We start from the raw sequence: 57,671 nt of genomic DNA on the forward strand, positions 1-57,671 counted from the left end.
CGCCGAGGGTAGGGGGCGGATGCGGCCGGGCCGTCGAGGCAGCCCGGTCGGTGTGTCCCCCGGCCGGGGCCTCTGCGCCGTGTCCTGCGTCCCTGCGCCGAGATGATGCTGCAGCGGAGCCGGATGTCCAGGGCAAGGAATGGGACTGATGGCAACAGGCACGGTCAAGTGGTTCAACGCCGACAAGGGGTTCGGCTTCATCCAACCGGACAACGACGGCCCGGACGTGTTCGTCCACTACTCCGCCATCCAGGGCGCCGGTTTCAAGGAACTGCGGGAGGGCGACAGGGTCGAATACGAGGTCACCCAGGGGCGCAAAGGACCGCAGGCGGAGCAGGTCTACCGCAGGTAGAACCCTCCTTCATCGCCCTCTTCCACCAACTGCTGGGACACAACACTGCACCGGTCACGCCACCTGGTGATACCGGTGCTGCTGGGGCAGCGAACGACGGTGGGCCTCCGTGCGAGGAGACGCGCACCAAGACCGCGGCGGGATTGGGACCGCCTCCGCTCGCCCACGGGCTACCGCTGGGGGATGGCGAGTTCACGGCCCCGGTAGAAGCCTTCCCGCTCCTCGACGGCGTACGGGGCCATGGCCGCACGCCGCTGCGCCTCCGGCTCGGAGGCCCGCCAGGAGTCGCATGCTTCCTTGGAGTCCCAGAACGACACCCCGGTGATCTCCTGCCCGTCCTCGGACCAATACGCGAAGGCGCGGCGCAGCCCCTTCGGGTAGGGCACCGGGCGCCATGCCCTCTCGAACTCCTCCAAGGTACCCGGCCGAAGGCGGCGCATCGTCACCCAGACGAAGTGCTCCTCCATCGCAGCCTCCTCCGCAACCCCGGCTCGGCTCACCGACACCTCTTCGACCACGGTAGGTCCAAAGCACCGCCTGTGCCTTCGCGGTGATCCCGGCGCTGCCGAGGACCCTGGGCGCGGTTCCGGGGCCGTGCCGACGTGGTGGGACGAGGGAACTCCCGGAGGAGGCAAAAGCACAGAGGGACCATGCTGACCTGGCTTCCCGCATCGGGCTTGACTCAAAGACGCCGATATGCCCAATATGCCCCGATGGGCAGGGCGAGTGCGGGTTCATGCAGGGAAGGTGAACGGTTACGGGCATTCCTATCAGGCCGCAGCTGTCGGTGCCGGGGCGGTCACCGGTGCGCGGTGTCGGTGTCGAGGCAGGCAGGGCGGCGGCACGCCTGGCCCGGCTCCCCCTCGAGATGGCTGCGGAGGGCGTCGGGCAGCTGACCGGGCAGTTCGGTCGCGCCATGTCCAGGCGGTCGTCAGGCCCGGGTGAACCGCCGCTGGCCGATTCGGGGATCCCGGTGCTGTTGGTGCACGGACTGGCCGACGAGGCATCGGTCGTCTCGCCGCTGCAGCGCGGACTGCGCGGCTGCGGCGTGGGCCCCTTCATCCCGGTCGCCTTGAACGGGTTCGGCCCGGACATCCGCACGGCAGCCCGGGCTCTGGGCGACCAGGTGGAGTCGGCGTGTGCCCGCAGCGGGAGGCCCGCGGTCGTGATCGGGTACAGCCTGGGCGGACTGGTCGCCCGCTACTATGTGCAGCGGCTCGGCGGGGACGCGTACGTGCCGCTGGTACTCACGCTGGCGACGCCCCACGGCGGGACCGCAACGGCTCTGCTGGCCCCGCCCCATCCGCTGCTGCGCCAGCTCCAGCCGGGAAGCGAGCTGCTGACCGAGCTCGCCGAGCCGACCGCGGGATGCCGCACCCAGTTCGTCGCCTTCTACAGCGACCTGGACGAGGCCGTCATCCCCGCCGCCAAGGGCCGTATCGACCATCCCGACCTCAAGGCTCGCAACGTTCTCGTGCCCCGCGTCGGCCACCTGACGCTGCCCCTGCACAAGCCGGTCATCGACCAAGTGCGCGCCCTGCTGACCGCAGCCCAGCAGGCCACTTTCCCCGCATGCTCCCTGTACGGCACCTCCGCGCAGCGCGGCGGGCCCGTCATCAACGGCACAGCCGCCGCCCCTCGTGACAGTAAGGGCGAAGCGGAGGACGCTGACAGATAGCTGATAAGAAAGTCAGCACGTGTGCGGACGGACAGCATGGCCTTTTCATTCAGCCCCGAGAGCGGGTCGACGGTGCGCCCGTATCGCCCCGAGGATGAACCGGGGGCGCGAGAACTGATTGATGCCGACCGGCTGCCGGGACAGCCGCACTGCACCCCGGAGAGGCTGGCTGCCGCGCGGCGCGGCCCTGCCAGCCCAGCCCACTGGGCAGTACCGGCTCGGCCGCAGATCAGGGTCCTGGCCGATGCCGAGGACTGCCCCCACGGCATCATCGCGTACCTGTCCTGGACCGATGTGCACACCGGGGTGATCTGCTGGGTTTATGCCCACGAGGACCCACCTGCCCTGCGTGCCTTGATCGGCCACGCTCTCGGCGCCCTCGCCCACTGCCCGCAGATCGAGGCATTTGTCGGCGCTCCGCCAGGTCCGCTGGGGCCGGGCGGCCTGCCCCGCACGCACCGTGGCGCCACCCACGACGCCCTGCTGCAGAGCGGCTTCACCGGCCGCTGCCAGGGCTGCTACCTGCACTGCGCACTGCCTGCCGAGCCCTCGCCCGCCAAGCTGGTCGCCGACGTCTTCCCCTGCGACTGCCCCCCGGGCCACCGACTGATCATCCGCGAGTCCGCCGAGCCGGTCGCGGAAGCCGTGGTCAGCCCAGGGCCCGACCGCACCGCGACCGTTTACTGGATCGAGACCCTGCCCACCTGCCGCCGCCATGGCCTGGGCCGCAAGCTGCTCAGCCAGGCGCTGGTCCTGCTGGCCGAGCAAGGCGCCACCGAGGTCGCCCTCGTCGTCAACGACGCCCCGCACCCCGACAGCCAGGCCGCCCGTCGGCTCTTCGAGTCCTTCGGCTTCACCTTCGTGGATCAGCTGTGGACGTACCAGCACCGTCGTACCCCGAGCCCCCGCGGCCTGCCGCGTGAGCCCGGGGTACGACGGCAGCCCTGAACAGGGCGCGGCACCAGGGGTGGCCCCGCCGACCCGGGCGGGTCAGGCGTGGGCTGGTTCGGCGGCCGCGAGGATGGCGGAGCGTGCCTGATGGCGACGCTCGTAGTCCAGCACCCGCCGGATCAGGCCCGATTCACCGTCACCGAGCCGCTTGATGATCTCGTCCTCGTTCAGGCGGTCGTAGCCGGGCCAGGGCTCCGGCCCGAGCAGATCCGCGACCCTGCTCAGGAGCGCGGAGCGGCCCGCGTGGGCGGCGCTCATAGGCGCCGACCGTGGCCAGGTCCGTCTGGGCCAGGTGCGGGAGCCGGCCGAGGATCATCCTGGTGCTGAGCCTGCGGCAATCGGGGATCGGCAACTCGTTCTCCGTGATGAGGGCTCCCTCCGGTGCGCTCTGGAGCCGGCCTGCACCCGGCATGCGCTCGGCGGTCGGGCAGATGGCCACGACGAACGCGGTGACCGCGTACTCGTCCTCGGCGTTCTTCAGCAGCTAGTGCTCCGTTGCCGGCCCCCGGCCCCGGAACACGGCGCCCGGGACGGCCATGGCCACGCCGAAGGGCAGCCGAACAGCCTGCCCAGTGAGGCGCCAGGAATTCCCGAGAACGGTCTGCATCCGCCCACGGGGCTCGGCTCGCACCAATGACCGATGATCGCGCACATGCTGGCGCACGGCCTCGGTGAGCGGCCCGGTGTACAGAACTCGGCAGCGCGCCCCGTGCCCTTCCACTCAAACTCCGATGGCACGCGCTCAACGTTCGACGTCACGGGACAGCGGTGTGCCACTGGCGGAGTAGTACAGCGGGTGGCGGCTACCTGAGGAGCCGTGGGACGCCCGCTGCCCTGCCCTCGTGAGTGAGGCGGCGGGTCATGAGGGGGACGGCTGTCGCGGCCGGCGCGGTGGGAGGAGCCACAAGACGGCGGTGCCCAGCAGGTAGGCCAGTAGTGCCCCGCTGGGCAGGCCGAGGGGGCCGTGGTCTGCGCGGCCTGCCGTTGTGATGACGAGGAGCCCGACAAGAACCGTGGCCAGCGCGGCGTACGTCAGCACCAGGCGTACGGCCTTTCCGCCCCATCGGACGTCGCGGTGTGCCGCATCGTGGTCTGGTCGGCGGCTACGTCGTTCTGCCCGGCCGAAGATGGCCACGAGTACCGTGAGCAGGAGGAGCAGGCATGCCAGCCAGGGCAGTCGCCACAGGAACCAGTCGGCTGAGCCCACCGGCGGTTGGGGCATCAGCCCTGGGGGATAGAGCGCGACGGCGGCCAGCACGACAGCGGCCATGTGCCACAGAAACACCGTCAGGACCACGCTGTTGACGGCCACCACCATGAGCCATGGGCGGCGCCTGTCCAGCCAGCGATCGGCGCGTGGGCGCAGCAGGAGCGCGAGGCCGATCTGGGTTGCCGCGAGCGCGAGCAGGGCAAGGGTGGGCGGTGCGGTGTTCTGCACCTGTTCGCCGGGGACGGTGACCATGCTGACCGGATACCGTCCCACCGCGGTGAGCAGCACGAGCGAGAGGAGGCCGCCCGCCGTCACCGCCTGTGCCAGCCGTCGGCGGTCGGTGAGCCTGCCGTCGCGCCAGGCGAAGCCGATCTGGTAGACGGCCAGCCACACGAGCAGGTAGTTGGCGGCGGCGTAGGGCAGTCCGAGCAGGAACCTGGCTATGTCGGCTGCCGCCACCGCTGTGACCAGGATGGCCGGCAGGATCCTCCCGACCCGCTGATGCAGTGGGTACAGCACCGGGGTGAGGACCACCACGGCGACGTAAGCGGTGAGGAACCACAGCGGGAGTGAGACCAACCAGACGGCGGTGCCCACGAGTTGGGGGTCCGCGCCGAGGAGGCGGGCGAGCAGCGCGGACCCCGTCAGGGCGACGAGGAACACCGTCGTGGGGCCCAGCAGGCGGCCGCTGCGGGTGAGCAGCCAGCCGGCGACGTCACCTCCGCGCCGCCGGTGGGCCAGAAGCGATGCTCCGTTCGCGTAACCGCCCACCAGGAAGAACAGCGGCATGACTTGGAAAAGCCAGGTCAGCGGGTGGCTCCACGGCATGGCCACCAGCGCGCTGAATCCACTGAGACCCTCGATCTCGTCGTAGGTCACGGCGACGACCAGCCAGTGGCCGAGCACGACCATCGTGATCGCCACGGCTCGCAGCAGGTCGATGTACCGATCACGCTCCGGTGGCGTGTTCTCGGCCACCTTGCGGAGGTCACTCAGCACCGGACCAGCCCCCCGTTGCCGGCCCCAAGCGGGTCTCATGCGTCATGCGGCATCCGGCCCTGGCTGTCGGCCACAAGGGCCGGAACCTCGCGGGGTTCTGGGGCCTTGGACACCACCTGCCCGCCGTCGCCTTGCCGAGCACCTCCAGCACGGCGCGTGTGAAAGACCGCGTCCTTCTTCCGTTCGACCAGCAGACTGCCCGGGCCCTCGGGGTTGAGAACAGGCGCCCGGCGGCATGGTCAGGCCTGGGTGAAGGACGGGACGAAGGGTGTGCAGACGGCGTGATGGCCCAGGTGGACCTTGCGGCTGGTGTTGACGAACGTGGCGTGGCCGCCCAGGAGTTCGCTGCCGTGCCCCTCGCGGGCGTAGATCGGAGTCAGGCGGATACGTGCCCTCGGCAGCAGGCACAGCTGCCTGCTCTGCGGGTGGAGGAACTCGACGTCGAACCGATCGCTGTCGACCAGGTCACTGATCACGAAACGGGAGCCGGTGGCCTCCGGGCGACCCGGGACGTGGCCGGCGGCGGCCGCGTCCAGCGCGCGGCGCCAGCTACTGGCCGAGTGGTCGCCGAAGAAGACTCCCCGGCTTCCCCAGGTGAACTCGGAGGTGTCGGAGTCGATCACCTTCAGCACCTTCTCGCGGCCGCACGCCCTGAGCTTCTCCACAAGCGCCGGGTCGGGACGGGCCGGCAGCACCTGCGACCGTGGGACGCCCCTGCGGAGCACGGTCATGGTCCGGGCGCCGAGCCGCCCGGCGATCCGGGACTCCAGGACCGGGTCCCAGACGAGCGAGAGCAGCGCCTTGGTGCCGTAGCCGTGGAAGAGCGGGTTGATCAGCCGCTCCGCCGCCGCGAAGATCTCCCGGCGGAGCCGCTCCTCGTATTGCCGCAACTCCTTGACGTAGCAGAAGCGCCAGCCCCTGCGCCCGTCGTCGCGGAAGCAGGAGAAGAACTCCACATCCACCGGGCGGCCGAACTGTTCCCGCATGCGGCGGGCGGCGAGCTCGTTCTCCGGCCGGTATGTGGGGTACTGGTCGTCCATCCAGATCCGTTCGATTCCGCGCCGGTGAAAGGCCCGGAACAGGTCGCCGGCATTCACGCCGTACGCCCGCTCGAACGCGTGCATCTTTCCGACGTTGCCGAAGGCCTCCTCGATCTCGGTCACCCGCGGAATGCCCTGGCTCACGACGACGTCAAGCCGGAACAGCTCGATGCGACGGCCCAGCTCGCGACCGCGCAGGTCCTCGGGCACACCGATGTCCAGCGCGGCCCGGACATGCGGCTCCCCCTCCGCGTACAGGTCCTGCGCCGTGTCGCACAGCGCGAAGACGGCGGCACCGAGCTGTTCGAGCTGCCGTGTCAGATCGGGCCCGAGCGGGAAAGGGCGCGCGGCAACGAGCCAGGGAGCCCGCTCCGGGTCGGATCCGCTGTAGCGCACCTTCAGCGCGACGAGCGCCTTCTCGGCGCGCAGCGCCGCTCCGAGCCGGTCAGGATCCTGTGCGGCAGGCACGTACACGACACCGGCCAGATCGCGCCGCTGCTCCTCCCGCGCGAAGGCCTTCACACAGAGACCCTAAGTCCATCGGAGCGGCCCAGGCCACGGCACCAGAACCCGCCCCGGCTCACTCCAGGGGCGCGGAACGATCACCTGCGGCACACGGCCCGCCCGGAACGACGGGGGAGGCGCGCCGGGCGAGCCGCTGACACAGCCTCCCGCACGCAGTACAGGTATGCACGATGAACGCAGAGATCAGGCATCCGGCACGAGTTCCGCGAGTACACCGCGCAGCTGGGGAAGATCCCGTCAGCCGACGCCCCGCACCCCCGCCAGCATCACGGCCGCAGCGCGCCGTGATGCCGATCATCGTGTCTGACCGTCACGATCCACCCCGCTACGCCCGCTCCTGGCAGGCCGCGCCGCTGCCGCACGCGCCCGGCTGGGGGACCTACCGGGCCTTTCTGCCCCCATTGTCGTTGGGTGTGCAGACGAGAAGGAGGCCCCGCGATGACCGAGCCCACCGGCCCGGCGCGCACCCGCGTCAACCGCGCCAGCCTTACTCATAAGATCCGCTATGCCCTGCGGAACCCCGGCCGCGTACGGCCCCATCTGCGTCGCCTCGCCCGTGACTACAGGCTGCGGCTGACCACCCGCGACCACGTGGCCTACTACCGGGCGGTGATGAAGGCCGACACCGCCGCCAGCCCCGCGGCCGCCGTCGGCAGCGCCTCCCACGAGCGGTGGCTGGCGCTTGGCCAGATGCAGTTCGACTACCTGACCCGGCACGGACTCAGCTCCGAGGACCGGATGCTGGAGATCGGCTGCGGCAACCTGCGGGCCGGCTGGCGCTTCATCGATTACTTGGATGCCGGCCACTACTACGGCATCGACATCTCCCCCGAGATCCTCCTCGCGGCCCGGGACACCCTCGCCGAACGGGAACTCCAGGGCAAGCTCCCCCATCTGGGCCTGGTCCGCGACCTGCGACTGGCCGCCCTGCCCGACGCGTATTTCACGGTGGTGCACGCCCACAGCGTGTTCTCCCACAGCCCCCTCGAGGTCATCGACGAATGCCTGGCGCACATCGGCCGCGTCATGGCGCCGAATGCCTTCTTCGACTTCACCTACAACCGCACCGACGGCACGGAGCACCACGTCCTGCGCGAGGACTTCTACTACCGCTCCGACACTCTCATCGCTCGCGCCAAGGCCCACGGACTCACCGCCCGCGTGATGGAGGACTGGGATCAGCTTCCCCACAAGCAATCCAAGATCCGCGTCACCCTCTGACCAGCCCCGGCACCGCAAGGGCGCTCAGCGCGAGGCGGAACAAGACCTGGGCCCGCTACAGGTCCCGGTCCGTGCCCAGCCGCACCTCCAAGTACCCGCCGGCGGCGAGCACCCGCACCGCTCTGCCACCCCAAAGCCCACCGACCGCACCACCACTGCGCCGGAAGCATCCGCCGACGAGGCCACATCACCGTCCGGCCTTCCCCTTCCCTCCAAAACACCGGACGCCTCCCCACGGCTCGCCGGGCCCCCAGAGGCCGACGCGCGCCTTTCCGCAGACTGCACGGAAGAGACGGGGCCCTCCCATCCCGCGTGGCCGGCCCAATACGGCGACACGAGCTGGGGGCCCTCCGAAGCTAAAGAAGCAGGGCAAGGCCAAGAAGGCCACGAAAGCCGAGGAGAAGGCGAAGAAGGCCAAGAAGAAGGCCAAGGCCGCCAAGCCGTAACCGCCTCCACACGGCCGTATGGCCGCCTAACACGGTCACGTGTGACACATCGGAGCCACAGTCCGCTGTAGGAAGCGACCCGATCATGAGGGTCAAGGGGCCCGCCCTCTGTGGAGGGGGCAGCGGGCTCCAGCGTGCAGGGGCAGGCTGGTTCCCCCCGTGACGGGTCTGCCCCTGCTCGCCAGACGTGGGCTGGCCGTCGTGCCCGGTGCGCGTGCTGGCAGGGATTCTCGAAGCCGGGCCTTCGGCCTCGGTCTCCTGGGGGCTGGGGGTCGCAGTCTCGGTAGCCATCTCGGTGGCCGTTGCAGTGGCGGTCCTGGTGACGGTGGCTGTCGGTGCGGGCGCGGCCGTGTCGTCGCCCCCTGATCCCGCCACGCCGATCAGGACGCCGACGACCAGTCCGCCTACGGCCGCGGCGGCATGGGTGAGCAGGCCCTTCCTCGACTTACCGGAAGGCTTGGACGGCTGGTTCCCGTCCTTCCCCCAATCGGGTGGCGCGGTGGGACGTTCCCGTTCATGGTTTCAGTGCGCCTGGCGGCTCCCTCCCGCACGCCGAGCCTCTGCTCTCCACCCGGCAGCGCGACAGAAGGGCTGGCCTGCGCTTTCCTACGCGTCTGTGCGCCCTGCGTCTTCGACTCCCAAGACGTGGAGACCGTGCCGCCCAACTGCGGTGTGGCGCCCCGCGCCATTCTTTGTGGGCGGGATGACAGGGACCGCTCTTCAGAGTCGCAGCACTGCCCCGACCAAAGGCCGCCTGGCAGAGGAAGGCGGTTAGCCGGAGATCGTCGAGTTCGGCCCTGCAGACTCATCCCACGGCCTTCGTGCCATGCGGAAAACTGTCAGCAACGGCTGGTGTGGGTTCAGGCGACGCCGAGACCTCATCCACTACGACGGTAAGATCGCCGCGCTTCTGCAGCCACGGGCGCGCTACAACGGCGAACTGCGCCATGGAGCCTGGAGCCCCACCGTCCCTGCCGGAACGTGGCAAGCCGGGCGGCGCTGCAGATGCCTGACTGCGCAGCAGGCACCGAATTGGGACGTCCCTTTCCAGCCCCACACATAGCCGACTTCCCTCCCCTCCGGTGATGGTCTCGGGCGTCGACTCTCCAGCTTCCTCGACCACGCAAGCCACAGTTGCAGCGGCATGGAGGTGACGGGTACCCATGCGGCCGTCCCGCACCCCGCGTCCCCACAGCGTCCCCAATTCCTGCGCTTCCGGTCGGGCGGGCCGCCTACTGAGGTCCGCATCGACCAAGGATCCGCCGCATCCGCGCAGGTCATCGAAGCACATACCGCAGCACATGGAGCCATGGCCGAACTAACGAGCAGCGGATTCAGTCCGATGAGCCAGAGTTGACGCTCCGACACCTCACGAGGAACGTTTCCGCAGGTCAGGACACGTTTCTAGTGGGGCGGGTGGGACTCGAACCCACGGCCGACGGATTATGAGTCTATTCGGGATCTTGGCGGCCCTTGTCGATCAACGCCGATCCGTGACGTTTTCGCTGGTCAGAAGGGGTGAGCTGTGTCGGCATCCCTTCGTCTTTGTCGGTCTGTTCCTGTCCTTGTGTCCCCAATGCGTCCCCAACTCCGTCGCACAGCAAAAATGGTCCGGGGCTGCGCGGCGATCGCGCCAGCCCGGAGGGGGATCTCGAACCCGCCCGCAGCGGATTCCCCTTCCAACGCACAGAGGCCCCACACCCGCAGGCTCTGCGGCGGGGCCCGTCCGGAGATTCGTGCGGCCGGATGGGCCCGACACGGGTTGCTTCACCGTGCGGGCCCACGGCTGTTGGCAGGCGTTCTGATCGTGCTTCAGGCGGGCCGTGTGGTGAGGATCGCGGCGGCGCCAGCGGGCAGTCGGTAGCTGTACGTCGTATCGCCCCATGGGACGTCGAACGCGGCAGTGCCGCTGCCGGAGTTGTACGTCACCGACAGCCGAGTGCCGTCGGACAGTTCAGCACTCTTGCGCTGAACCCCCTTGGTCACGCTCGCGTTCGAAGTGGCCTTGCCGTCGGGGGCGAGGACGGACAGGTCGTGGATGGACCACCAACTGCCGGAGCTGGACTTGTTGACCACCCGGATGTAGCGAGCGGTGGTGGTGGGCAGCAGGATCCGGCTCACGGTACTGCCAGGGCCGGTAGCGATCGGCTTGCCCCAGGTGGTGCCGTCGTCGGAGGTGTACACCTCGTACTGGCGGGCGAAGTCGCCGGCCGAGGCGCTGGTGTCCAGGACGAGCTGGTCGAAGGTCTGGGTCGAGCCGAGGTCGACCTGGAACCAGTCGCCGGACTGCATGCCGTGTCCCAGGCTCCACCGGGTGGCCGCGTCGCCGTCGATGGCCTTGGACGGCGGGTCGTCCGAGCTGCTGGACGAGGCTGTTGCCTGCCAGTTGTCGCGGGGTAGGGCCGCCTCGCTGGTGGGCGGGGTGAGGGAGGCGCCGGTGGGCAGGGTGTAGCCGAGCCACTGGTCGCCGATGCGTACCTGGGGCTGCTGGGTGAGCAACTTGCTGTCGTAGCTGATCAGTGCCTTACTGCCGTCAGGGTTACGGAAGGGGATGTCGATGGAGCCGATGGCGGCCGGGTCGGTGGTGCCGTGCTGGTTGCCGGTCCAGGTGAAGGTCGCGGCTGCTCCCGCGGCCAGGGTGTAGGTGAAGTGGCGGTCGCCCCAGCCCACGCTGAAGATGCGTGCCGTGCTGCCGGAGTTGAAGGTGACCAGTGCGGTGGAGCCGTCGGGGTTGGTGAACGCGACGTTCTCGAGGCTGCCCTTGCCGAAGGTGTTGGAGGCGACCCGGCGGGCGCCGGGCTGGACGAACTTGCTGGCCTGGGCGAGTCCCCAGTAGTCGGCCGTGGGCGTGTACGTCCACTTGCCGTCGGCGTTCTGGGAGACGGTCACCACCGGGCGGCAGCCTTCGCATCCGTTGTTCCTGGGGCCGCCGTCGGCGTCCAGGGCGATGTTCCAGCGGACGATGCTCTGGGCCCAGTTCCGGGGGCCGTTGATGACGTTGTCCATCGCGCCGGCGAAGCCGGCCTGCGCGTCGCCCTCCCAGTTGCCGCCGGAGCACTCGGTCTGGAAGGCGGGCTTGTTGGGGTAGTCGTTGTGGACGACGCTCTGGGCCAGCACGTCACCGCCGTAGCAGTGCCAGGCCGTACCGGCGACGTTCTTGGCGGTGGCGGGGTCGGCGTACAGGGACTCGGGGTAGCTGGTGACGTCCCAGTTGTGGTCGTAGCCCAGGATGCCGGTGGACAGGCCCTGCTTCTTCAGGGTCGGGGCGAGGTAGCGGGTGATGAAGGTCTTCTGCTGGTCGGCGGGCAGGTACATACCCGGGTAGGTCGCCGGTTCGTGCAGCGGCTCGTTCTGCGGGGTGACGTAGCGGACCGGGACACCGGCCGCCGCGTACGCCTTGAGGAACTTCGCGAAGTAGTCGGCGTACGGCTGGTAGGCGTCAGCCCGCAGCCGGCCGCCGATCATCGAATCGCTGGTCTTCATCCAGCCCGGCGGGCTCCACGGGGTGGCCATGACGGCCAACTGCGGGTTGAGTCTGCGGGCCTGCTTCAGCAGGGGGATGGTGTACGAGCGGTCGTGGTCGACGGTGAAGTGCGCGAGCTCGGGGTCACTCCGGCCGGCGGGCATGTCGTCGTAGGAGTAGTTGCCGCTCACGGTGAAGTCGCTGGCGCCCATGGGCTGGCGCAGGACGTTCAGGCCGATGCCGTCGCGGCGGCTGAAGAGGTCGCGCATCAGCGCGGCGCGCTGTGTCTTGTCGAGCTTGGTGCCGACCAGCCAGGCGGAGGAGTCGGTGAACGAGGCACCGAAGCCGGTCATCGGCTGGTACTTGCGGGTGGTGTCCACGGTGATGGTCGAACCGGATGAGCCGGACGGTGCGGGGCCGGTCTTCCATGTCACGGACGGCTGCTTGGCCAGGTGAGTGTCGGTGGACAGGTCGGTGAGCCAGACCGACGCCTTGGCGGGCGCGGTGCCGGCCAACGCCGAGGTGGCTGCCGGAAGGACGGGGAGCGTGGCCAGCAGAAGGGTCGCGGCGGCTGCCAGGGCGGTCCGGCGCCATTGCCGGGTGGTGGTTCTCATGGTGCGGCTCCTTGCGTGCATGACTGCCATGCACGACGCGTGTGCATGACGGCGGTGGTACGAAGCCGGCGCGTGGGGGCCGAGGAAGGGCGCCGGAGCTGGGGCCTACTTCAGGCCGGTGGTGGCAATGCCGGCGACGAAGTGGCGCTGGAAGAGGAGGAAGACGATGGTCACCGGGAGCAGGACGACGACGGAGCCGGCGAGGAGGATGCCGAAGCGGGTGAAGTCCTGTCCGCTGCTGGCCAGGGCGAGGCCGACGGGGAGGGTGTACTGGCTCTCGTTCTGGGCCACGACCAGGGGCCACAGGAAGTTGTTCCAGGAGCCGAGGAAGGTGATGATCGCGAGGGTGGCGAGGGCCGGTCTGGTCAGCGGCAGGATGATCTTCCAGAAGATGGCCAGTTCGCTGCAGCCGTCGACGCGGGCAGCGTCGATCAGTTCGTCGGGCAGGGTGGAGATGAACTGCCGCATCAGGAACACCCCGAACGGGGTGGCCAGGAAGGGCAGGATCAGCCCGAGCAGGGAGCCGGTCAGGTTCATGTTGGCCACCAGTACGTACAGCGGTACGAAGGTGACCAGGCCGGGGACCATGAGGGTCGCGATGACCAGGGTGAAGACGGCGCGCTGTCCGCGGAACTCCAGCTTGGCCAGGGCGTATCCGAGCATCGAGCAGAAGATCAGGTTGCCCGCGGTGACGGCCAGGGCCACGATCACGGAGTTGGCGAACATGCCCGTGAAGTCCAACGTGCCGAGCAGCTCCCGGTAGTTGGCGAGCGTGGGGCTGGTGGGGATCAGGTCGGGCGGGATCTTGCGGATGTCGGCCTCGGGCTTGAACGACCCGGACAGCATCCACAGGAACGGTGTGACCATGAGCAGCAGCAGGCCGGTGAGCGGCAGGTAGAGCCAGGGCTGGCCCCACTTCTGCCGGACGTGGCGGCGTCGTAGGACGTTGTCCGTGGCCGATGACGGCGTGGGGGCGGAGGTGACGGTGGTCATGGGGCATCAGTCCTTGTCGCGCAGCACGCGGAACTGCAGCACGGTGAGAGCGATGATCAGGACGAAGACGACGTAGCCGGCCGCCGATGCCATGTCGTAGTTGCCGTTGCCGAACTGTTTGTAGGCGTACAGCGTGGTCGACAGGGTGGAGTCCAGCGGTCCGCCGTCGGTCATGACGAACGGCTCGTCGAAGAACTGCAGATAGCCGATGCCGGTGGTGACGGAGGTGAGCAGCAGGGCGGGGCGCAGGAGCGGGAAGGTGACCCGCCAAAACCGCTGCCAGGCGCCGGCCCCGTCGAGTTCGGCCGCCTCCATCAGGGACTGGGGCACGGACTGCAGGCCCGCGAGCATGATGATCATGACGGTGCCGAGGTTGCGCCACACAGCCATCAGGATCATGACGGGCAGGGCGAAGCGAGTGTCGGCCAGCCAGGCCGGGCCGTCGATCCCGAACCAGGCGAGGACGGTGTTCACCAGGCCCACCCGTGGTTCGAGGAGGGTCTTCCAGACCACGGCGACGGCCACGATGCTGGTGATCACCGGCAGGTAGAAGCCGACCCGGAAGACGGCGCGGAAGCGGCGGATGCCGCGGTCGAGGGCGACCGCCGCGGCGAGCCCGGCGGCCAGGGTCAGGGGCAGAGCTGCCAGCACGAACACGGCTGTGTTGCGCAGAGCGGTGAAGAACTGCGGGTCCTGGAAGAGGCGTACGTAGTTGTCGAAGCCGGTGAACGAGACGTTCAGCGGGGTGCGCAGGTCGGCGCTCTTGGTGTCGGTCAGGCTCATCAGCGTCGACCAGACGACCGGCAGCAGCATGAAGGAGAGGAACAGGGCGAGGAACGGGGCGGCGAGGGTCCAGGCGGCGCGGGTCTGGCGACCCCGCGCGGTGCGCCGCGGCGAGGAGAGGCGACGTACCGCTGGCTGTTCGTCGGCGGCGTCGCGCTCCTTGGTGCCCTGCCCGGGGATGGTGCTCGTGGGCATGGTGGTCATCCGTCCGTACGAGGGATGCGGGCGGCGGCGCTTCAGCGGCCGGTGCCGATGCTGGTGGCCTTGGACTGCAGGGTCTTCTGTGTCTCGGCGACGCTGGCCTTGCCGTAGGCGAGCTTCTCCAGCTCGCTGTCGATCGCGTCGGCGATCTGCTGCCAGGTCGTGATGGCCGGCGGGGCCTTGGTGACCTTCAGCTGGGCTTCGAAGGCCGCCATCTTGGTGTTCTGGCTCAGCTCGCCCTCCGACCAGGACTGGACGGCGGCGGGCAGGTTGCCGGAGGTGTCCGCGTACGCGGCCAGGTTCTTCGGCTCGGTGAGGAACTGGACGAACTTCCACGCCGCGTCCGCGTTCTTGGCCTCCTTGAACACCGCCAGGTCACTGCCTCCGGCCAGCCCTGCGGACTGCGTGCCCTGCGGCAGCGGCATGGTCTTCCACTTGCTGTCCAGCTCGGGGGCGTTCTTGTGAAGGTCACCGCCGGTGCTGGCGCCCTGCTGCACGGTGCCGATCAGCCCGTTCTGGATGTTCTGGCGGGCGTCGGTCTTGTCATTGGGCGTCAGACCGTCCTCGAACATGCCGCTGTAGTACTCCAGGGCCTTGGTGGCCGCGGGCGAGTCGAAGGTGAACTTCTTGGTCTCGGCGTCGTAGATGTCACCGCCCTGCTGCCACACCATCGGCAGCCAGAACAGCCAGGAGTTGAAGCCGGTCTGCAGCTGGGTGGCGTGGCGCAGCTTGGGGCTCTGCTTGCCCGCGGTGTCCTGGATGGCCTTCAGGTCCTTCAGGTAGCCGTCCCAGTCACTGGCCGGGGCGCCCGTGATGCCGGCCTTCGTGATGATGTCGGTCCGGTAGTAGATCACCGAGGTGTCGGCGATGAACGGGACACCGTAGGAGATGTCCTTGTACTTCGTGGTGTCCCACTGGCCGGGGAAGAACGCGGACTCCTTGAACGAGGCCGGGGTGGCCTGGAAGCCGTTCATGGCGGCCAGCTCGGCCATCCAGGTGGAGCCGATCAGCGACATGTCCGGGGTGTTGCCGCCGGCGATCGAAGTGGTGAGCTTCTCGTGCGCGGCGTCCCACGGCACCGCGGTGATCTGGACCGACACGTCCGGGTTCGCCTGCTCGAACTTCTTCGCCAGGCTCTCCAGGTCCTTGTCGGCCTTGTCGCCCATGGACCACATGACGAGCTTGCCCTTGGCCTTGCCGCTGCTGACCTTCGCCGGGGCATCGGCGTTCGCGGAGTCGTCGCTGCGGCCGCAGCCGGTGGCCAGCAGGGCGGCCGCGACGGTGGCGCAGGCTATCTGGACGGTTCTGGTGGTGGGACGGGTGGTTCGCATGGTGCGGCTCCTTGCGGTCGAACGAGGGTGAAGAAGAAGGGGGTGGCGACAAAGGGGGTAATCGGTACTGCCGGGTGGGTCAGCCTGCGGCGTGGAACCCGCCGTCGTCGACGGTCACCTCGGCCATGAGGCGCAGATCACGGCTGGAGCGTCCGACGTGCAGCCGGTAGCGGCCGGGCGGGGTACGCCAACGTCCTGTGGCCGTGTCCCAGATCTGGAAGGCGCGGGCCGGCACGTGCAGGTCGGCGATAGTGCGGCTGCCTGCCGCCGCCTGGACGGTGGCGAAGCCGGCGAGCAGGCGCACCGGCCGGTCGATGCCGTCCCGCGGCGGCTCCAGATAGACCTGGACGACCTCACGACCGGCCCGGGGGCCGGTGTTGGTCAAGTCCACGGTCAGGTTGAGCCCGTCTCCGCCTGCGGGGCTGGGCAGAACGGCGGAGACGGACGACTGTGAGACGGCCACGGACTCGTACGTCCAGCGGGACCAGCCGAGCCCGTGGCCGAAGGAGAAGGCCGGGGCGAGGCCGCCCTTGTCCCAGGCCCGGTGGCCGATGTGCACGCCTTCGCTGTAGTCCACGATGCCGTCGCGGGGCACGGCGTCGGGGACGGGGACGTCCTCCGCCCGGGCGGGCAGCGTCCACGGCAGTCGGCCGGACGGCTCGATGCGGCCCAGCAGGACGTCGGCCAGGGCGTGCCCGGCTTCCTGGCCCGGCAGCCACGCCCACAGCAGGGCGGGTGCCTCGTCGGCCCAGGGCAGCAGCACGGGGGCGCCGGCGTTGACGACGACGATCGTGCGCGGGTTGGCGGCGAGCACCTTGCGGACCAGGTCGTTCTGGTGGCCGGGCAGGTCGAGGGCGGTGCGGTCCCAACCCTCGGACTCCACCTCTTCGTTGGTGCCGACGACGACCACGGCCACATCGGCTGCCTGGGCCGCTGTGGCGGCCTCGGCGATCTCCTCGTACGGCGTGCACCCGGGCGGGGCGTGGCGCAACTGGGCGGTGACGAAGCGGTCGTAGCCGCCGGGCTCGACCACCGTGAGGTCGAGCCCGAGAGCGATCCGGCGCGGCTGCGGCCCCACCTCCAGGTCGATGCCCCGCAGCGGCGGGTTGCTGTGCGTGGAGTCCAAGATCAGCTCCACACCCCGGTCGTCGTCCCCGGAGAAGACCTCCTCGCCGTCCACGGTCACCGCGTAGCGGCCGACGCACCCGATCTCCAGGCGGTGCGTCCCCGGCTCGGTGAGGGTCAGCACGGTGCGCAGCACCACACGGTGCGTCTCGGGCCCGAAGTCGCGGTACCCGCTCCAGTCACCGGAGAGGCTTGTCTCGCCGCCGATGCGGTTGCCGTCGGCGTCGAGGTGGTCGGCTCGCACGCCGGCGGCACCGGTGCCGGGGTCGATGATCAGCGCGTCGGTGAGGTACGGCGGGCGCAGGCGGGAGTCTCCGCCACGGTGCACGGACAGGTGTACGTCTTCGGGGAGTGCGGCGCGCAGCCCGTCCTCGTACGACACCGTGCGCACCGCCGGGACGTAGGCGCTGCCGCCGCCCTGGAGGTACGGGGTCACGGCATTGGGGCCGATCAGCGCGACGCTGCGGATGCCTTCCGGCGCCGGCGGAAGCAGATCCGCCTGGTCGCGGCCGGCTTCCGGTGCCAGCGGCAGCAGGTCCCCCTCATTGCGGAGCAGCACCATGCCGCGGGCCGTGACCTCGCGCAGGAGACGGAACTCCTCCTCCCCCGGCCCCGTAGGGGCGGCAGGCGGCTGGGGGTTCTGTCCGGGTTCGCCGAGCCGGCCGGTGTGCCGGGCCAGGCGCAGCAGCCGCAGCACCTTGTCGTCGATGAGCCGCTCGTCCACCTCGCCCGCGCGCACGGCCTCCACAAGAGGCTCGCCCCACAGGGGGTCAGGTCCGGGCATCACCAGGTCAAGGCCGCCAACGGCGGAGGCCACGGTCGAGCGGGTGGCGGCCCAGTCGCTGACCACAGGCCCGGAGAAACCCCACTCCTCCTTCAGCACCTCGCGCAGCAGTCGCGCGTTCTCGGTCATCGGCGCCGACTCGGTGCCGTCGTCGACGCCTGAGTAGGCGGCCATGACGCTCCAGGGCTCGGCCTCGGCGAGGACCTGCTCGAACGGGGCCAGGTAGACCTCGCGCAGGGTGCGCTCGTCCAGCCGGGAGCGGTAGCGGGTGCGGTCGGTCTCGGAGTCGTTGGCCACGAAGTGCTTCAGGCACGCGCTCACGCCCCGGCTCTGCAGTCCGCGTACGAGGGCGGCGGCCAGGGTGCCGGTGAGCAGCGGGTCCTCGGAGAAGTACTCGAAGTGCCGGCCGGCGACCGGGGTGCGCTGCAGATTGACCACCGGGCCCAGGACGACGTCGACGCCCTTGCGGCGCGCCTCCGTCGCGAACAGGGTCCCCAGCCGCTCGGCGAGCTCGGTGTCCCAGGTGGCCGCCAGTGCGCTCGGTGCCGGGGCCAGCAGGCCGGTTTCGGCCGAGTCGTCGCCGGTCCCCCGCACTCCCTGCGGGCCGTCCGACATCGTCACCGCGGACAGTCCGAGGCGGGCCTCGGCCGGGAGTCTCCACAGGCTCGCGCCCGTCAGCAGCCGGACCTTGGACTCGAGATCCAGGGTCCGGATGCGGTCGGACAGTTCGGTGTCATCGGGGAGGGCAGGGCGGCTCATGCTCGTCCTTCCAGGCCGCGGTGCGGCACGAAGTGGGCGGAACAGGAGCAGGAAAGCACACTTACTAAGTACTTAGTAAGTGCTTGTGCGTAAGTTATTTCCCAGGTTTGATGTGGACGTGACCACTGATCGACAGCCCCGTAGACTCCGCACGATGAGCGAGACGCCGAACGGGGAGCGGCAGCCCCGCAGGGGGAAAAGCCTCAAAGCCCAGCAGCGACGGCAGGAGATCCTCCAGATCGCCACGGACACGTTCGCCGACCGCGGCTACAACAACGCCTCCCTGCAGGAGATCGCCGACCGCGCCGGAGTCACCCAGGCCGGCGTCCTGCACTACTTCCGCTCCAAGGCCCAGCTGCTCACCAGCGTCCTCGCCCTGCGCGACGAAACCGACATCGAACAGCTCGGCCCCGACCGCCCCCGGGGCCTGGCCTTCCTGCGCCACCTTGTCGACACCGCCCGCCGCAACACCGAACGCGAAGGCATCGTCCGCCTGTACGCCGTTCTGTCGGCGGAGAGCGTCACCGAAGGCCACCCCGCCCAGGACTACTTCCGCGACCGCTACGCGGGGCTGCGCACCTTCGTCACCGAGGCCCTCGCCGAAGCACACGAACTCGGCGAAATCCGGGCCGACTTGAACTTCGAAGACGCGGCCAACGCGATCATCGCCGTCATGGACGGCCTCCAGATCCAGTGGCTGCTCGCCCCCGACTCCGTCGACATGGCCGCCTCCACCGACCGCGTCATCACCGCACTTCTGGCAGACCTCACCGACAGCCGCACCTGATCCCAAGCGCCGCCCGGCTCCCCGACTCTTCGGCCCGCGACAGAGGCGACGCCGTGGCAACAGCGTGCACGGGGCACCGTCTGTCAGAGGCTCCGCCCCGGCACTCGTGGGCGAAGCCTCCACGGTCGCTGTCACAGGTCAACCTGACCGGCGATCACAGCTCCCTCGCGTACGTGTCCTGGTACGCCGCCCTCCCTCCGAACACGTTGAGGCCGATATGGCCGCTGGTGTACGTCGTGTCCGTCACGTCGATGATCCGCGTGCCATTGAGGAACACCTGGATGCGGTCGCCCTCGGTGAGGATGCGGACGGGGTACGTGGTGCCTCGGCGGACCAGGGCCGGGACGCGGGCGAGGGCGGCGCCGTCGTCGAAGTTGCCGTTGGTCTTGGCGACCAGGCGGACCACCCGCAGGTCGGAGTCGATGTTGAGGCAGTAGGCGTCGGTGCCGTCGGTGGAGGCGCGCCAGAGGAGTGAGAGGGCGCCGCCGGTGTCCGGGTCGGGGCCGCCGATCCGGACCAGGGTGGTGAGGTCCAGGTCCGTCGCTGTGCGCGCCGAGATGGCGTTGGAGTCCTTGTCGAAGGTTCCGGCGCGGCCCGCACTGCCCGTGGACCAGTGACCGGCGGGAGTGACCGTCAACGTGCCGAGGTTCGAGCGGAATTCACCGCCGGTCGGGGCGGCCACCAGTGGCTTCACGCGGTCCACCAGGCGGTAGGTGCTGTCCAGCCGGTGCACCGTGAGCGACTCGATGTGTGCGGTGCCGCCCTTGGCGTAGAAGGCCATGCCGTCAGCGTCCGGGGCGGGGAAGATCAGGCTTGTCACGGCGGCCTGTCCGTCCGCGCCGAATGCCTCGACCGATGACGAGTCGACGTACACGCGCAGGGTCACGCGGCCGTCGGTCGTCTGCATCGGTGCGGTTGTGCGGCCCGCGAAGTACTGGGTGAAGTCGCTCAGGCTCGATGCCGACCGATCGACGAACAGCTGGTTCGCCTCGGCGTCGTATCCGACCGTGGTGTGCTGGTCGCCGTCGGTCCGGAGCCGGAAGCCGATCTCCGTGGCGGTGCCGAGAGTGACTTCGGCCTCGATCTCGTAGGCGATGCCCGTGACGCCCGCGAGTGGGTTCGCGGAGTCGGGGCCGACGGAGAGGTTCTTGCGGGTCGTGGTGGAGGTGCGCAGGGCGGTCAGCTCCCGGACCGGGCGCTGCACCAGGCGTACGCCGTCGACGGTGTCCGTGAGGGTCAGTTCGCGCGGTGTGCTCAGCTGGCCCTTCCAGCCGCCGGTCGGGGCGCTGAACGGGTAGTCCCAGTTGCTCATCCATCCGAGCCAGACGCGGCGGTCGTCGGGCAGGCCGTAGAAGGACATGGCGGCGTAGTAGTCGCGGCCGGAGTCCGCGCGCAGGACCGTGCCGGCCTTCTGGTCGGGGGTGAAACCGGTGCCGTTCCACTCACCGGTGAAGTACTGGGCGGCCGAGCCGTTCGTGGCGCGCACGGCGCCCGTGCTCAGGGCGAGGACCCACTTCACCTTGTCCTGGTCGCCGTCGACCGGCAGCGGGAAGAAGTCGGGGCATTCCCAGACGCCGGGCGTGGCCCAGTCGCCGTAGCCGAAGGAGCTGACCTGGGTCCAGGTGAGGAGGTCGGTGGAGGTGAAGAAGCGGATGTGGTCGCCGCCGGAGACGACCATCAGCCACTGGTCGTGAGCCTCGTCGCGGATGACCTTCGGGTCGCGGAAGGTCCAGCCGGCGTCGGGGCCGCCCGGGTTCTGCACGGCCGGACTCGAGCCGCCGTGAAGCTGCCATGAGCGGCCGTTGTCCTTGCTGTACGCGATGCGCACGCTGGCGTTCCCGCCCGGCTTGTCCGGGTGGTAACTCGTGTAGTACGCGATCAGACCCGAGCCGCCGTCGAAGAGACCGGAGGTGTCGTCGGCATCCACGACCGCGCAGCCGGTCCAGCAGTGGCCGTACGCGTTCCAGGGCAGGGTGATCGGCAGGGCCTGCCAGTGGACGAGGTCGGTGCTGACCGCGTGCGCCCAGCGGCCCTCGTCCTGATGGAAGAGGTGGTACTCGCCGTCGTGGTACAGCAGGCCGCAGGGGTCGCTGGTGGAGCCGGTGAGCTGGGAGTAGTGGTACGTGGGGCGGTACGGCTCGGTGAAGTAGTCGGCTGTGCTGCGGGCCTCGACGTTCTGGAAGTACGACGTCCCGTGCGCGGCCGTGGTGCCGACCGCTCCGCCCGTGGTGCGGGACACGCGGGTTCTCAGCGCCCGTACGCCGTCCATGTACACCTCGATCGTCCTGCCCGTCGCGCGGGCCTCGACGCGGTACGTGCCGCCGGCCGCGATGCGCCGGACCGAGCCGGAGGCGGAGGCGAGGCGGGTGCCGGAGGAGCGGTCCAGTAGGACGACGGCGTTGCGGCCTGCTTCCAGGCGGGCTTCGTAGCCGCCGGAGCCGTTCGCGGACGCGCGCAGGACGAGGCCGGCCGAGGACGAGGCGCTGCCGGGTGTGATGTCGGCCCTCGCCACCAGGTCGCCGTCGGTGAAGGGGGCCGTGCGCAGGCCGTTCTCGCCGCGGATGCCGCGCAGGTCGGGGGTCCAGGTGCCGGATCGGGCCGTCCAGCCCTGGAGGCCGGTGACGAGGTCGGCGGCTGAGATGTTCTCGAAGGACACCGCGCCCGCCGATGCCGTGACTGCGAGTCGGCCCTTCGTGTGGGTCGAGTCCTGGGCGGTGATGACGGGGGAGTAGCCGTCGGGGGAGAGGAAGTTGGTCTGCCAGCGCACGCGCAGTTCGTCGCCCTCGGCTTCGACGCGCAGACGGTAGACCGTGTCGGCCTTGATGGTGGTCGTGTACGTGCCGAGGGTGACGTTGCCGTCGATGCGATAGAGCCTCAACCTGCCCTGTCCCGGGTCGACCTGGACGCCGTAGCCGCGCGTGGCCGTGGCGTCCGTGCGCACCAGCAGTGAGGCGACCGCGGAGGCGCCGTGCAGAAGCAGGTCGGCCTGCAGCGCGGTGTCGTACGCCTGGGTCATGGTGACGGCACGGGCGGTGGCCCCTTGGGCCGGGTCCGCGCGCCAGCCCAGCGGACTCGCCGTCCAGGTGCCGCCGCTCGTGGTCCAGCCGGTGAGGTTGGTGGTGACTGAGGAGAGGGAAGGCGGGCTGAAAGTGACCGTGCCGGCCTGGGCGAGCAGGCCCACCGAGCCGGTGTCGTGGCGGTGGTCCTCGGTGTGGAGGAGCCGCTTGCCGTCGACGTGCACCGTCAACTCCGGTCCGTCGACGGCCACTTCGAGGTCGTAGGACTTTCCGGTCCGCGCACCCGGCAGTGGCGCGGTGGCGAGTGTGTCGCCGCCGGCCAGGTCGTAGAGCCGTATGCGGGCGCGGCCGGGGTCGAGGGTGACCGCGTATCCGGTCGAGCCGTCGAGGGCTGCCCGGAACACCAATGCGCCTACGGAGGAGGCGGATTGGGGCGTCATGCGGGCCGCGTACGTGCCGTTGGCCGCGAGTTGCTGCTCGGACAGGGCGAGGGCGGGCTCGCGACGGTCGGCGGTCGCCTGCTGGCCGCCGTCGGAGGTGCGGGTCCAGGTGCCGGTGACGGGGATGAGGTCGGGGATCGGAGTGGGGGCGGGGGTTGCTCCGGCGGCGCTCGGGGTGGCGGCCTGCGCTGCGGGCATGATGCCTCCGAGAGGCAGCAGGGTGGCGGCGGTGCCTCCTGCGAGCAGGAGGGTACGGCGGGACACGCTCATGGCGGCTCCTGAGGGAGAGCGGGGAAGGGTGGGCCACGGCCCGGGGGGACGTCCACACCCCGGGCCGTGGTCGTGTGTAAGACCGTCACGGCCACAGCGGCCGGGGTCCGTCGGTGAAGGCCGACGCCATCTGCCAGGCGTCGAACTGCTCCAGGGTCACGTCGCCGTCGGCACCGATACCGACGCCGACGGCCTCCTCGGGGCGGGTGGGGTAGATGCGGGCGGCCAGCGGACGCCCGTTCGCGAAGATCTCCAGTGCGGAGTGGTCGACGAGGACGCGCAGGTCCACACGGCCGTCGGCGTCCAACGGCAGCTCTCCGTACCGGGGTTCGGTGTCGACCGTCGGGTCGAGGCTGCTGGTCTCGCGGTGCAGGCGGAGCATGCCGCATACACCGTCGTGCCCTCTGAAAACCTCCACGACCGTGCGCTCCGCACCGTCCGGTGTCTCGCGGACCACGAGCCGGGCTGTCGCCCCGGGGGCCAGGCGCAGGGTCGTTTCGATGTCCAGCTGGTCACCGCGCACGGGGTGCAGCCGGGTGTACGGGTCGGTCAGCAGGCCCGCCGCCACCTGCACGCGCTCCCGCCGCAGCGCGGCCAGTTCCGGCACCGGGGCCTGGTGCAGGTGGCCGTCCGTGCCGAGCGTGATGACCCTCGGAAGGGACATCACCCCGCACCAGCCGGCCTGCGCGTTCGCCTCGTCCGTCCGGCCCTCCTGGAGCCAGCCGAACATGATGCGGCGGCCGTGCTCGTCGCGGGTGGACTGGGGAGCGTAGAAGTAGCGGCCGCCGTAGTCGAGGCGGTGGAGGGCGGTCGGGGTGAAGGTGTCGCCCTGGTAGCGGCCGGTCCAGTACAGGGGGTGGTGGGTGGTGCCCTCGTCCCAGGCGGAGAAGACGAGTACGTCCGTGTCGTCGCCGATGCCGAACAGGTCGACGCACTCCCACAGCGTGCCGGTCCAGTCGAGTTCGCCCCGGTTCTGCGAGGCGTCGCCGGTCAGCAGGGAACCGACGTAGCGCCAGTTACGCAGGTCGTCCGACTCGTACAGGAAGGCCGTGCCGCCGACTCCCCGGATGCCCGAGCCCACCAACTGCCGCCACACCGTGCCCTCGCCGGAGTCCTCCCGCCATACGCAGTGGTCGCGGAAGGCGGTGGTGTCGAGGCCCTCGGGCGGGGCGGTGATGACCGGGTTGGCCTGGTCCTTGGTCCAGTACCTCAGGTCTGCTGATCCCCTTGCCACGCAGGGGAGTTCGCGGTCTCCGTGCCTGCCCGAGTAGACGAGCGTGGGCACTCCGCCGTCGTCGACGAGGACTCCGGACCAGCAGCCGTCGCGGTCGGGGCCGTCGGTGCCGGGGACGAGGGCGACCGGTTCGTCGGTCCAGTGGACGAGGTCGGTGCTGGTGGCGTGGCCCCAGTGGATGCGGTGGTGGGCGGGGGCGAGCGGGTTGTACTGGTAGAAGAGGTGGTAGACGCCGTTCCAGTGGGTCAGCCCGTTGGGGTCGTTGAGCCAGCCGCCGGGCGAGGTGAAGTGGAAGCGGGGGCGGTGGGGGTCGCGATGGGCGCGCTCGGCCAGCCCCTCGGCGGTGGGAGTGCCGGAGGGGAGGGTGAGGTCGTGGGTCATGCGGCGGTGGTCTCCGCTTTCTCAGTGGCGTCGGTGTCGTCGGTGGTCTCGCCGTCCGGCCGGTCGGTGGCCTTGAGGACGCGGCGGGCGATGTCGGAGGCGGGTGCGCGCAGGTGGCAGCGCACCCAGTGGGGTTGTCCGTCGTCTTCGCCGACGATGTGGCGGACGGGCTCGGTGCGGCTGCACGTGCCGTCGTCGCCGTAGGGGCAGGACGTGGGGTTGAGGATCGCCTCGCGCAGCTTGGCGCGCTCGACGGGGTCGTAGCTCCCTGCCCGCTCGGGGTCGGGTACGGCGGACAGGAGGAGGCGGGTGTAGGGGTGGGCGGGGGCGTCCATCACCGCCAACGCATCGCCGCCCTCGACCAGTTCGCCGGCGAACATGACCATGGTGGTGTCCGCGAGGTAGCGCGCGGAGCCCAGGTCGTGGGTGATGTAGAGCATGGCGATGTCCCGCTCGTCGCGCAGGCGCCGCATCAGGTTGAGCACGCCGACGCGCACGGAGACGTCCAGCATCGAGGTCGGTTCGTCGGCCAGGATCAGCCGGGGCTCCACTGCCAGCGCGCGGGCGATGGCGACGCGCTGACGCTGGCCGCCGGAGAGTTCGTGCGGGTAGGACTGCAGCATGTCCTCGGTCAGGCCGACCGTCGTCAGCAGCTCGCGCAGCGCCTCGGGTGTGGCGGGGTGGCCGTGCAGGACGAGGGCCCGGGTGAGGAAGTGCTCGATGCGGTGGACGGGGTTGAGTGAGCCGAAGGGGTCCTGGAAGACCATCTGGACCTTGCGGCGGTACGTCCGTGACGCCCGGCGCCGCTCGGTGCGCAGCACGTCCTCGCCGTCCAGCAACACCTCACCGGAGGTGGGCTGTTCGAGGCGGGCGAGGCAGCGGGCGATGGTGGACTTGCCGCTGCCGGACTCGCCGACCAGGGCGGTGATCCGGCCGGCCGGCAGGTCGAAGGACACGTCGTTGACGGCACGGACGCGGCGCCGGGAGAACACGGTGCCGACCTGGAAGTCCTTGGTCAGGCCGCGTACGGAGAGCAGGGGTGCGTTCGGTTCGGTGGGGTCGGTCATCGGGAGGCTCCTTCCGGACTGCGGGCCGCACTGCGGGCCACCCACCGGCCGGGCGCGACCTCGCGCAGGTCGGGGATGTTCATGGAGCAGTCCGAGCGGTCCTCGGGGCAGCGGACGTGGAAGCCGCAGCTGTCGGCGGTGCGCGGGGCGTCGAAGAGGCCGGTGAGCTGGCGGCGCGGGCCGGTCAGCGGCGGGAAGGCGTTCATCAGCGCCTCGGTGTACGGGTGGAGCGGCTTCGCGAACAGGTCCTTGGCGTCGGCGAGTTCGACGATCCGTCCGCCGTACATCACGCCCATGCGGTCCGACAGCTCGACCATCAGGGACATGTCGTGGGTGATGAAGAGGATGGAGAAGCCCAGTTCCCGCTGGAGGTCGCGGATCTGCGCCATGATCTCCTGCTGCACGACCACGTCGAGCGCGGTGGTCGGCTCGTCCATGATCAGCAGCCGGGGGCGGAGCGCGACGGCCATGGCGATGACCACGCGCTGGCGCATCCCGCCGGACAGCTGGTGCGGGTACGCCTTCAGCCGTCCGGGGTCCATGCCCACCAGCTCCAGCAGCTCGCCCGCCTTCTCCCGCGCGGCCCGCTTCTTCAGCTTCTCGTGGGTGGTGAAGATGTCGACGATCTGCTCGCCGATGGTGAGGACGGGGTTGAGGGAGTTCATCGCCGACTGGAAGACCATGGCCATCTCCCGCCACCGGAAGGCCCGCAGCTCCCGCCCGTCCAGGGCGAGGACGTCCCGGCCCTGGAAGCGGATGCTGCTGCCCGCGGTGATCTCCGCCGGGGGCTTCAGCAGCCGCATCACCGCGTTGGCGATGGTCGACTTGCCGCAGCCGGACTCGCCGGCGAGGCCGAAGATCTCACCCGCGCCGATCTCGAACGACACGCCGTCCGCCCCGACGACCGTACGGCCGTCGCCGCGGTACTCGACCCGCAGGTCACGCACTTCAAGTACGGGGTCCATGGCTCAGCCCCTCCCTTTCGCGGTCTGCACGGAACGAGGCCGCTTCACCGAACGCAGCCGCGGGTTGGTGATCTCGTCGACCGCGTAGTTGACCAGCGCGAGCGCGAAGGCGACGAGCGCGATGCACAGCCCGGAGGGGACGAAGACCCACCACGTGCCGGTCATCAACGCGCCGTCGCTGCTGGCCCAGTACAGGTTGGTGCCCCAGCTGACGACACTGCTGTCGCCGAGGCCGAGGAACTCCAGTGCCGCCTGGGACGTGATGCCGAAGACCACACAGCCCAGCAGCGTGGTCATCACCACGGACGCCATGTTGGGGAGGATCTCCCGGAACATGATCCGCAGGGGGCGCTCTCCGGTGACGACGGCGGCGGCCACGAAGTCCTTGCCGCGGATCGACCTGGCCTGCGCGCGCAGCACCCGGGCCGAGCCCGCCCAGCCGGTGATCACCAGCACCAGGACGACCGTGGAGGTGCCCGGCGGCAGGAACGCCGCCAGGATGACCAGCAGCGGCAGGCCGGGCAGCAGCAGGAAGACGTTGGTGATCAGGGTCAGCGCGTCGTCCACCAGCCGGCCGAAGTACGCGGACGCGAGGCCCACGAGGATGGCGATGCCGGTCGCCGCGAGTCCGACGGTGAACCCGACGAACATCGAGGAGCGCGCGCCCCACAGGGTGAGTGCGAGGACGTCCTGCCCCTTGGTGGTCGTACCGAACCAGTGCGCTCCCGAAGGGGCCTGGCTGCCGGTGGAGTTGATCAGGGACGGGTCGCCGGGGGTGAGGACGGGCGCGAGCAGCGCCAGAGTTGCGAAGGCGACGAGCAGGCACAGGCCCGACAGTGCCTTCTTGCTGCCGAGGAGCTGGCGCGCCAGCCCGCGTCGCCGCTCCGCCCCCTGGGTGGGAGGTGCCGGTGGGGCCGTGGCCGGGGTCTTGCCCGCGATATCCACATCTACGGTGGTCATGTCTCGTCGGCTCCCTTCAGCGGACGCGGACGCGCGGGTCGAGGCGGACGTAGACGATGTCGACCAGGAAGTTCGCCAGGAGCACGGCCGCCGTGATGGTGAGGAAGATGCCCTGCATCAGCGGGTAGTCGAGGCCCTGTACGGCTGCGAGGAGCTGGAAGCCGATACCGGGGTAGGCGAACACGACCTCGGTGAGCAGGGCGCCGCCGACGACGAAGCCGAGGCCCATGCCGAAGTTGGTGACGGAGGGGAGCAGCGCGTTGCGGGCGGCGTAGCGGAACATGATCCGCGAGGGGCTCAGGCCCTTCGCCTCGGCCATGGTGATGTAGTCCTCGGCCGCCGTGGCGATCATGGTGTTGCGCATGCCGAGCATCCAGCTGCCGAGGGTGACGGCCACGACGGTGAGCGCCGGGAGCACCAGGTGGGTGCCGGCGTTCGAGATGAACTCGGCGTTGAGGCCGGGGGTCAGACCCGCGTCGTAGGCGTGCCGCAGCGGGAACCAGCCCAGGGTCACCCCGAACAGGTACAGCGCGCCCATCGCCAGCCAGAAGTACGGGAACGAGCCGACGAAGATCAGCAGGGGTGGGAAGGCGGAGTCGAGGACGCCGCCGCGCCGCCAGGCGGCCACGATGCCGAGCAGGTTGCCGACGACGGCCGCGACGACGAGGGCGGTGCCGCCGAGCAGCAGCGTCCAGCCGATCTGCGAGCCGATCACCTCGGAGACCGGGGTCGGGAAGCGGGAGATGGAGATGCCGAGGTCGCCGGTGAAGACGCTCTGGACGTAGGTGACGTACTGCTCCCAGAGGGGGCGGTCGTCGAGGCCGAAGAGTTTCCGCAACTGGGCCATCTGCTCGGGCTGCATCCCGCCCTGCTGCTGCGCGAACATCCGGGAGACCGGGTCGCCCGGCATGAAGCGCGGAAGCAGGAAGTTGAGGGTGATGGAGGCCCAGAAGGCAAGCAGGTAGAACCCCAAGTTGCGCAGGATGAGACGCACTGTTCGTGCTCCCTGTCGGTGGGGGTGAACGGGGGTGCGGTGCGCGGGGGCGGCCGTCCAGGTCGGGGAGGAGGACGGCCGCCGGTCCGCGCGGACTCGCGTCAGCTCTTGACGGGCTTCAGCGACGTGAGCACGAGGATCGTGCTGCTGTTGCGGTTGCCGAGCGTGGCGTACGGGTTGTCCTCCGACGGCCAGCCGGTGAAGCGGGAGTCGGTGTACGCGCCGAACTCGGGTCCGGTGAACAGGGGCACCGCGGGCGCGTCCTCGTCGTACAGCTTCTGCAGGGCGTTGACCTGCTCGCGCTGCGCGCTCTCGTCCGTGGCGGCGGCGAAGGCGTCGATGAGCTTGTCGGCCTTCGGGTCGGCGAAGCGGTGGTAGTTCTGCGTGGCCGTCTCACCGACGGGCTTGAGCATGCCGCTCGACATGACATCGCGGAAGTACTCGTACGGGGTGGCGCCGTTGTTGCTCCACACGATGCCGGTGTCGAAGGTGCCCTGCTCGTACGATTTCTGCACGGCCGCCCAGTCGGGCGTCTTCACGGTGGCGGTGATGCCGACCTTCGCAAGGTTCTGTTTGATGATGTTGGCGGCCGAGATCCAGTCGGAGGAGGCGGAGCCGACGGAGATGTCGAGCGTGAAGTTCTTGCCGTTCTTCAGCTTCCGCTTGCCGCCGCTCTCCTTGTAGCCGGCCGCATCCAGGGCCTTGGCCGCCGCGTCGGTGTCGTACGTCGTCCAGGTGCAGGACGCGGCGAGGTCCTTGTCGCGCCACTTGTCGTACGTGCGGGCCAGGCCCGTGCAGTCAGCCGGCTTGGCGTAGCCGTTCATCGCGACCTTGGTGATCTGGTCGCGGTCGACGGCCATGCTGAGCGCCTTGCGCACGGCCGGGTCGTTGTAGGGGGCCTTGGTGGTGTTCAGCTGCCAGTTGATCATTGCGCCGGCAGGTGGGTTCCAGTAGTGGTTGTGCTCCTTGTCCTTGGCGACGAAGGACTTCTCGATGTCCGGGATGAACGACTGCGACCAGTCCACCTCACCGTTGGTGAAGGCGAGGTTGGCGCTGTCGTTGCCGGAGAAGGCGAGCATCCGGATGCCGGCGATCCGCTGCTTGGCGGGCTGCCAGTAGTCGGGGTTCTTGCGCAGCTCGTACGACTGGGCCTGGAACTTGTCCAGCTTGGTGTACGGGCCCGTGCCGACCGGGTTCGGGTTGGTGAACTTCGCCGGGTCCTCGACCTTGGACCAGATGTGCTTCGGCATGATCTGCTGGCCGGCGATCTCGAAGAAGCCGGGCGAGAAGGGCTTGTTGAAGGAGAACTGCACCGTGTGCGCGTCGACCGCGGTGACCTTGTCGAGGTACTCCAGGCCGCCGAGCACCTTCTTGCGCAGCTCGAAGGTGTAGACGACGTCGTCGGCGACGAGCGGCTTGCCGTCCGACCACTTCACGCCCTCACGCAGCGTGAAGGTGAGGGACTTGCCGTCCTTGGCCTGCTCCCACTTGGTGGCCAGCCATGGTGTGTCCTTGGAGTCCGCCATGCTGTGCACGACCAGCGGCTCGTAGACGGCCTCCTTGGTCATGGGGGCGGCCTGCGGGGAGAGCGGGTTGAAGTTGCGCGTGAACGTCGCCAGATCCTCGCGCGGGATGGTGAGCAGCTGGTTGCCGGAGGTGTCACCGGCGCCGGAGGCGCCCGAGCCACCCGTACAGGCGGACAGGACGAGGGCTGCGGCGGCGGTCGCGGTGACCGCTCTCAGGACGGCCCGTGGCCGCCGTGAAGGTATGCGGGAGGGTGCCATAATGGAGACTCTTTTCCTCTCTTCAACACACAGGGCGAAGGCGGGGATGGGATTCCTCGGCGGGCTGATTAGCGGTCAGACCGACGAGCGTTCGAGCAGCGGGCAGTCGATCGTCACCCGGTGGGTGTCGAGCGGCTGCCCCGCTGCGAGAGCGGCGAGCATGTCGACGCCCTTGGTGCCCATGGCCTCGAAGGGCAGGGCGAGCGTCGTCAGTTTCGGCCGCAGATAGGCGGCGATGAGTTCCTGGTTGTCGAACCCCACCACGGCCACGTCGTGCGGGATGCGCAGCCCACGTTCCTTGATCGCGTCGTACGCGCCCATCGCCATCCGGTCGTTGCCGCAGAACAGCGCGGTCGGCCGGTCGGCGGCCGGACGGTCCAGCAGTTCGCAGGCGGCGGTGTAGGCGCCGTCGGCGGTGGCCCAGCCCGAGAAGACGAGGGTGGGGTCGGGGGTGATCCCGGCCTCGTACAGGGCACGCTCGTACCCCTCGCGCCTGCCGATGGCGGCCGGGATCGCCGGGTCGAGGTTGATGAACCCGATGCGGGTGTGACCAGCCTCCAGGAGCCGACGGGTCGCCTTGTATCCGCCCGATACCTCGTCGGGCAAGATGCACGGCAACTCACCTTCCGCGTCGTAGCAGTTGACGAGCACCGTCGGCACCTCGCGGGCGGCCTTCGGCAGAGTGACAGCCCGGTGCCAGGTCGTGGCGTACAGCAGCCCTTCCACCCGGTGCTCCAGCATCTGGTCGAGCGCGGCGGCCTCCTGGGCAGGATCGCCCTCGCTCGCGGCGATCAGCAGGAACCTCCGGTCGCCCCAGGCGCGGCTCTGCGCTCCCGTGATCACCTCGGCCGCGAAGGGGCCGGTCACGATCTCGGTGATCAGCCCGAACCACCCGCTGCGGTTCGCGGCCAGCGCCCGCGCCCCGGCGTTGGGCCGGTAGCCGAGCTCGTCGATCGCCTCCAGGATCCGCCGACGGGTCTCGTCGGGGATGGCGGCACCGGGCTTGTCGTTGAGGACGAAGGAGACCGTGGTCCGCGAGACGCCCGCATGGCGTGCCACGTCGCTCATGGTCACGCGACGCGTCTTGTTCGTGGCCACTTTCAGTTCCTTTCGGCCGCACGGAGGCGTGACATCGCCTCCGGTTTCGCGCTTTAATAACGCGCGTTACTTCCGTGTGGCAGGGAAGTTACGTCCGTCTTGAGCGGCATGTCAATACCTATGCAAGGGCTGCATCAGGCCACCGGCCCAGTGCCCTTCGCCGGTACAGTCGCGGGACGACCCGTACCGACCGGACCCATGCGGGGCGCGGCAGCCGGATCCGTTGGGGCGCCGCAGCCCACAGTTCACCGGGGCCGCACTGGCCGGGTCGGTGGAACGGGCGCCGAATCCGAACAGCCGGCACCCCCTACGCACTGTTGCCACGGCGTCGCCTTGGTTGCGGACCGAAGAGCCGGGAGCCGAGCGGCGCTTGGGATCAGGTGCGACTGTCTGTGAGGTCCGCCAGGAGCCCGGTCGCTACCTCCGCCCTCACTGCCATGGGAGCCCAGCCCCTCACCGACGCCTTCCGAATACCGGTGTCCTCACAGCGTCCCCACACTACGGACGCATTCACTTCCCACGTCTTGCGCCACGTACGTATCCGACGCATCTTCGCAGGTCAGGCTCATGTCAGTAGATGATTACCTGGCCCGCAACGAACTCGCGAGCAGCGGATTCAGTCCGTTCAGGCAAAGTTGACGCTCCGACACCCAAAAATGAACGTTTCCGCAGGTCAGAGGCCTGCGCAGGTGGGGCGGGTGGGACTCGAACCCACGGCCGACGGATTATGAGTCCGCTGCTCTAACCGGCTGAGCTACCGCCCCGTCTACGGCGCGTCGCGCACATTTGTGCGCGCCGTCTGCCGCAGCATAGCCGCTCATACGATCTCCTGCTTCGGATGGTCGGCTACGCATGACCATGAGGACAGCGCCGCAGGCTGCGCGGTTCCGCCGGACATGAAAAAGGACCCCTGAGGGGTCCTCTTCCGCTGCTCTCCCGACTGGACTCGAACCAGTAACCTGCCGGTTAACAGCCGGCTGCTCTGCCAATTGAGCTACGGAAGATCGAGCTCCCCCGACTGGACTCGAACCAGTAACCTGCCGGTTAACAGCCGGCTGCTCTGCCAATTGAGCTACGGAGGATTGTCTCGTTGCATCGAACGTACCTCCCTGGGTATTCGCCAGAGGGCAGGCGCTCGCTGCGACACATACATTAGCGCAAGCAGGGGGGTGCTCCGCCAATCGGTTCTCCCCCACGACCGATGCCGACTCAAGGGAAGGGTGGCCGTCATGCGCTATCGACTGACGTTCGTTGCCGGACTGGCCCTGGGGTACGTCCTGGGCACACGAGCCGGGCGCGAGCGTTACGAGCAGTTGAAGAAGTCCGCGCGGGAGATCGCCCAGAACCCCGCGGTGCGCAACACCGCGGAGTCGGCCGCCCAGCAGAGCCGGCAGTTCGCGGGCAAGGCCTACCACGTGGTGAGCGAGCGGGTCGGTGACCGCGTCCCGGACTCGGTGGCGGAGCGCGTACGGCATCTGCGTGAGCGCAACACGAACGGCGCGGCGGCGCACGACGACTGGGGCACCAGCAACACGTAGGCGCTCCGCTGAAGGTGCAGTGATTCGGCTGCGGGCCGGTGGGGGCTGGTCGCTCCCCCACTCTCGGCTCCTCCCCCACTCTCGGCTTCACTCGAGCGGGGGGACCCCCATGAGCGGGGGGACCACCATCGCGGCGGAGCCGCATATGTCACAGCCCCGCGCCCCTAAGAGGCCTGCGGCCTCCCTAGGGGCGCGGTACCGCACCGGGCAGCCGAACGGAGTGCCCTGCGCCACGTGCACGACCCAGTACCGGCAACACATAGCAGGTCAGCGCACAAGCGGTACGAGGGCCTCCGGCAGAGCGGCACGGTGAGCTCCGGCGGTACGGCAGAATTTCCGCCATGGGGATAGTCGCCGGGCTGGACAGTTCGCCCGATTTCACTCGCATCGTCGTCTGCGACGCGGACAGCGGAGCCGTGCTCAGGCAGGGGTACGCCCCGCATCCGCTCGACGGCGCCGAGGGCGGTCGGCCCTCGGACGTCGACCCGCAGGCCTGGCTGCTGTCCCTGGGTGAGGCGGCGGGTGGTGGGCTGCTCGAAGGTGTGCAGGCCATCGGCGTCTCCGCGCAGCAGAACGCGCTCGTTCCGCTGGACACGCAGGGCAATACGGTGCGCCCGGCGCTGGTCGGCGGGGACAAGCGGGCGCAGGTCTGCGCCGCCGAACTGGTCGACGCGCTCGGTGGCCGGGAGGCGTGGGCGCAGGCCGTGGGCACTGTGCCGGGGGCGGCGCAGCCGGTGACGAAGCTGCGCTGGATGGTCAAGAACGAGCCGGACGCCGCGCTGCGGACGGCCATGCTCATGCAGGCGCACGACTGGCTGGTGTGGCAGCTGCTCGGCAGACCGGCCCGCCGGACCACGGACCGGGGCGATGCCTCCAGTACGGGGTACTGGTGCGCGGTGAACGGTGCGTACCGGCCCGATCTGGTCGAGCTGGCGCTGGGGCATCAGGCGCTGCTGCCCGACGTGCTCGGTCCGTCGGAGGCCGCGGGGACGACGCCCGAGGGGCTGCTGATCTCGGCGGGGACGGGCGAGACGATGGCCGCGGCGTTCGGCCTGGGGATCGGGCTCGGCGACGCGGTGGTGTCGCTCGGTGCCTCCGGGTCCGTGATGGCCGTACACCACGAGGCGCTGGTCGATCCGTCCGGGATGATCACATCGCTCGCGGACGCGACGGGCATGCATCTGCCCGTCGTCACCACGCTGAATGCCGTACGGGTGCTGCGCGGGAGTGCCGAACTCCTCGGGCTGCCCGACCTGGAGAGCCTGTCGGACCTGGCGATGAAGTCGACGCCGGGCGCCCACGGACTCGTACTGCTGCCGTATCTGGAAGGGGAGCGGACGCCCGCTCTGCCGCATGTGGCGGGGACGCTGGCGGGGCTGCGGCGGGAGTCGATGCGGCCCGAGCATCTGGCGCGGGCCGCGTTCGAGGGCATGCTGTGCGGGCTCGCGGACGCGCTGGACGTGCTGCGCCGGCGGGGCGTTGAGGTGCGGCGGATCTTTCTGCTGGGTCCGGCCGCCGAGCTGCCGGCCGTGCAGGCCTGCGCGCCCTCGCTGCTCGGTGTGCAGGTCGTGGTGCCGCAGTCCGCCGACTACGCGGCGATCGGCGCGGCGCGGCAGGCGGCCTGGGCGCTCGGCGCCTCGCAGGGCACCCTCGATCCGCGGCAGCCGCCCGCCTGGCAGGGCGCGACCGCGCAGATCCTGGACCCCGGCGACGAGGTGGCGGTGGGGGCGGCGGTGCGACAGCAGTACACGTCGGTACGGGACCAGACCCACCCGGGCGCCGTCGTGCTCTGAACGGGCAACCCGACCGACGGCCGCGCGCCCAGAGCGATCACCGCAGGACGCCGGAGCCGGGCGTTCCGGACGCTTTGGGAGGTTCTTGAAACGCTGTTGGCGTAATTGGTTGGGGTAACGCCGGTGGAATGTTCGACGATGAGGCGTGGTGCGTCACCACTCACCCCTGTCGCCGACTCCGAGAGACCAGCGTGCTCATACGACTCCTGCGTGCCTATCTCAGGCCGTACAAGAAGGCCATCTCCTTACTGGTGCTGCTGCAGTTCCTCCAGACCTGCGCCACCCTCTATCTGCCCACCCTGAACGCGGACATCATCGACGACGGTGTCGTGAAGGGCGACACGGGCTACATCCTGTCCTTCGGCGCGTTGATGATCGGTGTCTCGCTGGTTCAGGTCGTCTGCAACATCGGCGCCGTCTACTACGGCGCCCGTACGGCCTCGGCGGTCGGCCGGGACATCCGGGCCGGCGTCTTCGACCGGGTGCAGTCGTTCTCCGCGCGTGAGGTCGGCCACTTCGGGGCGCCGTCGCTGATCACCCGCACCACGAACGATGTGCAGCAGGTGCAGATGCTGGCCCTGATGACGTTCACGCTGATGGTGTCGGCGCCCATCATGTGCGTGGGCGGCATCGTCATGGCGCTCGGTCTGGACGTACAGCTGTCCGGAGTGCTCGTCGCCGTGGTGCCCGTCCTCGGCATCAGCGTGACGTTGATCGTGCGGCGGCTGCGCCCGCTGTTCCGCACCATGCAGGAACGGCTCGACAACGTGAACCGGGTGCTGCGCGAGCAGATCACCGGCAACCGCGTCATCCGCGCCTTCGTCCGGGACACCTACGAGGAGGAGCGCTTCCGCAAGGCCAACGTCGACCTCACCGAGGTGTCGCTGGGCACCGGGCGGATTCTGGCGCTGATGTTCCCGATCGTCATGACGGTGGTGAACGTCTCGTCGATCGCGGTGGTGTGGTTCGGCGCGCACCGTATCGACAGCGGCGGGATGCAGATCGGGGCGCTGACCGCGTTCCTCGCCTATCTGATGCAGATCGTGATGGCCGTGATGATGGCCACCTTCATGTTCATGATGGTGCCGCGCGCCGAGGTCTGCGCCGAGCGCATCCAGGAGGTCCTGGACATGAGGAGCAGTGTCGTGCCTCCGAAGGCTCCTGTACGTGAACTGCGGCGGCACGGTCATCTGGAGGTCCGTGAGGCCGGTTTCCGTTACCCGGGTGCCGAGGAGCCGGTGCTGAAGTCCATCGACCTGGTGGCGCGGCCCGGCGAGACGACCGCCGTGATCGGGTCGACCGGCAGCGGCAAGTCGACGCTTCTCGGGCTGGTCCCGCGGCTGTTCGACGCCACGGACGGTGAGGTCCTCGTCGACGGCGTGGACGTACGGACCCTTGAACCACGGCTGCTCGCGCGGACCGTGGGCCTCGTACCGCAGAAGCCGTATCTCTTCGCGGGCACGGTGGCCACGAACCTGCGGTACGGGAATCCGGACGCGACCGACGAGGAGCTGTGGCACGCGCTGGAGGTGGCGCAGGCCAAGGACTTCGTGCAGCGGCTGGAGAACGGGCTCGACTCCCCCATCGCGCAGGGCGGCACGAATGTGTCGGGTGGTCAGCGGCAGCGGCTCGCCATCGCCCGAACCCTCGTACAACGCCCGGAGATCTACCTCTTCGACGACTCCTTCTCGGCGCTCGACTACGCGACGGACGCGGCCCTGCGTACGGCGCTGGCGCGGGAGACCGCCGAGGCGACCGTCGTGATCGTCGCGCAACGCGTGTCGACCATCCGTGACGCCGACCGGATCGTCGTACTCGACGAGGGGCGGGTCGTGGGGACGGGCCGCCACCACGAGCTGATGGCGGACAACGAGACGTACCGGGAGATCGTGCTCTCCCAGCTGACGGAAGCGGAGGCAGCCTGATGGCCGGGCCCATGGGGCGGATGATGGCCGGGGGCGGTCCCGACCAGCAGTCGATGGACTTCAAGGGATCCGGGAAACGGCTGCTCGCGCAGTTCAGGCCCGAGCGGGCCACGATGTACGGGATGCTGCTTGCCGTCGTCCTGAGTGTGGGCCTGTCTGTGCTGGGCCCGTGGATCCTCGGGCGGGCGACCGACCTGGTCTTCGCGGGGGTCGTCGGGCGGGGGATGCCCGAGGGCGCCACGAAGGCCGAGGTGCTGGCCTCCATGCGGGAGCGTGGTGACGGCGGGATGGCCGACATGCTCTCCGGTACGGATTTCACGCCGGGCAAGGGCATCGACTTCACCGCGGTCGGTGAGGTGCTGGGGCTCGCGCTGCTGGCGTTCGCGGCGGCCGGGCTGCTGATGGCCGTGGCGACGCGGCTGGTCAACCGGGCCGTCAACATGACCGTGTACCGGATGCGGGAGGACGTGCAGATGAAGCTGTCGCGGCTGCCGCTGTCGTACTTCGACCAGCGGCAGCGCGGTGAGGTGCTCAGCCGGGCGACCAACGACATCGACAACATCGGTCAGACGCTTCAGCAGTCGCTGGGCCAGCTCGTCAACTCGCTGCTCACCATCGTCGGCGTACTGGCGATGATGTTCTGGGTGTCGCCGCTGCTGGCGCTGGTCGCGCTGGTGACGGTGCCGCTGTCGTTCTTCGTCGCCACGTGGGTCGGCAAGCGGTCGCAGCCGCACTTCGTGCAGCAGTGGCGGTCCACCGGCAAGCTCAACGCGCATATCGAGGAGATGTACACCGGGCACACGCTCGTCAAGGTCTTCGGGCGGCAGGACGAGTCGGCGGCTCAGTTCGCGGAGCAGAACGAGAAGTTGTACGAGGCCGGGTTCAAGGCGCAGTTCAACAGCGGGGTCATGCAGCCGCTGATGATGTTCGTGTCGAACCTCAACTATGTGCTGGTGGCGGTGGTCGGCGGACTGCGAGTCGCGTCCGGTGCGCTGTCGATCGGTGATGTGCAGGCCTTCATCCAGTACTCGCGGCAGTTCTCGATGCCGCTCACCCAGGTCGCGTCGATGGCGAACCTCGTGCAGTCGGGGGTCGCGTCGGCGGAACGCATCTTCGAGGTGCTCGACGCGGAGGAGCAGGAGGCGGATCCCGTGCCGGGGGTTCGGCCGGAGGAGGTGCGGGGGCGGGTCGCGCTGGAGCACGTGTCCTTCCGCTACGACCCCGAGAAGCCGCTCATCGAGGGCCTGTCCCTGAAGGTCGAACCCGGCAACACGGTCGCCATCGTGGGCCCGACAGGGGCGGGCAAGACGACGCTGGTGAATCTGCTGATGCGGTTCTACGAGGTCACCGGTGGGCGGATCACGCTCGACGGGGTCGACGTCGCGAAGATGTCCCGCCACGAGCTCCGGGCCGGGATCGGGATGGTGCTCCAGGACACCTGGCTGTTCGGGGGGACTATCGCGGAGAACATCGCGTACGGGGCTGGAGTAGAAGGGGCGGCGCGAAGCGCCTCCGGCAAGGGTGGTGGTGGGCGACGGGTGGGCGTGACGCGCGGGGAGATCGAGGAGGCGGCGCGGGCCGCTCACGCTGACCGGTTCATTCGTACGCTGCCGGATGGCTACGACACCGTGATCGACGACGAGGGGTCGGGGGTGAGCGCGGGCGAGAAGCAGCTGATCACCATCGCGCGGGCTTTCCTGTCCGATCCGGTGATCCTGGTGCTGGACGAGGCGACAAGCTCGGTCGACACCCGTACGGAGGTGCTGATCCAGAAGGCGATGGCGAAGCTCGCCCACGGGCGTACGTCGTTCGTGATCGCGCACCGGCTGTCGACCATCCGGGACGCCGACACGATCCTGGTGATGGAGAACGGGGCGATTGTGGAACAGGGCGCCCATGGGGAGCTGTTGGCGGCGGACGGTGCGTATGCGCGGCTGTACAAGGCGCAGTTCGCGCAGGCGGTGGTGGAGGTGGAGTGAGGGGGTGCGCGGGTGCCGCTGCGCGTGTCGCAGCGGCACCCGCGGTTCAGTCCAGGTAGCCCCGCAGTTGGTCCGCGAACGCATGGTCCCGCAGCTTGTTCAGCGTCTTCGACTCGATCTGGCGGATCCGTTCGCGCGTGACGCCGAAGATCCGCCCGATCTCCTCCAGCGTGCGCGGACGCCCGTCCGCAAGGCCGTAGCGGAGTTGGACGACCTTGCGTTCGCGTTCGCCGAGCGTCGACAGCACCGCCTCGAGATGCTCCCTGAGCAGCAGGAACGCCGCCGACTCCACCGGAGACGTCGCGTCGCCGTCCTCGATCAGGTCACCCAGCGCCACGTCGTCCTCCTCGCCCACCGGGGCGTGGAGGGAGACCGGCTCCTGGGCGAGCCGCAGCACCTCGCTGACCCGCTCGCTCGGCAGGTCCAGCTGGCCGGCGACCTCCTCGGGAGTCGGCTCGTAGCCGCGCTCCTGGAGCATGCGCCGCTGCACGCGGACGACACGGTTGATCAACTCGACGACGTGGACGGGGACTCGTATGGTCCGGGCCTGGTCGGCGAGGGCCCGGGACATGGCCTGCCGGATCCACCAGGTCGCGTACGTCGAGAACTTGTACCCGCGGGCGTAGTCGAATTTCTCGACGGCCCTGATCAGGCCCAGGTTTCCTTCCTGGACGAGGTCGAGCATGGTGAGGCCGCGCCCGACGTACCGCTTCGCGACCGAGACCACGAGCCGCAGGTTGGCCTCGATGAGGCGGCGCTTGGCCATCCGCCCCATCACCACCAACTTGTCGAGGTCGAGGGCGAGTTGGCTGTCCAGGTCGAGGGACGGGGTGCCCGCCAGCTTCTCCTCGGCGAAGAGGCCCGCCTCGACGCGGCGCGCGAGCTCCACCTCCTCGGCGGCGGTGAGCAGGGGGATCCGGCCTATCTCCCGCAGATACTGGCGGAACAGGTCCGAGGAGGGGCCGCCGGTGTCGGCCGGGCGCCCACGGGGCGGCAGCGCCTCGACGGGCGGCGGCTCGGGGGCCTCGGTCTCGACGGCTGTCTCGACGGCCGTCCCGACCGCACCGGCAGGCGGCTTGTCGGGATCGGGCGGTGGGCTCCCCGACTCGGTTTCGGGATGGTGCGCGACGCGGCTCTGTTGCGGAACCGCCGGGATGACGTCCGCCTCCGCGTCCGTCGTGTTGTCGGTCTGGGTCAGGGTCTGGGTCTGCACGGGGGCGACCTCCAGGGTGATCGCTGCTGAGGCGTGCGGCAGCGGTACTTCGCGAACGGACTCGACGGCCGCGCCGCCATCCGTCCCGTACACGTTGAGCGGAACCGCGGGGATGGAGGACCCGTCGCGTTCGGGTCGGCCGCGCTCCGAGGACTCAGGCACCGGAACCCAGTGTGGAGTACGACACATCCTCGCCACGAGGGGCGTGCGGTGACTTTTTGAGTCCGGTCCGTGACCGGGTGGTTACCCACACGTACGAGTGGGCTGTAAGCAAGGCACAAGGGCCGGTCAGAGCGCTGCCGCGCCCCGTTCGCGCAAGGCCTGTCCGTACTGCTGGAGCACCCACAACTCGTTCTGCACGGCGGCCAGATGGGCCGGGTCGCCCTGGGCGCTGGCGCGGGCGAGGGTGCCCTGGACCTCGTGGATGCGGCGGTCGACGGCGCGGCGGCGCACCATGACCAGCTGATCGCCCGCGTACAGCTCGTCGACGGTCTTGCGCATGATGGCCTCGACGGCCAGCTCCGTGACCATGGCGCGGACCGCGTTGTCGGGGGCGGCCTCGCGGACCCGGACCAGATACTCCTGGGGGTCCTGGACGCCGTACTCCGCGCCGCCCGCGTCCATGATCGCCTGACGCACGGCCGCGTACGGCGGGGCGGTGAACTCGTCGATCCCGTACGCGTCGAAGGCCGGCGAGACCAATTCGGGGCGCTGAAGGGCGAGCTTGAGCAGCTCGCGCTCGGTGGCGTACACGGGGTTGCGGAGGTTGAGGGCGGGGCCCGAGGGAGCCGCCTGGCGCGGTGCCATGTCGTACTGAGGCTGCCGGCTCGACGTCGGCGCCGGGCCCCTGCCGCCGCGGTCGCGGGCCCAACGGGCGAGCTGGGCCACCCGCTTGACCACGAACTGCGTGTCCAGGATGCCGAGCATGCCCGCGAGCTGTACGGCGACCTCGTGCTGGGCGCCGCTGTTCTTGATGCGGGCCACGATGGGCGCCGCCTCGTCCAGGGCGGCGGCGCGGCCCGCGGGGGTTTCCAGGTCGTAGCGGGAGGCGATCTGGCGGAGCGCGAACTCGAAGAGCGGGGTGCGGGGTTCGACCAGGTCGGCGACCGCCTCGTCGCCCTTGGCGAGGCGCAGGTCGCAGGGGTCCATGCCGTCCGGCGCGATGGCGATGTACGTCTCGGCGGCGAACTTCTGGTCGTCCTCGAAGGCGCGCAGGGCCGCCTTCTGGCCGGCCGCGTCGCCGTCGAAGGTGAAGATGACCCGCGCGCTGCCGTTGTCCATCAGCAGCCGGCGGAGGATCTTGATGTGCTCGCCGCCGAAGGCCGTGCCGCAGGTCGCGATGGCGGTGGTGACGCCGGCGAGGTGGCAGGCCATGACGTCGGTGTAGCCCTCGACCACGACCGCTCGGCTGGTCTTGGCGATGTCCCTCTTGGCGAGATCGATCCCGTACAGCACCTGGGACTTCTTGTAGATCGCCGTGTCGGGGGTGTTGAGGTACTTGGGGCCGTTGTCCGCCTCGTACAGCTTCCGCGCGCCGAAGCCGACGACCTCGCCGCCGATGTCGCGGATCGGCCACATCAGACGGCCGCGGAAGCGGTCGATGGGGCCGCGGCGGCCCTCCTGGGAGAGTCCGGAGAGGAGGAGTTCCTTGTCGGTGAAGCCCTTGCCGCGCAGATAGCGGGTGAGGTGGTCCCAGCCCTGGGGGCTGTAGCCGACGCCGAAGTGGGTGGCGGCGGCCTGGTCGAAGCCGCGCTCGGCGAGGAACTTGCGGCCCGTGTCGGCCTCGGGGCTGGTGTCGAGCTGCTCGATGTAGAACTGGGCGGCGATCTTGTGGGCCTCGACCAGGCGGATGCGCTCGCCGCGCTGGTGGGAGGGGTTGTACCCGCCCTCCTCGTACCGCAGCGTGATGCCCGCCTGGGCGGCCAGGCGTTCGACCGCCTCCGTGAAGGAGAGGTGGTCGATCTTCATCACGAAGGCGATGGTGTCGCCGCCCTCCTGGCAGCCGAAGCAGTGGAAGAGCCCCTTGCTCGGGCTGACCTGGAAGGAGGGCGACTTCTCGTCGTGGAACGGGCACAGGCCCTTGAGGTTGCCCCCGCCCGCACCCCTCAGCTGGAGGTACTCGGACACCACGGCGTCGATCGGAACCGCGTCCCGAACCGCCTTCACGTCCTCGTCGTTGATCCTTCCGGCCACGCGTGAATTCTACGGGGGCGGTGTGACAGTCGAGTACGTCCGTCTACGGCCGACGGTCACGAGACCAGGCTGTCCAGCGGAACGTGCGGGTCCGCCAGTGCCTCCATGTCCACCTGAGCCCTTGACCGGATCAGCTGTTGGATCGGCTCCGTGACGTCCCACACATTCACGTTCATCCCGGCGAGCACCCGGCCCTCCTTCATCCAGAAGGCGATGAACTGCCGCTTGCCCGCGTCTCCCCGGATCACCACTTGGTCGTACGAGCCGGGGGGCGCCCAGCCCGAGTACTCGAGCCCTACGTCGTACTGGTCGGAGAAGAAATAAGGCACCCTGTCGTACGTCAGCTCGCGGCCGAGCATCGACCGGGCCGCCGCGGGGCCGCCGTTGAGGGCGTTGGCCCAGTGCTCGACGCGCAGCCGGGTGTCGAAGAGGGCGTGGTGGAAGGCGGCCACGTCGCCGGCCGCGAAGATGTCGGGGTCCGAGGTGCGCAGCCGTTCGTCGACCGCGATGCCGCCGCCCTGCGCGCGGTCGACCAGGGTGAGGCCCGCGGCTTCGGCGAGGCCCGTGCGCGGGGCGGCGCCGATCGCGGCGAGCACGTCGTGCGCCGGGTGCTCCTCGCCGTCGTCCGTATGGGCCGCCAGGACCATGCCGTCCTCGCCGATGATCTCGGTGAGCCGGGCGCCGAAATGGAAACGGACTCCGCGCTCGGCGTGCAGCTCGGTGAACATCTGGCCGATCTCGGGGCCGAGGACCGCGTGCAGCGGAGTCGGCTCGGGCTCGACGACCGTGACTTCGGCGCCGTACTCGCGGGCCGCCGCCGCGACCTCCAAGCCGATCCAGCCGGCGCCCGCGATGACGAGATGGCCGTTGTCGCGGCCGAGGGCGGCGAGGACGCCCTTGAGGCGCTCGGCGTGGGCGAGGCGGCGCAGATGGTGGACGCCGGCCAGGCCGGTCCCCGGGATGTCCAGGCGGCGGGGCTCGGCGCCGGTCGCGAGCAGCAGCTTGTCGTAGCGCACGAGCGTGCCGTCGTCGCCGAAGTGGACCGTCTTCGCGGCCGGGTCGATCACGTCGACGGTCTGGCCGAGATGCAGCTCGATGTCGTTGCGCGCGTACCAGGCGGGCTCGTGCACGAAGACGCTGTCGCGCTCCTCCTTGCCGAGCAGATAGCCCTTGGACAGCGGGGGGCGCTCGTACGGGTGGTCGCGCTCGTCGCAGATCAGTATCACGCGGCCGGTGAAGCCCTCCGTACGGAGCGTCTCGGCCGCCTTCGCGCCGGCCAGCCCTCCTCCGACGATGACGAATGTCTGATCCGCGTCGACCACTTGATGCCTCCTCGTAAATATGCCGCCACATGTGAGCCTCCCGCACGCGGCGTGGTGCGGGAAGAGGGAGTGGCCCGATCAGGCCACTCAGGGTCACGTTCGTATGCCCGTCTGCCCCTCAGCCGGCCGTCAGCCGCAGGTGCAGCGAGCGAGCCGTGGTGTCCGTCAGGGAGGCGATCTGGTCGATGAGCACTCGTTTTCGGGCTCTGTCGTCCGGAGCCTCGTCGAACAGGGCGCGGAACTGCGGGTCCAGGCCTTCGGGCGCGCGGGCCGTGAGCGCCTCGGCCAGTTCGGCGACCACGATCCGCTGGTCGGCGCGCAGTCGCTCCTGCTCGGCGCGTTGCATGACATACCGGTCGGCGACCGCCTTGAGGACCGCGCACTCCAGGCGGGCGCTCCTCGGTACGACCAGCTCGGCGGCGTACCGCGTGAGCCGTCCCGTGCCGTACGTCGCCCGGGTGGCGCCCTCCGCGGCCAGGCAGAAGCGGCCGATGAGCTGGCTCGTGGCGTCCTTCAGGCGGGCCTGCGCGACGGCCGATCCGTCGTAGCCGTGCGGCCACCACTCCTGGGCGAGGAGTCGGTCGAGGGCCTCGGCGAGCTCGGCGGGGTCGGTGTCGGCGGGCACGTACCGGCCGATCGCCACCGCGAAGACCGACTGCCGCTCGGGCTTCGCGTACAGGCAGCCGGGGTCGATATGGCCCGCGTGCAGTCCGTCCTCGACGTCGTGCACGGAGTACGCCACGTCGTCGGACCAGTCCATGACCTGGGCCTCGAAGCAGGTGCGGTGGTCGGGGGCGCCCTTGCGGACCCAGTCGAAGACCGGCCGGTCGTCGTCGTAGACCCCGAACTTGGGTGAGGCGGGGTCGGTGGGGTGGGCGCCGCGCGGCCAGGGGTACTTGGTGGCGGCGTCGAGGGCCGCGCGGGTGAGATTGAGGCCGACGCTGACGAGGTCGCCTGTGTCTGGGGTTCTTACGAAGCGCTTGGGCTCGATGCGCGTCAGCAGTCGCAGTGACTGGGCGTTGCCCTCGAAGCCGCCGCAGTCCTGCGCGAACTCGTTCAGGGCCTGTTCGCCGTTGTGCCCGAAGGGCGGGTGGCCCAGGTCGTGCGAGAGGCAGGCCGCCTCGACGAGGTCCGGGTCGCAGCCGAGGGCGGCGCCCAGCTCGCGGCCGACCTGGGCGCACTCCAGGGAGTGGGTCAGTCGCGTACGGGGGCTGGCGTCCCAGGCCTCGGTGGGGGGCCCCCCGCTCGAGCGAAGCCGAGAGTGGGGGAGGGTGCCGGGCGTGACCACCTGGGTCTTGCCCGCGAGGCGGCGCAGTGCGGCGGAGTGCAGCACGCGGGCGCGGTCGCGCTGGAAGGCGGTGCGGCCGGGGCGCTTGTCGGGCTCGGCGGCCCAGCGGTCGACTGACGTCGGGTCGTAGCCGGAGGGTGGGAGGTGGTTCTCGTACGGCTGGGCGGGTGCGGTGCCTTCCATGTCTCGACATTAAGCGTCGGCAGTGACAAATGGGCGCTGCCGGGCGCGGGGCGCCTACTCATCTGCCGGGTTCTGATCGCTTGCGAGTGCGGGTCGTACGTGGCTTGTCGCGCCCACGCGGCGGAGCCGCACATTGTCACAGCCCCGCGCCCCTATAGGGGCGCTCCTGTCGCCCGGAGTATTCAGGCTGACGCCAGTACGGGTGCCGCGGCGGCCCGTAGCAGACCCTCAGGCCGAGGCCAGTCGGCGCTCCGGGGCGGCTGCGGGGGCGGCGACGGCCTGGTCGTAGCGGTGCAGGACCAGGTGGGCCATCGCCGGGTGGGCGCCCAGCGGGGCTGCGGCTATCCAGGGGGCCGCTTCGGCGCACTCGGTGGAGAAGCGGCCGGGGGCGGTGAAGTACGAGGCTACGGCGATGCGGTGGCGGCCTCGGGCGGCGAGTGCTCGTACGGCGTGCGGGACGGTGGGTGCGGCGGCGGAGGCGTACGCGGGTACGACCGGGACGCCGAGTCGCTCGGCGAGGAGCCCCGCGGTGCGGCGGGTGTCGACGGCCGCGTCGGGGTCCCTGGAACCGGCGGCGGCCAGCACGACCCCGCTCGCGCGGCGCTCCGCGTCGCCCTGGGGCGCACGCCAGCCGGCTTCGACGAGCCGCTCGTACAGCGTCTCCACGAGCAGCGGGTGCGGGCCGAGCGGTGCGGCCACGCGCGTGCGTGCCTGTGCCTCGGCCGCCGCTTCGGGGATGTCCTGCTTGACGTGGTAGCCGCGGCTGAGCAGCAGCGGTACGAGGACCGCGTCACCGGTGCCGAGGGAGGCGAGCGTGTCGGGCAGCAGGGGCTCGTTCAGCTCGATGTGGCCAAGGTGCACGGGCAGTGAGGGGCGCAGCTCGCGGACCTTCTCGATGAGGGCACGGATGGTGCTCAGGGCCCGGGGGTCACGGCTGCCGTGGCCCACGAGGACGAGCGCGGGTGGCGCACTGCGCCGCGTCCCATCGGGCGAGACAAGGCTGAGCTGACTGCCGAGCTGGCTGGTGATCCGGTTCATGAGTTGCGCCGTACTGTCGAGGTGAGCGCTCCGGAGGTGCTGGCCACCGGGGCGCGTGGTGGACTCGTCGCGAGGAGGGTTCGACGCCGTCATGAACTGATGGTGACGGTACGACGTTGCCGCCCCGTTGCGCGGGAATGACGGGTGTTTTCCGGGGGTTCACGGCGAGGGGCGGGAGGTCGTGAGGTGGTCCGGGAGCCGGAGGGGAACCGGATCACCCTTCCCCGCGTTCCCTTCAACGAGGCCACTGACCTGGGAGGATACCGGATGCGCCACCTGAAGCTGGGTCGGCTGCGGCTGCTTCGACCGCGGCTGCTGCGCCTCCTCCCCCTGCTGAGACCGCGGCTGCCGCGCACCCGTACCGGGCAGCGGCGGGCCGTACAGGCGGTGATGCTCGGGTGCGTCCTGGCACTGCTCCCCTCGACGTGGCTGTTCCTGGCGGCGGACGACCGGCTGCGGACCACACGGGACGTGCCGCGGACCGAGGTGGCGATGGTCTTCGGAGCCGGACTGCGCGGCGAGGAGCCCTCCCCGTACCTCGCCCACCGCCTGGACGCGGCGGCCGAGCTGTACCGCTCGGGCCGTATCGAGGTCGTCCTGGTCACCGGCGACAACAGCCGCGAGGACTACGACGAACCGGACACCATGCGCACCTACCTCACCGAACGCGGCGTCCCGGACCGCCGCATCGTCAGCGACTACGCCGGCTTCGACACCTGGGACTCCTGCGTCCGCGCCAAGAAGATCTTCGGCGTCGACGAGGCCGTACTCATCAGCCAGGGCTTCCACATCCGCCGAGCGGTCGCCCTGTGCCAGGAGGCGGGCGTCACGTCGTACGGCGTCCCGGCACAAGGCGACCGGAAGAACGCGACCTGGTACTACGGCACCGTCCGGGAGCTCTTCGCGGCGAGCAAGGCGGCAACGGAGGCGCTGTTCGAGCCCGATCCTCGGTTCCTGGGGCCTAAGGAACCGGGGGTGTCACGGGCACTGGCGACGACGAGGTCGTGATCAGTACTCCAGCTCGGGGCGCAGAGGGCCACCGACCGAGTGGAGGTGCCGCAGCACTTGGGCGTAGGAGTCGATGAGTCCGGTCTCGTGGTAGGCGATGTCGTGCCGGGCACAGAACGTGCGCACGAGTTCTTGGGCATGGCGCAGGCTGGGCCGCGGCATGGAGGGGAACAGGTGGTGTTCGATCTGGTAGTTCAGCCCGCCGAGCGCGAGGTCGGTGAGCCATCGGCCGCGGATGTTGCGTGAGGTCAGTACCTGCCGGCGCAGGAAGTCGATCTTGTCGTCCTTGGCGAACATGGGCATGCCCTTGTGGTTGGGGGCGAACGCGCACCCCATGTACAGCCCGAACAGCCCTTGGTGCACGGCGATGAAGCACACGGCCTGCAGGGGAGGCAGCACCCAGAACACGGCGGTGAGATAGCCGACGAGGTGCGCCGTCAGCAGGCCCGCCTCGGCGATCTTGGTCGTCCGCGAGTCACGGGTACCGCTGCGGTCGAGCATCGCCTTTACCCCGGCGACGTGCAGGGCGAGTCCTTCCAGGAGCAGCATCGGGAAGAACAGCCAGGCCTGGTGGCGGCCCAGCCAGGCGTACGCTCCGCTGCGGACGCGGGCCTGGTCCTCGGTGAAGGCGATCGCGCCGTCGGCGATGTCCGGGTCGCGGTCGACGTGGTTGGGGTGGGAGTGGTGCCGGTTGTGCTTGGAGATCCACCAGCCGTAGCTGAGACCGATCAGCAGGTCGGCGTGCACGCGGCCCAGCAGGTTGTTGACGCGCTTGGAGCCGGAGATCTGGTGATGGCCGGCATCGTGCCCGATGAACCCGGTCTGGGTGAACATCACCGCGAGGAAGGCGGCGGTCAGCAGCTGCCACCACGACGATCCGATCAGGGCGAACGCGGTCCAACCGGCGGCCAGCAGAAGCAGGTTCGCCCCGATCTTGACGGAGTAGTAGCCCGGGCGCCGCTTCAGCAGCCCACGCTGCTTCACCTCGCGGGACAGCGCGGCGTAGTCACTGCCCCGGCTGCTGGGCGGGGGTTTTGTCATCTCGGCGTGCTGGGCCGCCGGATCTGTGCCCCGGTTGATGATTTCAGTGGTCACGGTTTTCCTTTCGGGATGGACGGGCCGATTCCGCCGGCGCGGGGGCAGGGTGCCGGACGCGGGAAGCCCGTATGGAAACAGCGCGAGGCAGGCCCGCACGTGCGGGCCTGCTTCGGCGAGGGTGTCCTCAGAGCGCGCGAACCTGGTCGGCCTGCATTCCCTTGGGGCCCTGGCTGGCGGTGAACTCCACCCGCTGGTTCTCCTCCAGGGAGCGGAAACCACCCGTGTCGATCGCCGAGTGGTGAACGAAGAGGTCGGCGCCGCCGTCATCTGGGGCGATGAAGCCGAAACCCTTGTCCGGGTTGAACCACTTCACGGTTCCTTGAGCCATGTGATGTCTCCTTCGAGATGTCGAGATGACGAGTAGTGCGGAATGCGCGCGCTCGCGCGATCCCGGGCTGCTGGTCGTCCGCCGTCGAAGAAAACCCCCGAAACGGCAAAGCGCCCGCTGTCAGAACTCCGCGGGCGCTCACACGTTCGCAAACTTCAACTACAACCACTGCCTAGAACGTCCGGAGGGCCGGGAACGTTCCCTGCCCCGTGGACTCTCCGGTGAGAGCAGGGGCGGCGGAGCGGGAGAACCCGCCCGCCGCCCACGCTCAACCGTCCGCAGCCGTTGTCAGCGCCCCTTGAAAACAGGCGCCCTCTTCTCCAGGAACGCGCTCATCCCCTCCCTCTGATCCTCCGTCGCGAACAGAGCGTGGAACACGCGCCGCTCGAAGAGGAGCCCGTCGCGCAGGCCGGTTTCCAGGGCGCGGTCGACCGACTCACGGGCCGCCGTGACGGCGGGGCGGCCGTAGGAGGCGATGGCTTCGGCAGCTTCCGTCGCCTCGGGGAGGACGCGGTCGTCGGGTACGACCCGCGACACGAGGCCCGAGGTCTCCGCCTCGCGGGCGTCCATCGTGCGGCCCGTGAGGATCAGGTCCAGGGCCTTGGCGCGGCCGACCAGGCGGGTCAGCCGCTGGGTGCCGCCGATACCGGGGATCACGCCGAGCTTGATCTCCGGCTGGCCGAATACCGCCGACTCGCCCGCGATGATCAGGTCGCACATCATCGCGAGTTCGCAACCGCCGCCCAGCGCATAGCCGTTGACGGCCGCGATCTTCGGCGTACGGAATCCGGCGAACTCCTCCCAGGCCGCGAAGTAGTCCTCCGCGGCCATGTCCACGGCCGACTTCCCGGCCATCTCCTTGATGTCGGCACCGGCCGCGAAGACCTTCTCCGAACCGGTGACGACGAAGCAGCCGACGTCCGGGTCACGGTCCAACGGGCGTAGTGCGTCGAGGAGTTCGGCCAGCAGCTCGCTGCTGAGGGCGTTCAGGACGTGGGGCCGGTGGAGTCGTACGGTGACGACGCGGTCATGGCGTTCGATCTTGAGGGTGTTCATCGACTCTCCCTCTCTCCTTCTCCGGATGGTCGGTTACGAGTCCCAGATCGCGCCGTACGCGGGAATCCCGCGCCGCTCGAGACCGTGCACGACCTGCCAGGTCAGCTTCTTGTTGGAGATGCAGATGACGGCTTCGGCACCGAAGTCGCGGTACGCGGTGTACGCGAGCCGCACCATGTCCGGTTTGCCGTGCTGCGAGGTGTCCCAGACCAGTGCGTGCGGCTGGACGGCGAGGATCTCGTCGACCAGTTCGTCGCCATAGGTCCTGCGGGGATCGCGCGTCGCCCACACGAGCCGTGAGGGCACCTCGGCGGCCAGCAGATGCGGCAGGCAGGGACCGATACCGCTGCCGGTGGCGACGTAGATCACCTTGCTGAACAGGGTCTCGATATTGGCGACCCCGGCCGTGGTGATGCCCTTGACCCAGACCTTCGGCGGCGCGTCGTCGATGAACGAGCCCGTCCAGTCGCCCGCGCGGGAGATGGTCAGCCGGAAGCCGGGCAGGCCGGGTGAGGGCACGTTGGCGAAGGAGTGCCACTCCTTGAGCGGGCTGCGGCTGATGGCGGTGGAGGAGCCCGCGAAGGGGGTCACACCGTGGTCGAAACGGGCCAACGCGACGTGCGAGGACGGCCGTTCGATCCGTACGTTCACCTTGCGCAGCCGCAGCCAGGGCAGGGCGACGCTGAAGGTGACCACGGCCAGCACCCCGAAGGCGGCCGGGCCCTGGGCGCCCAGCAGCGTGTGCGTCCAGAACAGTGCGAGCGCCGCCCAGCCGCCGAAGCGGTGGATCTTCTCGAAGTGGTCGTGGAAGCGGGAGCGGAAGGGCGGCAGGGCGGTGGCGACGATGCCGACGAGCAGTGCGACAAGTACCCAACTCACCGTGATGAGCGGCGCGTTGGCGCCGTCGACGGTCACCACGACCGCCCCCGCGAGGAACCACACCGCTCCCGCCAGCGCCCCGCCCACGTGCAGTCCGCCGAAGTGGTACACCTTCCCGAGCGTCCACCGCACCTTCAACGGCCAGCTCGTCGGCGCCCAGGTCGCCAGCCGGAAGAAGAGGTTGATGACGTACTGCTGGCGTACGACCACGGCGAGCGCGAGGTTCGCGAGGGACGCGTAGCCGATGGTTTCGGCGCTCGGGGTCCAACTCGCCGCCAAAAAGGCGAGGTTGGCGAACAGCACCAGGGCCGCCAGGCGGTTGTAGTGCATCAGGCGGGGGTGCTTGAGGAGGCGACGGGGTGCGGAGGTGAGTGGAGGGAGTTCGGCGATGTCTGCGGGAGCGGACGACGTCTCAGCGGACGAGGTCTCAACGGACGACGTCATCAGGCCGCCCCCTCTCGCACCGCCGACACAGGCAGCCGGGGTGCCCCCTCGCCCCGAACCGTCGCCGCCTGCACGGCCTCCCGCTCGGCCTCCCGCTCCGCCGCCAGCCGCAGCAGCGCCGACCGGTCGACCTTGCCCCGGTCCGTCTCCGGCAGCGCGGCCACCGGGAGGACCGTGGCCGGCACGCAGTAGTACGGCAGCGCGTCGGCCACCGCGCGCCGGGCCGTGTCCGGGTCGACGTCTGCCGGGCAGACGAAGGAGACCAGGCTGCGGGCGTCCCGCTTGAGCGTGACGGCGCGGGAGCAGCCCGCCACCGACTCCAGCACCGAGGAGACGGAGTCGAGTTCGACACGGAAGCCGCGGACCTTGACCTGGTCGTCGGTACGGCCGAGGTGCTCGAGTTCGCCGTCGGGCGTCCAGCGGCCGAGGTCGCGGGTACGGAACATCCGGCGTCCGCCGCCGAGGAAGAGGTCGGGGGCGTACCGCTCGGCGTTCAGCGCCTCGTTGTTCAGGTAGCCCGCCGAGACACAGTCGCCGCCGGCCCACATCTCGCCGACCTCCCCGATGGGCAGCGCACGCCGGTGCTCGTCGAGGACGTACACCGTGTTGTTGGGGGTGGGGCGGCCGATCGTGAGCAGCGGGTCGTCCACGGAGTGGCGGCGCATCGTGTTGACGATCGTCGTCTCCGTGGGCCCGCAGGAGTTGTGGAACGCGGACCGCCGGGCCCAGGCGTCCGCGAGCGGTCGCGGGCACGGCTCCCCCGCGACCGCCACCGTCCGGACATGGGGGCAGCCCGCCGGGTCGATGCCGGACAGCACCGTCGGCGTCGCGATCAGCACGTCGGCCGTACGGGCCGCCGCCGCGACGTCCTTGCCGCGGACGACGAGCGTGCCGCCGTGGGCGAGGCAGCCGAGGATCTCCCAGGCGGCCATGTCGAAGGCGATGTTGAGGAGCTGGGCGACCCGGTCGCCGGGACGGATGCCGAGGTCGCCGGGCTCGGTGAGGAGGATGTTCGCGACGTTGCGGTGGGTGACCTTCACGCCGTTGGGCTTGCCGGTCGTGCCGGAGGTGAACAGGACGTAGCACCCGTCGTCGGGGCGTACGGGCCGCTCGAGCCGGAGCGGCCCTTCCAGGGGAAGGTCATCGTCGTCCAGCGTGATCAGCCGGTGTCCGGATTCAGGCAGAGGCACCCGCAGCGTGTGCTCCGACTGAGTGAGGACGACCCGCGTTCCGGCGGTACGGATGACGTGCCGTAACTGGGCGGTGGGGGTGAGGCCGATGTCCTGCGGGACGTACGCGGCACCGGCCTTCAGCGTGCCGAGCAGCCCGACGAGCATCGGGATGGAGCGGCGTACGAAGAGGCCGACGTGATCGCCGGGCCGTACGCCCTCCCGTACGAGTCTGGCCGCGAGCCGGTCGGCACGCCGGTTCAGCTCGCCATATGTGATCGTCGCGCCCTGGTGCTCGGCGGCGACGGCGCCCGGCGTGGTGGCGGCCCGCCGTTCGACGGCGTGGTGGACGAGGGGGTCGGGGACAGGGACTGCTGGACCTTGGCCGAACTGCCAGAACAGGGCCCTGTCTTGGGGGGACAGATGGCTCAGGGGCATGCTTCACAGACCTCCTGGCTGTGTGGGGAAAAGATGCCTCGGGCGACTGAACGCTTACTTTGCGTCGAAATGTCGAACACCGTGCGGAGGTGCAGCGCCGCCCCGCCTGTGCGCGGTAGCGGCCCCCATAGCTTTAACGTTCAATGTGGTCCGCGTCACTGGCAAAACCAGTCACATGACTGGACTGACAGCACATCGACAGCTTCCGTACAGGAAGACGACAGGAACCTCACGCGCGGCGCTTCCGGCCCCTCACGCCGCCGGAGCCCCCGCGGGGAGGTCCCCGTGCCTGCCGTGTAACGGGACGCGTTGCGGTGCGTAACACGTCCGACGCACGCTGGACGGTATGCAGACCTCCGTGACGCCCACCCACTGCCCGTACTGCGCCCTGCAGTGCGGAATGAATCTCACGCCCGAGCAGGACGGGGGCGTCGCGGTGGTCGAGCGGCCGGACTTCCCGGTGAACCGCGGCGCGCTGTGCGGCAAGGGCCGTACCGCGCCCGCGGTGCTGGCATCGAACATCCGCCTGACGTCCCCGCTCGTCCGGAACGACGGTGTCCTGGAGCCCGCCACCTGGGAAGAAGCGCTCGGCCGGATCGCCGACGCGCTGTCCCGCACGCGTACGGAGCATGGCCCGGACGCGTGCGGGGTCTTCGGCGGCGGCGGGCTGACCAACGAGAAGGCGTACACGCTCGGGAAGTTCGCCCGCGTCGTGCTCGGCACCTCGCAGATCGACTACAACGGACGCTTCTGCATGTCGTCCGCGGCGGCCGGCGGGATCAAGGCCTTCGGCCTGGACCGGGGGCTGCCGTTCCCGCTGGAGGACATCCCGAAGACCGGCTGCGTCATCCTCGTAGGCTCGAACCTCGCCGAGACGATGCCGCCCGCGCTGCGCTATCTCACCGAGCTCAAGGCGAACGGCGGCAAGCTGATCGTCATCGACCCGCGCCGCACCCGCACCGCCGAGCAGGCGGACCTGCACCTCGCCCCCCGCCCCGGTACGGATCTCGCCCTGGCGCTCGGCCTGCTGCACCTGGTCGTGGCGGAGGGGCGGACGGACGAGGCGTACATCCAGGAGCGTACGAGCGGCTGGGAGGAGGCGCGGGCCGCGGCGATGGCGCACTGGCCGGAGTTGGTGGAGCGGATCACGGGCGTGTCCGTGCCCCAACTCCGGGAGACGGTACGGCTGTTCTGCGAGCCGGAGTCCGCGATGGTGCTCACCGCGCGCGGGCCCGAGCAGCAGTCGAAGGGTACGGACACGGTGGGCGCGTGGATCAACCTGTGCCTGGCGACGGGCCGCGCCGGGCGTCCGCTGTCCGGCTACGGCTGTCTGACCGGGCAGGGCAACGGGCAGGGCGGCCGTGAACACGGCCAGAAGGCCGACCAGTTGCCCGGCTACCGCAAGCTCGACGACCCCGCGGCCCGCCGCCACGTGGCCGAGGTCTGGGGCGTGGACCCGGACTCACTGCCGGGCCCGGGCCGCAGCGCGTACGAGCTCCTTGACGCCCTCGGTACGGACATCCGCGCACTGCTGCTGATGGCCTCGAACCCCGTGGTGTCGGCCCCGCGCGCCGCCCACATCGAGGACCGCATCAAGTCGCTGGACTTCCTGGCGGTTGCGGACGTGGTCCTCTCCGAGACGGCGGCCCTGGCGGACGTGGTCCTCCCCGTCACCCAGTGGGCGGAGGAAACGGGCACGCTGACGAACCTGGAGGGCCGCGTCCTGCTCCGCCGCCGGGCGATCACTCCACCAGAGGGCGTACGCAGCGACCTGGAGGTCATGCACGAACTGGCCGCCCGCCTGGGCGTGGAGAAGGGCTTCCCCACGGACCCGGAGGAGATCTTCGAGGAGCTGCGCCGGGCGAGCGCGGGCGGTCCCGCCGACTACTCAGGGATCACGTACCGCCGGCTCATCGAGGAGAACGGAGTCTTCTGGCCGTGCCCGGCACCCGACCCCGCGGAGAACGCCGAGGGCTCGGAGGACTGCGAGGACTCCGCGCTCGACGTGCTGCCGGACGACCCTGCGGGCGACGCCGAGCCAATGGCCCCGGCCGCCGCCGCGCCGGACGCCCGGCCGGGCGAAGCCACGGCCGTCGCCGCGTCGGGCGACCACCCCGGCACCCCCCGCCTCTTCCTCGACCGTTTCGCCACCCCCGACGGCCGTGCCCGGTTCGTCGCCGTGACCCATCGGCCGCTCGCCGAGGAGCCCGACGCCGAGTACCCGGTGCTGCTGACCACCGGGCGGGTCGTGGCCCAGTACCAGTCCGGCGCCCAGACGCGTCGCGTGGACGAGCTGAACGCCGCCGCCCCCGGCCCCTTCGTGGAACTGCACCCGAGGCTCGCCGAGCGGCTCGGCGCCAAGGAGGGCGACCCCCTGGCCGTCGTCTCCCGGCGCGGACGCGCGACCGCACCCGCGCGGATCACCACCTCCATCCGCCCCGACACCGTCTTCATGCCCTTCCACTGGCCGGGCGAGGGCCGGGCCAACACACTGACCAACCCGGCCCTCGACCCGACCTCCCGCATGCCGGAGTTCAAGGCGTGCGCGGTACGCGTGGAGCGGGCCGACCGCTCCGCGGAAGGGGCGGTTTAAAGCTGCGGGTGCATCGTGGCTGGTCGCGCAGTTCCCCGCGCCCCTAAGAGGCCTGCGGCCTCCTTAGGGGCGCGGGTACCGCACCAACTAGCCCAGTACCGGCGACAGTTCCACCTTGTCGATGTTCGGCGCCCAAGCCGACGCGTTGGCGAACGTGACCGTGTTCATGCCCTTCGTCAGATCGACCGGGACGCCGAGCGTCCAGTAGTCGTTCCAGCCCCAGGTGTTCTTGAAGGTCACCTTCCGGGTCGTGCCGCCGACCGTGATGTCCGCCGTGCGGGACACGATGTCGGTGTTGTACGAGTGGCCGTTGTCGCGGCGGTCGTTGTTGGCGTACGAGACGACCAGCATGTAGCGGCCCGCCTTGGGTGCGTCGACCTTGAACTGGGCCGTACTGGCGGCCGAGTTGCCGAGCCAGCCGATGTACGAGCCCGCCGAGGCGTAGGCCGAGGACTCCAGCCGTGCTCCCCCGGCCAGGGTCGCGTCGGCGCCCTCGTACGCGAGCGTCCCCGAGGACGAGCCCGCCCCCGACACGTCCAGCGAGCGCAGTCCGACGCCCGAACCGGTCGCCGTCACACGGTTGTTGCCCGCGACCAGGTACAGCCGGAGCGCCTTGCCGGGCGGTGCCGTCACCGTCTGCCCGTGCAGGGACAGCTTCACGGCCGCCGAGGCCCGCGAGGTCAGCGTGTAGTAGCCGTCACGCGGCGCGTACACGTCGTAGACCGCCTTGTCGCCGGAGCCGAGCCGCAGGGTTCCCGTCCCGGTGCCGGCCGAACTCCCGTAGTCGTACGCCGGCTTGCCCGACACGTCCGCGAGCGTCGCCTCGTACTGCGCCAAAGGCGTGGTGCTCGCCGTCAGGTCGACGCGGTCCAGCGTCACCTCCGTGCTGTCCTTGGCCAGCGTCAGCGTGTGGCTGCCCGCCGTGAGGGAGACGGGGACCGTCTTCAGGCCCCGGTACGTCCAGTTCTCCGTCGAGGGGTACGTCACTGTCGTGGCGGCGGCGCCGTCCACCAGGAGCTTCTGCGTGGCGGGCGTCCCGCTCTGGTTGCCGTACAGGATCCCCAGGTCGTACGTCCCCGTGCGCGGCACCGAGACCGTGAAGTCCACCTTGCTGGACGCGGTGTTGAGCGAGCCGACGTCCTTGGTGCCGGAGGCGGCGTACCCGTTGGCGTTGGACACCGTGCCCTGGGTGTAGACCTGCCCGCCGGTGATCGCCGCGTCCTCCGCCTCGTACGACGCCGACCAGGGGACGGACGGCGTGGCGGGCGTGCCGGAGCCGGCCGGGGTGAGGACGACGCGGTACGCCGACATCTTCCGCATGCCGGTGAGCGGGACGGTGACCGTGCCGTCGGAGGCCACGTTCAGCTTCACGCGCTTGAGCACCTGAGGCGCCGGGTGCGCGCCCTCGTACCCGGACCAGGCCGCCTCCGCCACGGTCGCGGTGACCGAGGACCCGAAGACCTTGCGGTCGACGCTCTTGACGACGACGTCCGCGTCGCCCGCCGCGCCGCCGAGCACCACCTGCGCCTGCCGGCGGGTCTTGTCGTACGAGGCGAGGCCCTGGAGCGTGTCGATGGTGTTGGCCTGCGGCGGGGTCACCTTGACGGTGTTGCCGGTCAGGCCCGCGTACCAGCGGAAGAGCCACCAGCCGCCGTTGGGGATGTTCGTACGCACGACATTGCCGTCCATGTTGCCGGCGGCGTCCCAGTAGGCCTGGTTGGCGTACACCTTGTTCCGCTCGAACATCGACACCCACTGCACGAGCTGCCCCGGCACGGACAGATCGCGGCGGTTGGCGTACTCATCGATGTTGATCTTCAGTGGTGCGATGCCCAGCCCGCGCTCGATCGAACGGTAGTTGTCGTAGTGCCCCTGGAAGTCCCGCAGCGAGCCGGAGCCGAGCTCGTGCCAGGTCATGATCTGGGGCAGGACGTTCTCCCGCTTGGCGAAGGTGAGGAAGTCGGTCAGCAGGCGGGTGTGGTACGCGGCTTCGTTCGGGCCGGCGATCCTGGCGTCGGGGTCGATCGCGCGGATTCGCTGGTACACCGTCTTCCAGTCCTGGAAGAACCGGTCGCGGTTCTTCTCGTACGTCGCCTGATCGGAGACGCCGAGGTTGTACCAGATCTGGTCGGGCTCGTTGAACGGGATGTAGACGAAGCGGTCGCTGTTCGGGGCGGCCGACACCTCCTTGACGATCTTGTCGACCTTGGGGAGGTAGTCGTCGATGCCGAGGTCCTCGTACGGCCACTTGGCGTAGACGTCCTGCATCATCACGTTGATCTCGCCGCCGCCGTTGCGGAAGAACGACTTGGAGACGGTGATCGCGTCGCCGTTGGGGTGCTGGGCACCGCCCTCCGGCTTCTGCGAGATGCTGGTGATCTTCAGGGGCTCCAGTGCGGCATCGCTGGGTACGCCGTCGTCACTGAGCCCGTACAGCGCGCCGTTCGCGCCGCGCATCACCGGCCCCTCGGAGGCGGCGAGGTCGACGGAGAGGCGGGCCGCCGCCGCGCGTTCCGCTCCTTGGGCCGTGGACATCTGGGCCGCGGATATGGCCCCTCCCATCAGTGCGAGCGTGAGGACCGCTGTGGTCCATCGTCTGGTGCGTGTTCGTCTGGTGCGCGTTCTCTGAGTCATTCACCGGCTCCTGGACTCTTGTGTGAACGGTCACATCAGCGCATGATTCTCCCGCCCCGGTAACATCTGTCAACACCTGT

General features: G+C 69.9%; 40 protein-coding genes and 3 tRNA genes. 12 read left to right on the forward strand and 31 right to left on the reverse strand.

From position 1 onward, the window contains the following. Window positions 1-148: 148 nt before the first annotated feature. On the forward strand, window positions 149-352 hold the full coding sequence (locus ACYVO6_RS29035) for a cold-shock protein (RefSeq protein ID WP_352374708.1): 204 nt from the start codon (window positions 149-151) through the stop codon (window positions 350-352). Between the two features lie 170 nt (window positions 353-522). Here the strand turns inward: ACYVO6_RS29035 and ACYVO6_RS29040 are convergent, their stop codons facing one another. Beyond that, window positions 523-819 (reverse strand): hypothetical protein, encoded by a 297-nt coding sequence (locus tag ACYVO6_RS29040; protein WP_352374707.1) that lies wholly within the window; start codon window positions 817-819, stop codon window positions 523-525. A gap of 338 nt (window positions 820-1,157) precedes the next feature. On the opposite strand from ACYVO6_RS29040, the gene ACYVO6_RS29045 reads away from it, so the two are divergent. Next, window positions 1,158-2,030: a lipase gene (locus ACYVO6_RS29045; protein WP_461066250.1), complete on the forward strand. Its 873-nt coding sequence runs from the start codon at window positions 1,158-1,160 to the stop codon at window positions 2,028-2,030. A gap of 36 nt (window positions 2,031-2,066) precedes the next feature. Further along, the gene (locus ACYVO6_RS29050) at window positions 2,067-2,978 is read left to right on the forward strand and encodes a GNAT family N-acetyltransferase (protein WP_461066252.1); all 912 of its coding nucleotides are present in this window, start codon (window positions 2,067-2,069) and stop codon (window positions 2,976-2,978) included. Window positions 2,979-3,020: 42 nt separating this feature from the next. Here the strand turns inward: ACYVO6_RS29050 and ACYVO6_RS29055 are convergent, their stop codons facing one another. Beyond that, on the reverse strand, window positions 3,021-3,239 hold the full coding sequence (locus ACYVO6_RS29055; RefSeq protein ID WP_461066254.1) for a hypothetical protein: 219 nt from the start codon (window positions 3,237-3,239) through the stop codon (window positions 3,021-3,023). A gap of 62 nt (window positions 3,240-3,301) precedes the next feature. On the opposite strand from ACYVO6_RS29055, the gene ACYVO6_RS29060 reads away from it, so the two are divergent. Beyond that, a complete protein-coding gene (locus ACYVO6_RS29060; RefSeq protein ID WP_461066255.1) occupies window positions 3,302-3,469 on the forward strand; it encodes a hypothetical protein in 168 nt (55 codons plus the stop codon). 371 nt (window positions 3,470-3,840) lie between these two features. Here the strand turns inward: ACYVO6_RS29060 and ACYVO6_RS29065 are convergent, their stop codons facing one another. Both ACYVO6_RS29065 and ACYVO6_RS29070 read right to left on the reverse strand, forming a co-directional pair. Continuing rightward, window positions 3,841-5,190: an acyltransferase family protein gene (locus ACYVO6_RS29065; protein ID WP_461066257.1), complete on the reverse strand. Its 1,350-nt coding sequence runs from the start codon at window positions 5,188-5,190 to the stop codon at window positions 3,841-3,843. A gap of 239 nt (window positions 5,191-5,429) precedes the next feature. Then, window positions 5,430-6,752 carry a hypothetical protein gene (locus ACYVO6_RS29070; RefSeq protein ID WP_461066259.1) on the reverse strand — a complete coding sequence of 441 codons (1,323 nt, stop codon included), beginning with the start codon at window positions 6,750-6,752 and terminating at the stop codon, window positions 5,430-5,432. 441 nt (window positions 6,753-7,193) lie between these two features. Between ACYVO6_RS29070 and ACYVO6_RS29075 the strand changes: the two genes are divergently transcribed. Beyond that, the gene (locus ACYVO6_RS29075) at window positions 7,194-7,976 is read left to right on the forward strand and encodes a class I SAM-dependent methyltransferase (protein WP_461066261.1); all 783 of its coding nucleotides are present in this window, start codon (window positions 7,194-7,196) and stop codon (window positions 7,974-7,976) included. A gap of 2,258 nt (window positions 7,977-10,234) precedes the next feature. Here ACYVO6_RS29075 and ACYVO6_RS29080 read toward each other — a convergent pair. From ACYVO6_RS29080 to ACYVO6_RS29100, 5 genes are all read right to left on the reverse strand, one after another. Continuing rightward, complete coding sequence (locus ACYVO6_RS29080; protein ID WP_461066263.1) at window positions 10,235-12,499, reverse strand: discoidin domain-containing protein; 2,265 nt, start codon at window positions 12,497-12,499, stop codon at window positions 10,235-10,237. A 105-nt stretch (window positions 12,500-12,604) separates the two neighbouring features. Further along, on the reverse strand, window positions 12,605-13,492 hold the full coding sequence (locus ACYVO6_RS29085; protein WP_461066265.1) for a carbohydrate ABC transporter permease: 888 nt from the start codon (window positions 13,490-13,492) through the stop codon (window positions 12,605-12,607). A 6-nt stretch (window positions 13,493-13,498) separates the two neighbouring features. Then, window positions 13,499-14,479: a carbohydrate ABC transporter permease gene (locus tag ACYVO6_RS29090; RefSeq protein WP_461066267.1), complete on the reverse strand. Its 981-nt coding sequence runs from the start codon at window positions 14,477-14,479 to the stop codon at window positions 13,499-13,501. Between the two features lie 32 nt (window positions 14,480-14,511). Further along, window positions 14,512-15,807, reverse strand: a complete 1,296-nt coding sequence (locus tag ACYVO6_RS29095; protein ID WP_461066269.1) for an extracellular solute-binding protein — start codon at window positions 15,805-15,807, stop codon at window positions 14,512-14,514. A 79-nt stretch (window positions 15,808-15,886) separates the two neighbouring features. Continuing rightward, complete coding sequence (locus ACYVO6_RS29100; RefSeq protein WP_461066271.1) at window positions 15,887-18,475, reverse strand: beta-glucosidase; 2,589 nt, start codon at window positions 18,473-18,475, stop codon at window positions 15,887-15,889. A 154-nt stretch (window positions 18,476-18,629) separates the two neighbouring features. Here ACYVO6_RS29100 and ACYVO6_RS29105 point away from each other — a divergent pair, with 154 nt between their 5' ends. After that, the gene (locus tag ACYVO6_RS29105) at window positions 18,630-19,262 is read left to right on the forward strand and encodes a TetR family transcriptional regulator (RefSeq protein ID WP_461066273.1); all 633 of its coding nucleotides are present in this window, start codon (window positions 18,630-18,632) and stop codon (window positions 19,260-19,262) included. Between the two features lie 154 nt (window positions 19,263-19,416). Here the strand turns inward: ACYVO6_RS29105 and ACYVO6_RS29110 are convergent, their stop codons facing one another. The 11 genes from ACYVO6_RS29110 to ACYVO6_RS29160 form a co-directional block, all read right to left on the reverse strand. Further along, window positions 19,417-22,989, reverse strand: coding sequence for a glycoside hydrolase family 32 protein (locus ACYVO6_RS29110; protein WP_461066275.1), 3,573 nt, complete (start codon window positions 22,987-22,989; stop codon window positions 19,417-19,419). Window positions 22,990-23,074: 85 nt separating this feature from the next. Continuing rightward, window positions 23,075-24,604 carry a glycoside hydrolase family 32 protein gene (locus tag ACYVO6_RS29115; protein ID WP_461066277.1) on the reverse strand — a complete coding sequence of 510 codons (1,530 nt, stop codon included), beginning with the start codon at window positions 24,602-24,604 and terminating at the stop codon, window positions 23,075-23,077. Next, complete coding sequence (locus ACYVO6_RS29120; protein WP_461066279.1) at window positions 24,601-25,671, reverse strand: ABC transporter ATP-binding protein; 1,071 nt, start codon at window positions 25,669-25,671, stop codon at window positions 24,601-24,603. The genes ACYVO6_RS29115 and ACYVO6_RS29120 overlap by 4 nt, the downstream gene beginning before the upstream one ends. Next, entirely contained in the window at window positions 25,668-26,636 is a 969-nt protein-coding gene (locus ACYVO6_RS29125) for an ABC transporter ATP-binding protein (protein WP_461066281.1), read from the reverse strand. The genes ACYVO6_RS29120 and ACYVO6_RS29125 overlap by 4 nt, the downstream gene beginning before the upstream one ends. A 3-nt stretch (window positions 26,637-26,639) precedes the next feature. After that, entirely contained in the window at window positions 26,640-27,596 is a 957-nt protein-coding gene (locus ACYVO6_RS29130) for an ABC transporter permease (RefSeq protein WP_461066283.1), read from the reverse strand. 16 nt (window positions 27,597-27,612) lie between these two features. Beyond that, a complete protein-coding gene (locus tag ACYVO6_RS29135; RefSeq protein ID WP_461066285.1) occupies window positions 27,613-28,590 on the reverse strand; it encodes an ABC transporter permease in 978 nt (325 codons plus the stop codon). Window positions 28,591-28,691: 101 nt separating this feature from the next. Beyond that, entirely contained in the window at window positions 28,692-30,374 is a 1,683-nt protein-coding gene (locus tag ACYVO6_RS29140; protein WP_461066287.1) for an ABC transporter substrate-binding protein, read from the reverse strand. A gap of 75 nt (window positions 30,375-30,449) precedes the next feature. Continuing rightward, window positions 30,450-31,472 (reverse strand): LacI family DNA-binding transcriptional regulator, encoded by a 1,023-nt coding sequence (locus ACYVO6_RS29145; RefSeq protein WP_461066289.1) that lies wholly within the window; start codon window positions 31,470-31,472, stop codon window positions 30,450-30,452. Window positions 31,473-32,162: 690 nt separating this feature from the next. Beyond that, window positions 32,163-32,236, reverse strand: a tRNA-Ile gene (locus ACYVO6_RS29150). Between the two features lie 167 nt (window positions 32,237-32,403). Then, window positions 32,404-32,476, reverse strand: a tRNA-Asn gene (locus ACYVO6_RS29155). A gap of 5 nt (window positions 32,477-32,481) precedes the next feature. Beyond that, window positions 32,482-32,554, reverse strand: a tRNA-Asn gene (locus ACYVO6_RS29160). Between the two features lie 147 nt (window positions 32,555-32,701). On the opposite strand from ACYVO6_RS29160, the gene ACYVO6_RS29165 reads away from it, so the two are divergent. The 4 genes from ACYVO6_RS29165 to ACYVO6_RS29180 all read left to right on the forward strand — a co-directional run bounded on the left by ACYVO6_RS29165 (window position 32,702) and on the right by ACYVO6_RS29180 (window position 38,707). Then, the gene (locus tag ACYVO6_RS29165) at window positions 32,702-33,010 is read left to right on the forward strand and encodes a hypothetical protein (RefSeq protein WP_033320955.1); all 309 of its coding nucleotides are present in this window, start codon (window positions 32,702-32,704) and stop codon (window positions 33,008-33,010) included. A 341-nt stretch (window positions 33,011-33,351) separates the two neighbouring features. Further along, on the forward strand, window positions 33,352-34,803 hold the full coding sequence (locus tag ACYVO6_RS29170) for an FGGY family carbohydrate kinase (protein ID WP_461066292.1): 1,452 nt from the start codon (window positions 33,352-33,354) through the stop codon (window positions 34,801-34,803). A gap of 191 nt (window positions 34,804-34,994) precedes the next feature. Next, window positions 34,995-36,728 (forward strand): ABC transporter ATP-binding protein, encoded by a 1,734-nt coding sequence (locus tag ACYVO6_RS29175; protein WP_461066294.1) that lies wholly within the window; start codon window positions 34,995-34,997, stop codon window positions 36,726-36,728. Further along, window positions 36,728-38,707 (forward strand): ABC transporter ATP-binding protein, encoded by a 1,980-nt coding sequence (locus ACYVO6_RS29180; protein ID WP_461066296.1) that lies wholly within the window; start codon window positions 36,728-36,730, stop codon window positions 38,705-38,707. Before ACYVO6_RS29175 ends, ACYVO6_RS29180 begins: the two co-directional genes overlap by 1 nt. Before the next feature lie 46 nt (window positions 38,708-38,753). Here ACYVO6_RS29180 and ACYVO6_RS29185 read toward each other — a convergent pair whose 3' ends face one another. The 5 genes from ACYVO6_RS29185 to ACYVO6_RS29205 all read right to left on the reverse strand — a co-directional run bounded on the left by ACYVO6_RS29185 (window position 38,754) and on the right by ACYVO6_RS29205 (window position 46,037). Next, entirely contained in the window at window positions 38,754-40,082 is a 1,329-nt protein-coding gene (locus ACYVO6_RS29185) for an RNA polymerase sigma factor (RefSeq protein ID WP_461066298.1), read from the reverse strand. Between the two features lie 126 nt (window positions 40,083-40,208). After that, on the reverse strand, window positions 40,209-42,113 hold the full coding sequence (dnaG, locus tag ACYVO6_RS29190) for a DNA primase (protein ID WP_461066300.1): 1,905 nt from the start codon (window positions 42,111-42,113) through the stop codon (window positions 40,209-40,211). Between the two features lie 56 nt (window positions 42,114-42,169). Next, window positions 42,170-43,435, reverse strand: a complete 1,266-nt coding sequence (locus ACYVO6_RS29195; RefSeq protein ID WP_461066302.1) for an NAD(P)/FAD-dependent oxidoreductase — start codon at window positions 43,433-43,435, stop codon at window positions 42,170-42,172. A gap of 118 nt (window positions 43,436-43,553) precedes the next feature. Further along, a complete protein-coding gene (locus tag ACYVO6_RS29200) occupies window positions 43,554-44,906 on the reverse strand; it encodes a deoxyguanosinetriphosphate triphosphohydrolase (RefSeq protein ID WP_461066304.1) in 1,353 nt (450 codons plus the stop codon). 228 nt (window positions 44,907-45,134) lie between these two features. After that, window positions 45,135-46,037, reverse strand: a complete 903-nt coding sequence (locus tag ACYVO6_RS29205; RefSeq protein ID WP_461066306.1) for a sirohydrochlorin chelatase — start codon at window positions 46,035-46,037, stop codon at window positions 45,135-45,137. 174 nt (window positions 46,038-46,211) lie between these two features. Here ACYVO6_RS29205 and ACYVO6_RS29210 point away from each other — a divergent pair, with 174 nt between their 5' ends. Then, on the forward strand, window positions 46,212-46,952 hold the full coding sequence (locus ACYVO6_RS29210) for a SanA/YdcF family protein (protein ID WP_461066308.1): 741 nt from the start codon (window positions 46,212-46,214) through the stop codon (window positions 46,950-46,952). On the opposite strand, the gene ACYVO6_RS29215 is transcribed toward ACYVO6_RS29210, so the two are convergent. The 5 genes from ACYVO6_RS29215 to ACYVO6_RS29235 form a co-directional block, all read right to left on the reverse strand. Then, the gene (locus ACYVO6_RS29215) at window positions 46,953-47,993 is read right to left on the reverse strand and encodes a fatty acid desaturase family protein (protein ID WP_461066482.1); all 1,041 of its coding nucleotides are present in this window, start codon (window positions 47,991-47,993) and stop codon (window positions 46,953-46,955) included. A gap of 181 nt (window positions 47,994-48,174) precedes the next feature. After that, window positions 48,175-48,378, reverse strand: a complete 204-nt coding sequence (locus tag ACYVO6_RS29220) for a cold-shock protein (RefSeq protein ID WP_033320910.1) — start codon at window positions 48,376-48,378, stop codon at window positions 48,175-48,177. Window positions 48,379-48,666: 288 nt separating this feature from the next. Continuing rightward, complete coding sequence (locus tag ACYVO6_RS29225; RefSeq protein ID WP_461066310.1) at window positions 48,667-49,434, reverse strand: enoyl-CoA hydratase-related protein; 768 nt, start codon at window positions 49,432-49,434, stop codon at window positions 48,667-48,669. Between the two features lie 33 nt (window positions 49,435-49,467). Then, on the reverse strand, window positions 49,468-50,757 hold the full coding sequence (locus ACYVO6_RS29230; protein WP_461066312.1) for a ferredoxin reductase domain-containing protein: 1,290 nt from the start codon (window positions 50,755-50,757) through the stop codon (window positions 49,468-49,470). Beyond that, window positions 50,757-52,364 (reverse strand): amino acid adenylation domain-containing protein, encoded by a 1,608-nt coding sequence (locus ACYVO6_RS29235; protein ID WP_461066314.1) that lies wholly within the window; start codon window positions 52,362-52,364, stop codon window positions 50,757-50,759. Before ACYVO6_RS29235 ends, ACYVO6_RS29230 begins: the two co-directional genes overlap by 1 nt. Window positions 52,365-52,710: 346 nt before the next feature. On the opposite strand from ACYVO6_RS29235, the gene ACYVO6_RS29240 reads away from it, so the two are divergent. Next, on the forward strand, window positions 52,711-54,957 hold the full coding sequence (locus ACYVO6_RS29240; protein ID WP_461066316.1) for a molybdopterin oxidoreductase family protein: 2,247 nt from the start codon (window positions 52,711-52,713) through the stop codon (window positions 54,955-54,957). A gap of 87 nt (window positions 54,958-55,044) precedes the next feature. On the opposite strand, the gene ACYVO6_RS29245 is transcribed toward ACYVO6_RS29240, so the two are convergent. Continuing rightward, the gene (locus tag ACYVO6_RS29245) at window positions 55,045-57,519 is read right to left on the reverse strand and encodes a CBM35 domain-containing protein (RefSeq protein ID WP_461066318.1); all 2,475 of its coding nucleotides are present in this window, start codon (window positions 57,517-57,519) and stop codon (window positions 55,045-55,047) included. Window positions 57,520-57,671 lie beyond the last annotated feature (152 nt).

The sequence above is a fragment of the Streptomyces pseudoechinosporeus genome (assembly GCF_054783935.1).

Excerpts from the sequence above, each read along its gene's own strand:
- ACYVO6_RS29040 (WP_352374707.1), bottom strand. The coding sequence starts at position 819 with ATGGAGGAGCACTTCGTCTGGGTGACGATGCGCCGCCTTCGGCCGGGT.
- ACYVO6_RS29200 (WP_461066304.1), bottom strand. The coding sequence starts at position 44,906 with ATGGAAGGCACCGCACCCGCCCAGCCGTACGAGAACCACCTCCCACCC.
- ACYVO6_RS29090 (WP_461066267.1), bottom strand. The coding sequence starts at position 14,479 with ATGACCACCATGCCCACGAGCACCATCCCCGGGCAGGGCACCAAGGAG.
- ACYVO6_RS29215 (WP_461066482.1), bottom strand. The coding sequence starts at position 47,993 with ATGACAAAACCCCCGCCCAGCAGCCGGGGCAGTGACTACGCCGCGCTG.
- ACYVO6_RS29125 (WP_461066281.1), bottom strand. The coding sequence starts at position 26,636 with ATGGACCCCGTACTTGAAGTGCGTGACCTGCGGGTCGAGTACCGCGGC.
- ACYVO6_RS29050 (WP_461066252.1), top strand. The coding sequence starts at position 2,067 with ATGGCCTTTTCATTCAGCCCCGAGAGCGGGTCGACGGTGCGCCCGTAT.
- ACYVO6_RS29095 (WP_461066269.1), bottom strand. The coding sequence starts at position 15,807 with ATGCGAACCACCCGTCCCACCACCAGAACCGTCCAGATAGCCTGCGCC.
- ACYVO6_RS29140 (WP_461066287.1), bottom strand. The coding sequence starts at position 30,374 with ATGGCACCCTCCCGCATACCTTCACGGCGGCCACGGGCCGTCCTGAGA.
- ACYVO6_RS29165 (WP_033320955.1), top strand. The coding sequence starts at position 32,702 with ATGCGCTATCGACTGACGTTCGTTGCCGGACTGGCCCTGGGGTACGTC.
- ACYVO6_RS29035 (WP_352374708.1), top strand. The coding sequence starts at position 149 with ATGGCAACAGGCACGGTCAAGTGGTTCAACGCCGACAAGGGGTTCGGC.
- ACYVO6_RS29230 (WP_461066312.1), bottom strand. The coding sequence starts at position 50,757 with ATGACGTCGTCCGTTGAGACCTCGTCCGCTGAGACGTCGTCCGCTCCC.
- ACYVO6_RS29080 (WP_461066263.1), bottom strand. The coding sequence starts at position 12,499 with ATGAGAACCACCACCCGGCAATGGCGCCGGACCGCCCTGGCAGCCGCC.
- ACYVO6_RS29205 (WP_461066306.1), bottom strand. The coding sequence starts at position 46,037 with ATGACGGCGTCGAACCCTCCTCGCGACGAGTCCACCACGCGCCCCGGT.
- ACYVO6_RS29130 (WP_461066283.1), bottom strand. The coding sequence starts at position 27,596 with ATGACCACCGTAGATGTGGATATCGCGGGCAAGACCCCGGCCACGGCC.
- ACYVO6_RS29245 (WP_461066318.1), bottom strand. The coding sequence starts at position 57,519 with ATGGGAGGGGCCATATCCGCGGCCCAGATGTCCACGGCCCAAGGAGCG.
- ACYVO6_RS29210 (WP_461066308.1), top strand. The coding sequence starts at position 46,212 with ATGCGCCACCTGAAGCTGGGTCGGCTGCGGCTGCTTCGACCGCGGCTG.
- ACYVO6_RS29225 (WP_461066310.1), bottom strand. The coding sequence starts at position 49,434 with ATGAACACCCTCAAGATCGAACGCCATGACCGCGTCGTCACCGTACGA.
- ACYVO6_RS29085 (WP_461066265.1), bottom strand. The coding sequence starts at position 13,492 with ATGACCACCGTCACCTCCGCCCCCACGCCGTCATCGGCCACGGACAAC.
- ACYVO6_RS29180 (WP_461066296.1), top strand. The coding sequence starts at position 36,728 with ATGGCCGGGCCCATGGGGCGGATGATGGCCGGGGGCGGTCCCGACCAG.
- ACYVO6_RS29170 (WP_461066292.1), top strand. The coding sequence starts at position 33,352 with ATGGGGATAGTCGCCGGGCTGGACAGTTCGCCCGATTTCACTCGCATC.
- ACYVO6_RS29240 (WP_461066316.1), top strand. The coding sequence starts at position 52,711 with ATGCAGACCTCCGTGACGCCCACCCACTGCCCGTACTGCGCCCTGCAG.
- ACYVO6_RS29075 (WP_461066261.1), top strand. The coding sequence starts at position 7,194 with ATGACCGAGCCCACCGGCCCGGCGCGCACCCGCGTCAACCGCGCCAGC.
- ACYVO6_RS29100 (WP_461066271.1), bottom strand. The coding sequence starts at position 18,475 with ATGAGCCGCCCTGCCCTCCCCGATGACACCGAACTGTCCGACCGCATC.
- ACYVO6_RS29120 (WP_461066279.1), bottom strand. The coding sequence starts at position 25,671 with ATGACCGACCCCACCGAACCGAACGCACCCCTGCTCTCCGTACGCGGC.
- ACYVO6_RS29105 (WP_461066273.1), top strand. The coding sequence starts at position 18,630 with ATGAGCGAGACGCCGAACGGGGAGCGGCAGCCCCGCAGGGGGAAAAGC.
- ACYVO6_RS29110 (WP_461066275.1), bottom strand. The coding sequence starts at position 22,989 with ATGAGCGTGTCCCGCCGTACCCTCCTGCTCGCAGGAGGCACCGCCGCC.
- ACYVO6_RS29220 (WP_033320910.1), bottom strand. The coding sequence starts at position 48,378 with ATGGCTCAAGGAACCGTGAAGTGGTTCAACCCGGACAAGGGTTTCGGC.
- ACYVO6_RS29055 (WP_461066254.1), bottom strand. The coding sequence starts at position 3,239 with ATGAGCGCCGCCCACGCGGGCCGCTCCGCGCTCCTGAGCAGGGTCGCG.
- ACYVO6_RS29115 (WP_461066277.1), bottom strand. The coding sequence starts at position 24,604 with ATGACCCACGACCTCACCCTCCCCTCCGGCACTCCCACCGCCGAGGGG.
- ACYVO6_RS29235 (WP_461066314.1), bottom strand. The coding sequence starts at position 52,364 with ATGCCCCTGAGCCATCTGTCCCCCCAAGACAGGGCCCTGTTCTGGCAG.